This is a genomic window from Streptococcus cristatus (assembly GCF_003943505.1).
Lineage (GTDB): Bacteria > Bacillota > Bacilli > Lactobacillales > Streptococcaceae > Streptococcus > Streptococcus cristatus_E.
In genome coordinates, this window is sequence record NZ_RJPS01000009.1 from 1 (window position 1) to 57671 (window position 57671).

Below are 57671 nucleotides of genomic sequence, written 5' to 3' on the forward strand. Positions count from 1 at the left end.
TAGTTCAGTGGTAGAACACCACCTTGCCAAGGTGGGGGTCGCGGGTTCGAATCCCGTCGTTCGCTTTGAGGCCGGGGTGGCGGAACTGGCAGACGCACAGGACTTAAAATCCTGCGATTGGTAACGATCGTACCGGTTCGATTCCGGTCCTCGGCATAGCGGATATGCGACAGGGCACCCTTAGCTCAACTGGATAGAGTACCTGACTACGAATCAGGCGGTTAGAGGTTCGACTCCTCTAGGGTGCATAAGAAAGTTTTGACTTTTTTATGTGTTTTTGTTATAATTGATTATCGTGATATAGAGCACCCTTAGCTCAACTGGATAGAGTACCTGACTACGAATCAGGCGGTTAGAGGTTCGACTCCTCTAGGGTGCATGAAGGGAAACGAGGTCATATGACTCCGTTTTTACTTATGATCGGGAAGTAGCTCAGCTTGGTAGAGTACTTGGTTTGGGACCAAGGTGTCGCAGGTTCGAATCCTGTCTTCCCGATATCTGGCGGTGTAGCTCAGCTGGCTAGAGCGTCCGGTTCATACCCGGGAGGTCGGGGGTTCGATCCCCTTCGCCGCTATAACGATCTTGTTGGACCTTTAGCTCAGCTGGTTAGAGCTCTCGGCTCATAACCGAGTGGTCGTAGGTTCAAGTCCTACAAGGTCCATAATGAATATCTTGGAGGATTACCCAAGTCCGGCTGAAGGGAACGGTCTTGAAAACCGTCAGGCGTGTAAAAGCGTGCGTGGGTTCGAATCCCACATCCTCCTTAGATTAGAATATCGCGGGATGGAGCAGCTAGGTAGCTCGTCGGGCTCATAACCCGAAGGTCGTAGGTTCAAATCCTGCTCCCGCAATTTGGCTCGGTAGCTCAGTTGGTAGAGCAATGGATTGAAGCTCCATGTGTCGGCGGTTCGATTCCGTCTCTGGCGCGGGGGTTCGAATCCCCCATTCTCCGTAAATAAGGGAGTTTAGCATTTGCTATCTCCTTTTCTTGTTTTATAATGTTTTTATTTTGTAGAATTGTTTCTTATTGTTTATTTGAACTCGATTAGTTGAATTGTTATAGTCTGTTCTGGATTCATATAAGCATTTTTTAGGGATTTACTGATTTTGGAGATTGGAATGAATAAATTAAAGATGTCTAAATTTTTGATTTCTATTTTGCTATTGGGAATTGTTATGATAAGCTTGATGCTTTCCCCTCTTTCACCATGGATTGTTTCTGTGACTGGTGATTTTTTGTCCAGTGTTGATCGGGTAGTTGCTATTCCTTTTAACTATTTTGCTAAGGAAAAGAAAAAGGTTGTTCAGTTAGTAGAGACCTATCAAGAAAATGAGACTCTAAAAGGAACAATTTACAATCTTGAAGAGAAGGCAAATAATTCTGATGCCTTGAAATTAGAAAATGAGCAGCTGCGTTCTCTCTTAGGGTTACGTAATAATGATCAAAGTGCTGTCAAGATTGCTGCAGAAGTGATTTCTCGCTCTCCATCTACTTGGAAGAATGAATTAACTCTTGATAAGGGACAGTCTAGCGATGTGACAACCTCTATGCTGGCTATTTCTAATGGTGGTTTAATTGGAGCTGTTAGCAGTGTCTCTGAATCTTCAAGTATTGTTAGTCTGCTTACAAATGAAAAGAATGATAGTTCTATTGCCATTAAAATTCAGACAAAGACTGGCTTTGCCTATGGCATTATTGTTGGTTTTGACACTGAAAAGTCAGCTTTTATCGTCAGCCAGCTAAATACGGTGGATGGAATTGAAGAAGGGGCAACTGTGACGACAAGTGGTCTAGGCTCTTATAATGCTGAGAATGTCTTGGTTGGTCAAGTTTTATCAATATCAGCTGGTAAGGACCAATTAAACAAAGAAGTTTTGGTGAAGCCCGCTGCGGATTTATCTGATATTCAAGCGGTTTTGTTGGTGAGAAATTAGTATGAAAATTCTAAGAGGAACTTTTTTTACAACTTTGTTTTTATTTCTGATCTTCTTTATTGATGGTCAGTTATCAAGAGGATTTGTAGATCTATTTGCTGAGAAGTGGCATCCAGCAAGTCATATCTTATTGTTCTTTACGGTTTTCTTGTTTCTAAACTTTTCTAAGGAATATATTTTTTTCCTCTTTTTTACTTTAGGGCTTTTTTACGATGTTTATTATTTACATGTGATTGGCCTTTTTACCTTTATCTTGCCCTTACTGACAGTCGTCATCTATCATTTTCTTTCTATATTTTTGCTAAATCGTTGGACACGTGTTTTGGCCATCATTACGATTGTTTTCTTTTTTGAAATGATCATCTTTGTTTCTGCGTCGTTATTGCACTTAGCGAGCTTTACATTCCCTGATTTTATTATCTATGCTTTGGTGCCAACTTTAGTATTTAATGCCTTTCTTTTTCTATTGTTACAGCCTTTGTTTGAAAAAGTCTATTTATGATGATTTAGAAATAGAAATGTAACGAATGCGTAATATATAGCCAGAATTTTTTTGATATACTATATAATGTCTTAGTAAGAAGGAGTGTTAATATTTTTATGAAGAAAAAGCTACTTACATCAGTTTTATTGAGTGCGGTGATCCTTTCTCAAGGTGCTGCGCTAGTAAATGTGAAAGCTGATAGTACAGATGATAAAATTGCAGCTCAAAATAGTAAAATTGACAGTTTAACAAATCAACAAAAAGCGGCACAAGCACAAGTTGATGAAATTCAAAAACAAGTTTCAGCTATTCAAAATCAACAAGAAGTGCTTCAAGCAGAAAATGAAAAATTGAATGCTGAATCTGCGAAACTCACTGCTGAAATTGAAGAGTTATCAAAGAATATTGTTGCTCGTAATGAGTCTCTTGCAAATCAAGCGCGTAGTGCTCAAACAAATGGTACGGCAACAAGCTATATCAACACAATCATCAACTCTGCTTCAATCACTGAAGCTATCTCTCGTGTAGCAGCGATGAGCGAAATCGTTTCGGCTAACAACAAAATGCTGGAACAACAAAAAGAAGATAAAGAAAAGATTTCTGAAAAACAAGTTGCTAACAATGAAGCTATCAATACAGTCATTGCAAACCAACAAAAACTTGCAGACGATGCTCAAACGTTGACAACTAAGCAGGCTGAACTTAAGGTTGCTCAACTGAACCTTGCAGCTGAAAAAGCAACTGCTGAAAATGAGAAAAACAGTCTCTTAGAGCAAAAAGCGGCAGCTGAAAAAGCAGCAGCTGAGGCAGCAGCGGCAGAAGCAGCATATAAGAACCAGCAACAAGCACAACAACAAGCAATCCTTGCTTCAGGAAATACAAGCTTCGCAGCACAAGTTCAAGCTGTAAATAATACAGGTGGAACTCCTGTAGCAGAAGCAGCAGTTGCTACATCAGCAGTTGCTGCAACTCCAACATATAGCCTTTCAGCATCAACTTATCCTGTAGGTCAATGTACTTGGGGTGCTAAGACTTTGGCACCATGGGCAGGCGACTTCTGGGGTAACGGTGGCCAATGGGCAGCTAGTGCAGCAGCAGCAGGCTTCCGTACTGGTTCACAACCACAAGTTGGAGCAATCGCATGTTGGAACGACGGTGGCTACGGACACGTTGCAGTCGTAACAGCGGTTCAATCTGCTAACAACATTCAAGTATCAGAAGCAAACTATGCTGGTAACCAATCAATCGGTAATCACCGTGGATGGTTTGACCCAACAAATGCACAAGGATACGTAACATACATCTATCCAAACTAATGAAATATGAAGGAGGCTGGGACAAAAGTCCTAGCCTCTTAATTGTCTTTGGATTGTCGAGCAAGACGCAGTGGTTGAGTGGGCTCTACTAGGCTTATTTCATCAGCTTTTACAGCCCTACTCAACTGTGCGGAGGTGGGACGACGAAATCGAATTCTAACGAATTACCGATTTCTGTCCCACTCTCCCTTTTATTTTTTATTGAAAAATTGCTGGAAAAGCGTTACAATGGTAGATAGGACAAATGCAATTGGTTACAATAAAAGACGATTTAGAATCTGGAGGGAATCATGTCTTTTTCTGAATTAAAGCTCTTTGCTCTTTCTTCTAATCAAGAATTAGCGAAACGTGTTGCAAAAGAGATTGGTATACCGCTTGGTAAATCAACGGTTCGTCAATTTTCTGACGGGGAAATTCAAGTAAACATCGAAGAATCGATCCGCGGTAAGCACGTTTTTATCTTGCAGTCGACTAGCTCACCTGTCAATGACAATCTGATGGAGATTTTGATCATGGTGGATGCCTTGAAGCGGGCTAGTGCGGAGTCTATCAATGTGGTGATGCCTTATTATGGCTATGCTAGACAGGACCGAAAAGCTCGTGCTCGTGAGCCAATTACATCTAAATTAGTGGCTAATCTGATGGAGATTGCTGGGGTTGACCGCCTATTGACCATTGATTTGCATGCTGCTCAGATCCAAGGTTTCTTTGACATTCCTGTGGATCATTTGATGGGAGCGCCTTTGATTGCTGATTATTTTGAGCGTCGGGGCATGGTTGGTAGCGACTATGTGGTTGTCAGTCCAGACCATGGTGGTGTCAGCCGCGCTCGTAAGTTGGCTGAATTTCTCAAGACTTCGATTGCGATTATCGACAAACGTCGCAGCGTTGACAAGATGAATACCAGTGAAGTTATGAATATCATTGGTAAGGTAGAAGGTAAGACTTGTATTCTGATAGATGATATGATTGATACGGCGGGGACCATTTGTCATGCGGCAGATGCTTTGGCAGAGTCAGGTGCTGTGGAAGTCTATGCGAGCTGTACTCACCCAGTCTTATCAGGGCCAGCTATGGAAAATATCCAGAAATCTGCTATTAAAAAACTAGTGGTTTTAGATACTATCTACCTTTCAGAGGACAGATTAATCGATAAGATTGAGCAGATTTCTATCGCTCATCTCTTGGCAGAAGCCATTGTTCGGATCCATGAAAAACGTCCACTTTCCCCCCTTTTTGAAGTAGCAAAAAAGGCTTAAAAGTGCCTTGATCAAGATTTTTTTTAGCAAAAGACTTGACAATTTAAAGAATATTTCATATACTATACATAGTAACGATAGTTACCAAATAAAAATGTTTTTTATATAAAAAAGGAGAAAACAAATGAAAAAAGTTGTACTTTCTAGCGTAGTAGCTCTTTCATTGTTCGCAGTAGCAGCACCAGTATTTGCACAAGGTGAAAATTCTGAGTCATCAAACCAATTGATCCAAAAGAAATATAGCTCATGGCGCGATTCAGCTGATGAAGCAAACACTCAAGTAGCTGCTCACGAAGCTGAAATCAATGCTGAAGCTGAAAAAGATGCAGCAGTTGTAGCTGCTAAGGCTGCTCTTGAACAATACGGTTCAGGTCATGAGTATGGCAAATATGCAGAAAAAGTTGAAGAAGCTCGTACAGAAGCTCGTAACACTGTTCGTAACAAATATGTTGCTCAACTTCAAGATAAATACACTGCAGCAGCTAAATCTCAAGGTAACTACTACAATGAAACTGGCGTAGAAGCTAACCGTACAAATGAACAACGTATCGCTGATGATAAAGCAGCTCAAGGTCAAGCCGGTCAAGCTGGTGAAAATGGAAAAGCTGGTCAAAACGGTCAAAAACCTGCATCTGCAGCAGAAGCAGCAGCTTCAGAAGCTAAAGCTGGTAACGGTGCTAAAGCTGGTAACGGTGCTAAAGCTGGACAAAAAGCAGCTGGTAAAGCTCTTCCAAAAACATCTGCAGTTAAATAATTTGTTTTAAACAATTGTACTAACGCAATTTATATCACTGGACCTCTGGTTCAGTGATATTTTTTAGAAGGATTTTATAGGATTTTTATCTATGAGAAGAAGAAGACAAAAACGACAGCAGAAAAATTGGAAGATTTTTGGTGGTTTAGGAGCTTTATTTGTTGCTATTTTAGCAGGGATTTTTCTCCTCCAACAGGTAAACTCTTCAAATTCTGCTGCTAAATCATCCACTAGTCAGGTAGGTAAGGTAACTTATACACCAAGTAAGGAAGAAAAGGAATATCTGACTAATCGTTTTAATGGCTTAAAAGCGATCAATCCTGAGACGGTGGCCTATGTCTATGCTCCTGGTACAGAATTAGACGAGCCAGTTGTACAGACCGGTGATAACTCAACTTACTTGGATAAGACCTTTGAAGGTGGAAATGAGCCTTATCTGGGTACTGTTTTCATGGACACTGAAAACAAAAAAGACTTTAGTGACCGTTTGACTTGGCTCTTTGGGCATGCTCGTGGAAGTCAAGTTGGTGATCACCGCATGTTTAATGATGTGAACTATTATGATAAACAGGAATACTTAGATAAGCATAAGTATGTTGTCATTGAAACACCAGAGCGTAAGCTTTACTATCAGGTAATGGGCTTGGTGATCGTTCCAGAAGAGACTGCTTTTTATCGGATTAAGTTTGATGATGATAAGGATTTTGAAACTCAGCTCAAGAATATCTATGAAGCTGCTCGTACCAAAGATTCAAAAATTAAGATTAAGGCTAGTGATAAGTACGTTGTGCTGTCAACTTGTCGTGAAGAGGATGAGACGATTCGTTCTAACCTCTATCTACGTCAAATCCCAGACTCTGAACTGCAAGATTTCCTAGCCAAGCATGGAAATGAGCTTACTTATAAAGCGACTCGTGAATAAAAATCAGGATTTTTCCTGATTTTTTTGTTACCTAAGGGCTCATATGAGATTGAATTGGAGTAAATGCTTGACAAACGCTATATGTATATATATACTAGAGTAGTATGGATTTTCCATAAAATTAATTCTAAATAAAGGAGATAAAACATGAAAAAAGTTTTATTGCTTAGTGTATTAGGTCTTTCTGCAGTTGCTAGTGTAGCTTATGCAGCAACTGGTGCGCCTGCTATTCCTGGAGTTACAGCACCTGCTACATCAGCTGTGACAAAAGTGAATGAAAACGGGAACCACAATAACCGCTTTGGTTACGGAGTTTCACCAAAGAATAAGATGTATGGATATAGCTTCTCAGGTGCAGCGACTTACCCAGTAGCTCCAGCAGCAGGAACAGCAGACGGTAAGCCTTTGAATGATGGAACTCGTAAGTTTGGTCATAACAGTCGTTTTGGAGCAGCATTTGAAGCTCGTTATACTACTAGTTCAGCTACACCAGCGGCTCCATCAACACCAGCGGCTCCATCAACACCTGCTACTCCATCAACACCAGCGGCTCCATCAACACCTGCTACTCCAGCTACACCAGCGGCTCCATCAACGCCTGCTACTCCAGCTGCACCAGCAGCTTCAGCGGCTCTACCTGCTATTACAGTTAAAAAGCCAGTTGGAGCTCCAGCAGCCGCAGACCTTCCATCACAAGCGAACGTTACAGGAACTACAAATGCACGTTTTGGTGCTGCAGCCCAAGAAGATCGTGACAATAATAATGTAGCTTATGATGCAGTTTACCAAGCAGGAACATATCCAGTAGCTCCAGCAGCAGGAACAAAAGATGGTAAGCCTTTGAATGACGCAGGACGTGAGTTTGGTCATAATACTCGTTTTGGTGCTGCAGGACAAGCTACTGATATTAAAGCATCTACAACATTTGAAAACACAAACTATTCAGGTGTAGTAAACGGTAACTAATTTAGTTTTAGTAACATTTATATTAAAAAATCAGGATTTTTCCTGATTTTTTGTTTTTCTTTCTATAAATCAGATGGATTTTTGCGCAGGTGCTGCATTTATAGTATAATAGTTCTATTAGATTATCGGAGGCGGCTATGGATTTGACTAAGAAGTTTAACAAGAATTTAGATAAAATTGAAGTGTCTCTGATTCGTCAGTTTGACCAGTCTATTTCTACGATTCCAGGTGTTTTGCGGCTGACCTTGGGGGAGCCAGACTTTCTGACACCGGATCATATCAAGGAGGCGGCCAAGGTAGCCATTGATGCCAACCAGAGCCACTATACAGGAATGAGTGGGCTTTTGGAGCTGCGGCAGGCTGCGGCTGATTTTGTCAAGGAGAAGTACCATCTGAACTATCGTCCAGAAGATGAAGTCTTAGTCACTATTGGGGCAACTGAAGCCCTGTCTGCGACTCTGACGGCTATTCTGGAAGAGGGCGACAAGGTCTTGCTACCAGCGCCGGCTTATCCAGGCTATGAGCCGATTGTGAATTTGGTCGGGGCGGAGATTGTCGAGATTGATACGACAGAAAACGACTTCGTTTTGACTCCTGAAATGCTGGAGCAGGCTATCTTGGCGCAAGGTGACAAGCTCAAGGCAGTTATTCTCAACTATCCGGCCAATCCGACTGGCGTGACCTATTCGCGGGCGCAGATGGAGGCTTTGGCAGCTGTATTGAGCAAGTATGAAGTTTTTGTCGTTTGTGATGAGGTATACTCTGAGTTGACTTATACGGAGCAGGGGCACGTTTCTCTGGCAGAATATTTGCCCGAGCAGACCATCGTCATCAATGGCTTATCCAAGTCTCATGCTATGACGGGCTGGCGACTAGGTTTTATCTTTGCTCCAGCTGCTTTTACGGCTCAATTGATCAAGAGCCATCAGTATCTGGTGACGGCAGCCAATACCATGGCTCAATATGCAGCTATTGAGGCTTTGACAGCTGGTAAGGATGATGCCCAACCGATGAAGGCGGAATACGTCCAGCGGCGGGATTATATTATCGAACAGATGACGGAGCTGGGTTATCAGATTATCAAGCCAGACGGTGCTTTCTATATTTTTGCCAAGATTCCAGCAGGCTACAATCAAGATTCTTTTGCCTTTTTGCAGGATTTTGCTGAGAAGAAGGCTGTGGCCTTTATCCCAGGAGCGGCTTTCGGCCAGTATGGAGAAGGCTATATCCGTCTGTCTTATGCAGCTAGTATGGAAACAATCAAGGAAGCTCTGAAACGGCTCAAGGAGTACATGGAAGAGCATGCTTAGACCGTTAACGAGCAAGAGTTTGATTCTCTATAATCGGAATTTCCGGGAAGATGATAAGCTGGTCAAGATCTTTACGGAACAGGCTGGCAAGCGAATGTTTTTCGTGAAACATGCTGGAAAATCTAAGCTGGCACCAGTCATCCAGCCTCTGACGGCGGCAGAACTCTTGATGAAAATCAATGACGATGGACTCAGTTATATCGAAGATTACCAAGCTGTGGAAAGTTACGGGCAAATCAAGGGCGATCTCTTTGTCATGGCTTATGCCAGCTATGTGGCGGCTCTAGCAGATGCTAGTATTCAGGACAATCAGCCAGATCCGGCCCTCTTTGCTTTTTTGCAAAAGACACTGGATTTGATGAATCAAGGGTTGGATTATGAGGTTTTGACAAATATCTTTGAAATTCAGATTTTATCTCGTTTTGGGGTTTCTCTGAATTTCCATGACTGTGTTTTTTGCCATCGGACAGGTCTGCCTTTTGATTTTTCCTTTCAATATGGCGGGGTGCTCTGCCCAGAGCATTATCACAAGGATGCTCATCGCAGTCATCTTAATCCCAATATTCCTTTTTTGCTCAATCAGTTTCAGGCGGTTCAGTTTAGTGAGCTGGAGACGATTTCGCTTAAGCCAGAAATCAAGCGACAGATCAGGGATTTTGTAGATCAACTTTATGATGAATACGTGGGTATTCATCTCAAATCAAAGAAATTTATCGACTCTCTGGGCGACTGGGGCAGTATTTTACAAGACAAACATGAGGAAGAACAGCATGAAAAAAATAGCTATTGATGCCATGGGCGGAGACAATGCCCCTCAGGCTTTAGTCGAAGGTACCAATAAGGCTCTGAGAGACTTCTCGGATATTGAGATTATTCTCTATGGGGATGAAGCCAAGATTAAACCTCTGTTGACAGCGACAGAGCGCGTCAGCATCGTCCATACGGATGAAAAGATTGATTCGGGTGATGAGCCGACCAAGGCTATTCGCAAGAAGAAGCAGGCTAGCATGGTTTTGGCAGCTAAGGCAGTCAAGGATGGAGAAGCAGATGCAGTCCTGTCTGCTGGTAATACGGGAGCGCTTTTAGCGGCGGGCTTCTTTATCGTCGGACGGATCAAAAATATTGACCGACCGGGTCTTTTATCCACTTTACCGACTGTGGATGGTCGCGGTTTTGATATGCTGGATCTGGGGGCAAATGCTGAAAATACCCCTCACCATCTGCACCAATATGCTATCTTAGGTTCTTTTTATGCGGAAAATGTTCGTGGCATTAAGCAGCCACGTGTCGGTTTGCTCAATAATGGCACTGAAGCCAGCAAGGGAGACCCTCTGCGTAAGGAAACCTATGCATTGCTGGCGGCGGATGACAAGCTGAACTTTATCGGCAATGTGGAAGCGCGTGACCTTATGGATGGAGTGGCAGATGTTGTCGTAGCAGATGGCTTTACGGGCAATGCAGTGCTCAAGTCTATCGAAGGAACGGCCATTAGCATCCTAGGCCAGCTTAAAAAGGCTGTGCTAGGTGGTGGTCTTAAGGCTAAACTAGGGGCTTTGTTGCTCAAAGATAGTTTACAAGAGATGCGCAAGAGTCTGGACTACTCCAGTGCTGGCGGGGCCGTTCTCTTTGGTCTCAAGGCGCCAGTAGTCAAGACACACGGCTCTAGCGATGCCAAGGCCGTATATAGTACTATTCGTCAGATTCGGACCATGCTGGAGACAGATGTTGTCGGAAAATCTGTGGTGGAATTTTCAAAAGAGGTGGAGACAGAATGAATCAAGAACAAATTTTTCAAAAAGTAACAGAAATTATCCAAGAACGTCAAGGAAAGGACTTTGTTGTCCAGCCAACTTTGGGCTTAAAAGATGATTTAGGCGCTGATTCTGTTGACTTAATGGAATTTATCCTGACCTTGGAGGATGAGTTTGCGATTGAAATTTCAGATGATGATGTTGATCGCTTTGAAAATGTCGCAGATATTGTCGCGTATTTGGAAAAGAAACTAGCGAAGTAAGAAAGTGACTTCGATTTGAACAGAGAAAAACCTTGGTTTACAAAACCAAGGTTTTTTTAGTGGATTTATTTTGGATAGATATAGCTAACAGCTCCTTGACCAGCGGCGTAAGGATTGAACCAGCCACGGAAATTGCCAATGTACTGTTTGCCTGCATAGTTGGATTCTTTGATTTGGATGCGGGTGTTGGATTCGACATGGGTGACAACACCGACATGCCCATAACCACCATCGGTCCAGCAGATGATGGCTCCGACTTGTGGTGTGCTTCCTGTTCGGAAACCAGCTGCGCGTGCGCTAGCTGCCCATTGGCCGCCGTTGCCCCAGTAAGGACCAGCCCAAGGAGCCAGTACTTTTGCTCCCCAAGTACACTGACCATGAGGATAAGAGGAGGCTCCCGCATAATCAGGGGTATAGAGGGTTGGTTCAGGCGTGGTTGGTTTCTGAACCTGATAGCTGGTGCCTGTAAGTCCAGTCATCTGTCCATTGAGATTACGGTAAACATGGGTATGGAAGAGTCCATTTCCAGCATGCTGCTGCGTATTGATGGTAAATTTATACAAGCCATTACCCGCTTTGTTAGCAGTGTACCATTTGATGTCATCTTGGCCATTGACTTCTGACCAAGTTGGTAGAGAAATAGTTCCTGGTCCAAAAGCATCGGAAACGGTCACTTCGTAATTGTAGGTAGAGATTTTATTGACAGAAACCTTAGCTTTGATATTTTCAGCAGAGAGGGTGACGCTGTCTGTCGCATAGTTATGCTCGCTACCATCTTTGTACTTAATGTAGATATGATTGGTGTAGCTTCCAGATAAGGCTTGGTGGTTACGGATATTGAATTGTGCAGTAAAAGTCCCATCTCCGTTATTACTTGCCTCATACCACTTGATATTACTTTGATTCTGGGTACTCCAAATAGGGACGCGGACGGATTGAATTGCCTTAGATGCCGCAGTTTCGGTGACTTTTACAGTGTAGGTTCCCTCTTCCTGATTGATATTTTCAACAGAGAAAAGCGGTTTTTGGTCTTTTTGAGAAGGAATCTTGCCAGCATCTATTGTAGTAGTCGCTCCTGCCAAACATGTAAAGGCTGGATTGACATAGCTTTCGCCGTAAAGATGAATATGGTAAGTTCCCGTATCGTAATTGTGTTTCTTCAGCTCAACTCTGACGCTATAGCTACCATCAGGATTTTTCTTTGCTTGATACCATTGTAAATCATCTTGCCCCTTATTTTCAGACCAGGTTGGGACAGTGACCTTATACATGGATTCAGGAAGATTTTTGATAAGGATTTCCATAATGCCAGGTTCAGGGAAACTTGTCTGAATGGTCGGATTAGGCTTTTCTAGATGGAAAGTGGTGCCTGATTGGTAAATCATTTTGCCATTTTTATTTTCATAAGTATCTACGAAATATTTTCCATATCCCTTGTGCTTAGAAAAGTTAAATTCAGTACTCTCTTGCCCAGCTTCATACCAATTAAGATCATCGCCACCATTTTCATCAGACCAAACTGCATGGACAATTTTTGAGTTCCTTTGGTCTTTATTTCGCGTAAAATTGATGCGGCCAGTTTGTCCAGATGTTATGACGCTTGTCTTGCTAGCAGGTTTATTAACAGTGAAGGTCGTACCATTCAAGCCTATCATTTTCCCGTTAATATTAATGTAAGTATGCACATGGAAAGTGCCATAGCCAGCGTGCTGCCGGAGGTCAATGGCTGTGCTAGATGTCTGAGGTGTGGTGTACCATTTCAAATCATCCTGTCCGTTTTCGTCGGACCAGACTGCGTGGGAAATGGTATAGGGAACCTGAGCCTTGGAGCGGGCGTAATGAATCTGCGCCGTATCTCCAGTGACATTGACGGTTACATTGCTGGCACGATCAGTGGGGCCTAGGACTTTGTTTCCAGCTTCAGTCGATGCAACAGCTTGAGCTGTGGAATGACTGGCAAACAGGCCAAGGACTGCTCCGGATAATAAAAACAGCTTCTGATATTTTTTCATAAATCTCCTTTGAATAAGTAATTTGGATGATTCCATTTAGATTATTCGGGAAAAAATATAAAAAAAGAAAAATTTTAAAAGATGTTGCAACTTGAGCTTCTAATTTATTTTGGTTTCATCAAATCTTTGATATTTAAAATAAAAGTAATGAAATAGTCAAAATATCAAAAATAATATAGGTAGACTTTATTTGTCAGAGATGGATATCCCTAACAAAAATAGATTATTTCTCTTCTTTTCCTGCTTATCATGGAATAAAGCGAACGATTATGATATAATTTAGATAAATAATTCGTAAAAAATACGGTGATTTTTACGTGATGTGTTAGCTTGGTGTGCAAGCACCTGTGATGATAGATGTTGAGGTATCTTAGCTATGAAGCTTTTAGTTGTTGGTTCGGGCGGTCGTGAGCATGCGATTGCCAAGAAGTTGTTGGAGTCTCAGGGTGTGGAGCAGGTCTTTGTCGCACCTGGAAATGATGGCATGACCTTGGATGGGCTAGACTTGGTGAATATTGGAATTTCCGAACATTCTAAATTGATTGAGTTCGCAAAGGCCAACGATATTGCTTGGTCTTTTATTGGGCCAGACGACGCTCTTGCAGCTGGAATTGTAGATGATTTTAATCAAGCTGGGCTCAAGGCTTTCGGACCATCTCGTTTAGCTGCGGAGCTGGAGTGGTCCAAGGATTTTGCCAAGGAAATCATGGTCAAATACGGCGTGCCGACAGCAGCCTATGGCACATTTTCCGACTTTGAGGAGGCTAAGGCCTATATCGAGGAGAAAGGCGCTCCTATCGTCGTCAAGGCGGACGGCTTGGCGCTTGGGAAAGGCGTCGTCGTAGCGGAGACAGTCGAGCAAGCGGTCGAAGCAGCCCACGAGATGCTCTTGGATAATAAATTCGGCGACAGCGGTGCGCGCGTGGTTATCGAGGAATTCCTTGACGGCGAGGAGTTCTCTCTCTTTGCCTTTGTCAATGGAGCCAAATTCTATATCATGCCTACAGCTCAGGACCACAAGAGGGCCTATGATGGCGACAAGGGTCCTAATACTGGTGGGATGGGTGCCTATGCGCCAGTCCCTCACTTGTCACAGAGTGTGGTTGACACAGCGGTTGACACTATTGTCAAGCCAGTCCTTGAGGGCATGATCCAGGAAGGTCGCCCGTATCTTGGTGTTCTTTATGCAGGGCTTATCTTGACAGCAGACGGGCCTAAGGTCATTGAGTTCAACGCTCGCTTTGGAGATCCTGAAACTCAGGTTATCCTGTCCCGCCTGACTTCTGACTTTGCGCAGAACATCACGGACATCCTTGATGGTAAGGAGCCGAACATCACTTGGACCGACAAGGGAGTGACTCTGGGTGTGGTTGTCGCATCCAATGGCTACCCACTAGACTATGAAAAAGGTGTCAAGTTGCCAGCCAAAACCGATGGTGACATCATCACCTATTATGCAGGGGCTAAGTTTGCGGAAAATAGCAGAGCACTGCTGTCAAATGGCGGACGTGTTTATATGCTGGTCACCACAGCAGATACCGTCTCAGCTGCGCAGGAAAGAATCTACGACCAACTAGAAAAACAAGACACCACAGGCCTCTTTTACCGAACAGATATTGGAAGCAAGGCGATTAGATAAAGATGTAAGAAAAAGCGACGTAGTCGCCAAATACGATAATGGTCGTTTGATTTGCGAGCGTTAGCGAGCTAATATAGAACAATCACCGCTGTTGTGAAAGAACGATTGGATGATAAGCTAATCGTTCAGGGAAATCGGAAGACCCTGGGCTTCCGATTTAGGCATGAGACACCTTTGGTGGCTGCTGTCGTCCCTCACAACCTAAGGTGATTGTTGAAAGGAAAGAAAAGAAAAATCATGACTAAACCAATTATTTCCATCATCATGGGCTCCAAATCTGATTGGACCACCATGCAAAAAACAGCTGAAGTTTTAGACCGTTTCGGTGTTGTCTATGAAAAGAAAGTCGTCTCTGCCCACCGCACGCCGGATCTCATGTTTCAGCATGCCGAAGAAGCCCGTAGCCGTGGTATCAAAGTCATTATCGCAGGTGCTGGTGGTGCAGCCCATTTGCCAGGTATGGTAGCGGCCAAAACGACTCTGCCTGTTATCGGTGTACCGGTCAAATCACGCGCTCTCAGCGGTCTGGACTCCCTTTACTCTATCGTGCAGATGCCGGGCGGTGTGCCTGTGGCAACTATGGCTATTGGTGAAGCGGGAGCGACCAACGCTGCCCTGACTGCCCTTCGGATCTTGGCCATTGAAGACCAAGACCTAGCAGCAGCGCTAGCTGATTTTGCAGAGGAACAAGGAACAATCGCAGAGGAGTCTACGAATGAGCTCATCTAAAACAATCGGAATCATCGGTGGCGGTCAGCTGGGACAGATGATGGCCATTTCTGCTATTTACATGGGGCACAAGGTTATCGCTCTGGATCCTGCAGCAGATTGCCCTGCCTCTCGCGTGGCAGAGATTATCGTGGCTCCTTATAATGACGTGGATGCCCTTCGTCAGTTGGCGGAGCGTTGCGATGTCCTGACCTATGAGTTTGAGAATGTCGATGCAGACGGTTTGGATGCCGTTATCAAGGATGGTCAGCTCCCTCAAGGGACCGACCTGCTCCGTATTTCTCAAAATCGCATCTTTGAAAAGGACTTCCTCTCAAACAAGGCTCAAGTAACGGTGGCTCCTTACAAGGTTGTGACTTCTAGCCAAGACTTGGCAGATATCGACCTGTCGAAAAACTATGTCCTCAAGACTGCGACAGGTGGCTACGACGGGCATGGACAAAAGGTTATTTGCTCGGAAGAAGATTTGGAAGAAGCCTATGCGCTAGCCGATTCAGCAGCTTGTGTCTTGGAAGAGTTCGTCAACTTTGACCTTGAAATTTCCGTCATCGTGTCAGGAAATGGCAAGGACGTGACGGTTTTCCCAGTTCAGGAAAATATCCACCGCAACAATATCCTGTCTAAGACCATTGTGCCAGCTCGCATTTCAGAAAGTCTGGCAGACAAGGCAAAAGCCATGGCGGTGCGAATCGCAGACCAGCTTAACTTATCTGGAACCCTCTGTGTGGAAATGTTTGCGACCGCTGATGACATCATCGTCAATGAGATTGCCCCACGCCCACATAACTCTGGGCATTATTCTATCGAAGCCTGCGACTTCTCGCAGTTTGACACTCATATTCTGGGCGTTCTGGGAGCACCGTTGCCAGCTATCCACTTACATGCGCCAGCCGTCATGCTCAACGTGCTCGGCCAGCATGTCGAGGCCGCTGAAAAATATGTCACAGAAAATCCAAGCGCCCACCTCCACCTGTATGGTAAAATAGAAGCGAAGCACAACCGAAAAATGGGGCATGTGACTTTGTTTAGTGATATGCCGGATGAGGTAGAGGAGTTTGGTGAGTAAGACAGGCCCCAGTTATAAGAATCGTCGTCTTACCCCTGCAAAGTTGACTAGGCTTGTCGTAGCTGATAAAGTCGGCAAAAGAAAGTCAGTCAACCACTGCTAGAAGAGATTAATTTTTAAGAAAACTCTGTGGAGGAAATGTTATAGATGAGACCAATTATCCCGAAAAGTCCAGAAGTTCCGAAAGAGTTCTCTGATAAAGAAATTTCCTTTTTAACTAAGAGTGTTTTCGGGGAAATAATCGAACCTCAGCCGTGTGATGTTTTGTTTGTTTTCAGTGGTACTCACCCAGGCCATTGGGAAAAAGCTATTGAGGCTTACCGAAAAGGCTATGTAAGGCGAATCATTGTGACTGGTGGCCGAAGTTTGACAGGAATGTCTCATCCAGATTGGAATGGGCATACAGAGGCAGAGGTTATTATCCAGTTTCTGATGGCTGCGGGCATTCCTGAAGAAGCGATTAAATCTGAAAACTCCTCTAGCAATACTTTGGAAAACGTACTTTTTGCCAAAGAAATTTTTGATTTTAAAACTGTTGAGACCGTTATGTTCATTTGCAAAAGTCACGCGACTGGTAGGCAATGGCGGACCTTGGCTCAGCACTTACCGAAGCATCTTCGCTACATCCCATATACCTTCAATGCCTTTTACAAGGATGTTGAGATTGGTCGGGATAGCTGGATGAATACAGACATTGGCAAGTCCAGAGTTTGGGGAGAATATCTGCGGCTTCTCCATTATGGAGAAAAGGGAGATATTTTAAAGTTAGATGTTGAATTGTGATATAGGAGGTTTCTATGATTCAAATCATTGTCAATGCTTTTGTGGAAGAAGGCAAAGAAACTGCTGTTGTGGAAGTGCTCTTTGCCAGTGCCGACCATGAAAAAGTAAAAGCCAAATATCAGGAATTAAAGATTCAATATCCAGACAATTATCTGGCTATCTATGATTTGCTATTGGATACAGATCTAAGTAGCTTGCCGCACTATCCGTCGGTAGCGATAAGCAAGGAGGAGTTTGATTAGTCTATGAAAACTATCGGTCTGATTGGTGGTATGAGTTGGGAAAGCACCACATCTTACTACCAAATCATCAACGAAACCATCAAAAAAGAGCTGGGTGGCTTGCATTCAGCTAAGATTCTGCTTTACAGTGTTGATTTTGCAGAGGTTGAGCATTATCAAGCAGTCGGAGACTGGGAGAAAAGCGGTCAACTGTTGGCAGATATTGCTCATCGCTTGGAGCAAGCTGGTGCTGATTTCATCGTTATTTGTACCAACACCATGCACAAGGTTGCTCCGCAGATACAGGAGCAGATTACGATTCCGATCTTGCATATTGCGCAGGCAACTGCGCAGGCCTTGTTGGCTGATGGTATTCAAAAGGTCGGCCTCCTGGGAACAAAGTACACCATGACTCAAGATTTTTACAAGGAAAAATTAATAGAGTCTGGGTTAGAAGTGCTGATTCCAGACCAAGCTGGTATTACAGAAGTCAATCGAATTATTTATGACGAGCTCTGTCTAGGAGATATCAAAGAAAGCTCAAAGCAGACTTATCTTGCCGTTATAGATGATTTGAAAAAAGCAGGCGCTGAAGCTGTTATCTTGGGCTGTACCGAGATAGGCCTTCTCATCAAACAATTCGATACTGACCTGCCTCTCTATGACACAACAGTGATTCATGCAGAGAAAGCAGCGGAGTGGGCGGTAAATAAATGATTATAGAAGACAAGAACAACCGTAGGTAGGGCATGTAACTTTGTTTAGTGATGTGTCGGATAGTGTGGTTGAGTTTGGGGAGGAGATTGATTTTTAAAATGATAGAAGAATTTGATGATGTATTTGAAGATGATATTACTACTCTAATATTTACTTATGCGGATGATGTAGTCATTCCAGAAATTCCGGATGCAGAAGGCATTCATATTGTAGAGATAACAAACAATCGACTGGTTATAGAGCATACGCGCGATGATGACGAGGTCTATGAATATATAGAGAGCTGTGGATTAACAAGTCGCCCCATAAAACTTTCAATTGAATTTTGTGTTTACGAAGATTCTGAGGAAGAAGAAAATTTTTAGAATTTAATGGAGAAAATCTATGATTCAAATCATCGTTAATGCTTTTTTGGAAAAAGAGAAGACTGGAGCTGTCGTAGAAGTCTTGTATGCTAGTAACAATCACGAAAAAGTGAAGGCCAAGTATGAAGAGCTAGTTGCTCAATACCCCGAAAACTATTTAGCAATTTATGATTTGCCGATAGATACGGACTTGAATACACTAGATCACTATCCATCAGTGTGGATTGGGAAAGAGGAGTTTGAGTGAGGGGAAGGAAATTGATGAAAAAAGTATATCTTGATGAATCTGGTAATACAGGCGGTATTGCTGAAAAAAATGGAAAATTCAATATTGGGCAACAAGATTATTTTGTATATGGTGGTGTTATTACAGATGAATCAGAAGAACCTCTTCTATTAAGCCAATATTCCCAATTTAAGTTAGAACATGAATCTCTTCAGGATGAGAAAAATGAAATAAAAGGAAATGATCTCTTTAAAAACGAAGAGATGAATAACAGAGCATTGGAAGATTTTATTTCTAATTATTTAGATAGTAGGCATTTCTATGTAAATATATACGATAAGTATTTTTATATTGCTACAGAATTAGTTATTAGCATTTTAGGTTTTGAATTTCGTGATAAAAATCTAGCATATTTTTATGAAATGGTAAACTCTTTGTTGAAATATGATGGCTTTTTGCAGATTGAAAATCTATTTTTAAAAGCTACGAATATCAACAAATCGGATTTAAAGGAGCGTGAGAGAGCTTTACGAACAACATTGAGGCAATTTCGAAAATTGATTCGACAGGATTCCCAATTTAAATTTCTTGACTCAAGAATAAAGAAATTAATTAAAGATAATCAATCTATTTCTCAAATATCAAATTCGATTTTATATAAAGGGGCTTATACTCAAGATCGCAAAATTAGTAACTTAATAAATTTAACTGCCTTAGGAGAGCTATTAGTACAACTAATCAAACAGGGTAGAATTGATGAGAATAGTTCGATTATTTTAGATCCAATTTGTAGTATAGATAAAGTTATACTGAGTGAATTAGAAACCGCATCATTAGATGTACGTATTTCCGAGGGAAGCCATGTTGATGAATTAATTCAATATGCAGATAATGTAGTTTCAGTTATTTATAAGTCTTTTAGTAATATTATTAAAGACTTTAAAAATAAAGGTGATTCTTGGACAATTAACACGAATAATATTTGGAGTTTGCTAGTATTCTCATTTGTCTTATCAAAAATAGATTGTAATAATATAAAATTTACGTTATCAATTGATGATTGGGCATTTTGTTTAGCAATCGCTAAATTACAATTTGGAGTTTCAGCCTTAGAACAAAATTTGAATATAAATCAACTTGTATCAGTAATTACACAGTTATTAAATAGTAGTCTATCAGAAATAAATGAATCATTTTGGATAGAGTATCAAAATTCACGTAATCTGATTATTAATAATTATAATAATATGAATTACAATATTTTAGAAGATTTGAATCAATTACTTAATTAAAATAAAAAAAGAAAGAAACAAGGGCCCACGTATTTACCAAAACTAAATACCGGCTACGGACTTCCTTGAACTGAAACTTTAAACAAAAGAAAGGAATAACAAACAATGATCAACCGTTACTCTCGCCCCGAAATGGCGAACATTTGGACTGAGGAAAATAAGTACAAGGCTTGGCTGGAGGTAGAGATTCTGGCTGATGAGGCCTGGGCTGAGTTGGGTGAGATTCCCAAGGAAGATGTGGCCTTGATTCGTAAAAAGGCGGGCTTTGACATTGACCGCATCTTAGAGATTGAGCAGGAGACGCGCCACGATGTGGTGGCCTTTACGCGAGCGGTTTCTGAGACGCTGGGTGAAGAGCGCAAGTGGGTCCACTATGGCCTGACCTCGACCGACGTGGTAGATACGGCCTACGGCTACCTCTACAAGCAGGCCAATGACATCATCCGTGAGGATCTGCGTCGCTTCACTGACATCATTGCAGAGCGGGCGCGGGAGCATAAGTTCACTATCATGATGGGTCGTACCCACGGTGTGCATGCGGAGCCTACAACCTTTGGTCTTAAATTGGCGACTTGGTACAGCGAAATGAAGCGCAATATCGAGCGTTTTGAGCATGCAGCTGCTGGTGTAGAAGCTGGTAAAATCTCTGGTGCGGTTGGTAACTTTGCCAACATCCCACCATTCGTAGAGCAATACGTCTGCGACAAGCTTGGTATCCGTGCTCAAGAAATCTCGACACAGGTCCTTCCTCGTGACCTTCACGCTGAGTACTTTGCGGTTCTTGCTAGCATTGCAACTTCTATCGAGCGCATGGCGACTGAGATCCGTGGTCTGCAAAAATCTGAGCAGCGCGAGGTGGAAGAATTCTTCGCTAAGGGGCAAAAGGGTTCATCAGCAATGCCTCACAAACGCAACCCAATCGGTTCTGAAAACATGACTGGTCTAGCGCGTGTCATTCGTGGTCACATGGTGACAGCCTTTGAGAATGTCTCTCTCTGGCATGAGCGCGACATTTCCCATTCTTCTGCTGAGCGGATTATCGCTCCGGACACGACTATCCTCATCGACTATATGCTCAACCGCTTCGGTAATATCGTCAAGAACCTGACCGTCTTCCCAGAAAACATGAAGCGGAACATGAACTCAACCTTTGGTCTTATCTTCAGCCAGCGGGCTATGTTGACCTTGATTGAAAAAGGCATGACGCGGGAGCAGGCTTATGACTTGGTGCAGCCAAAGACTGCCCAGTCTTGGGACAATCAAGTGGACTTCAAGCCTTTGCTCGAAGCGGACCCAGAAGTCACTTCTCGTCTGACTCAGGAAGAGATCGATGAAATCTTCAACCCAGTTTACTATACAAAACGCGTAGATGAAATCTTCAAGCGCGTGGGCTTAGATTAAACAAAAAAAGATGAGAGTGGGACAGAAATCGCTAATTCGTTAGAATTCGATTTCGTCGTCCCACCTCCGCACAGTTGAGTAGGGCTGTAAAAGCTGATGAAATCAGCCTAGTAGAGCCCACTCAACCACTGCGTCTTGTCTTGCTCGACAATCCAAAGACAATTGAGAGGCTAGGACTTTTGTCCCAGCCTCTCTTTTTTATTATTCTCGAATGTATTATAAAAGTTCCGTTTTTGTTGGTTTTCAATCCTAGAATAGTAAAAAACTATACGAAATTAAAAAATACTGTTTATTTTCTGTCATTTTTTGATGTTTATTAAACAAAAATCGTTTAAATACCTTGCAAATTGGTATAGATAGGTTTATAATAAAGATAGGCTAGTTGGTCGGGAAATGAAAAACGACAGCTCATAAGAACCATCGTTTTTCAGATTAGTGATCGCGACTAGAAGAAATAAATTTGATTTTGAAGAAATCGCCACGCTTGTAGGTTTCGCTGTACTCTAGGATTTGTCCAGTATTTTCCAGTTTTGTGATCTTGACTTGATGCACAGTTGGAAAGTTTGGATCAATTTCCAAGGTCTTGGCAATCTCTTTTGGCGTTGGAAAGACGATTTCGTTGATTTCTTCGAAATACTCATCATTCATGTGGATGTGATAATCCGTCTTGAAGCGATTGTAGATCGAGCTGTAGTAGTCCAAATCTGGATAGTTTGGATTGATATACTGTTCAGGAATGTAGGTTTGGTGATAAATATAGACTTTATCGCCGGTCCTTCTGATACGGTCAATCTTGTAGTAGAACTGGGACGGAGTTAGTTCTAGTTTGTCCAAGATTTTCAATTCATTTCCGCGTTTGATAGACAGAACAGTCACCTTATCCTTTTGGATAGGGAAAGTTTCGATATCAGAGAATTCCACACGTTTGTGTTTTCTTGCACGTGAAACAAACGTTCCCTTTCCTTGCTGACGGATGATGTAGCCATCATTCGCAAGTTCGTTCAAAGCGCGGACAACGGTGATGGAACTGACGTTGAACATCTTGATTAACTCAGCTTCTGTGTAGAATCTATCACCGTTTTCAAAGTTACCAGAAATGATTTGTTGTTTCAAGTCATCTTTGATTTGTTGATATTTAGGAATAGCCATTGTGCTCACCTCTCTTTTTTTATCCCTCTCTATATTGATTTTAACATATTTTAAAAAAAAATGTTGACATTTATGTAAAAGTTTATTATATTAATATTAACAAAAAAATGAAAGCGTTTTAAATCTAGGAGGAATGGGGAGATGAAGAGATTTGAAATAGGCTCTTCTTTCTACTTGGATGGTCAGGAGTTTAAGATTTTATCGGGAGCGATTCACTATTTCCGGATTCAGCCGGAAGACTGGTATCACTCGCTTTACAATCTTAAAGCCCTAGGCTTCAATACAGTTGAGACCTATGTTCCTTGGAACATGCACGAGCCAAAGAAAGGCCAGTTTGACTTTCAGGGAATTTTAGATATTGAGAAGTTTCTTCAGATTGCTCAAGATTTAGGCTTGTATGCCATCGTTCGCCCTTCGCCCTTTATCTGTGCGGAGTGGGAATTTGGCGGCATGCCAGCCTGGCTCTTGACGGAGGATATGAGAATCCGTTCTTCTGACACTCCTTATCTTCAGGCTGTTGCAGACTACTATGATGAGTTGCTTCCTCGCTTGGTTCCAAGGCTCTTGGACAAGGGTGGGAATATCCTCATGATGCAAGTGGAAAATGAATATGGCTCTTACGGGGAGGATAAAGACTACCTGAGAGCGATTCGGCAGATGATGTTGGATCGAGGTGTTGATTGTCCGCTCTTTACATCGGATGGTCCTTGGCGGGCCACGCTGAGAGCCGGCACGCTGATTGAGGAAGATTTATTTGTTACAGGAAATTTTGGCTCCAAGGCAGACTATAATTTTGCCCAGATGCAGGAATTCTTTGATGAGCATGGCAAAAAATGGCCGCTCATGTGTATGGAGTTTTGGGATGGTTGGTTCAATCGTTGGAAAGAGCCAATTATCAAAAGGGATCCTGAGGAACTGGCTCAAGCTGTCCATGAGGTTCTGAAACAAGGCTCTATCAACCTCTATATGTTTCATGGCGGCACCAATTTTGGCTTCATGAATGGCTGCTCAGCCAGAGGTGTGACGGATTTACCACAGGTGACCTCGTATGATTATGATGCCCTGCTCGATGAACAGGGAAATCCAACTCCGAAATATTTTGCAGTGCAAAAAATGATGGAGACCTACTATCCTGAGTACCTACAAATGAAACCGCTCACAAAAGAATCTTTTGAATTGAGAGATATTGCTCTGAGTGAGAAAGTGGGTTTGTTTGAAACATTAGCTGATTTGGCCCAGCCAGTGGAGAGTCTCTATCCTGTAAAAATGGAGGATTTGGGACAGGGCTATGGCTATTTACTTTACCGTACCGAAGCCAGCTGGGATGCGGATGAGGAAAAAATTCGGGTGATTGACGGGCGAGACCGGATGCAGCTTTTTGTGGACGGCAAGCTTATGGAAACCCAGTATCAAGCAGAGATTGGTCAAGATATCTTTGTTGCTGGGGAAAAGAAAGCCACCCACCGTATTGACATTCTGATGGAAAACATGGGGCGGGTCAACTACGGGCATAAGTTATTGGCAGATACCCAGCGAAAAGGGATTCGGACGGGTGTTTGCAAGGATTTGCACTTCTTGCTGAATTGGCAACAGTATCCACTTTCTTTTGAAAACACAGAAAACATCGATTTTTCAAAAGGATGGCAGCCAGAGCAACCAGCTTTCTACGCTTTTGACTTCAAAATGAAAGCGCTTAAAGATGCTTATTTAGACTTGTCCGGTTTTGGAAAGGGCCTTGCCTTTGTAAATGGCGTCAACATCGGCCGTTTCTGGAATGTCGGACCAACCTTATCGCTTTATATTCCGCATAGCCTTCTGAAAGAAGGACATAACCGAATCATCATTTTTGAAACGGAAGGGGAATATGAAGAATCAATTAACTTAGTTAACCAACCTACATTTAAAACAATAAAGGGGGAAAATTTATGACAATCGTAGGTGCACGTATCGATGGACGTTTGATCCATGGACAGGTAGCCAATCTCTGGACTACCAAGCTCAACATTTCACGCATTATGGTGATTGACGATGAGGTAGCTGAAAATGCTATCGAAAAGAGCGGACTCAAGTTGGCAACGCCGCCAGGAGTGAAGCTTAGCATTTTGCCAATTGCTAAAGCAGCAGAAAACATCTTGGCTGGTAAGTATGACTCACAACGACTCTTTATCGTCGCTCGTAAACCAGACCGTTTCCTTCGTTTGGTAGAAGCTGGAGTTCCACTGGAAACACTGAATGTCGGAAATATGTCTCAGTCAGACGAAACTCGTCCCATCACTCGCTCTATCAATGTGGTTGATGCGGATGTGGAAGCTTTCCAAAAGTTGCATGAAAAAGGGGTGAAGCTGACAGCTCAGATGGTTCCAAATGATCCGGTCGCGGATTTTATGAATTTGTTAAAATAAGGAAAAATTTTTAGGAGGTCATTGTCATGATACAATGGTGGCAAATTTTACTACTCACTCTGTACTCAGCTTATCAAATCTGCGATGAGTTGACGATCGTTTCTTCAGCAGGTTCACCTGTATTTGCTGGATTTATCACAGGTCTCATCATGGGAGATTTACCTACAGGTTTATTGATTGGTGCCAACCTTCAATTGGTGGTACTCGGTGTTGGTACCTTCGGTGGTGCTTCTCGTATTGACGCTACTTCTGGTGCGGTTCTTGCGACTGCCTTCTCAGTAGCTCAAGGTCTTGATCCAGAGCTTGCTATTGCTACAATCGCTGTGCCAGTAGCAACTTTGTTGACATACTTTGATATTCTTGGTCGTATGACGACAACTTACTTCGCTCACCGTGTGGATGCTGCGATTGAACGCTTTGACTACAAAGGCATCGAACGCAACTATCTTCTTGGTGCGATTCCTTGGGCTCTTTCTCGTGCCCTCCCAGTCTTCTTTGCCCTTGCCTTTGGTGGAGCTTTTGTAGAAACTGTTGTTACAGGTCTCGGTAATGTACAATGGTTGGCAAACGGTTTGAAACTTGCAGGTCAAATGCTTCCAGGTCTTGGATTTGCAATCTTGCTTCGTTATCTTCCAGTGAAACGCAACCTTCACTATTTGGCACTTGGATTTGGCTTGACAGCTATGTTGACAGTGCTTTACAGTAATGTTCAAAGCCTTGGTGCTGCAGTGTCTAGCATTGTTGGTTCTGAAGTGTTCTCTAAACTTCCAAAAGAACAAGCTATTACTTTTGTTAACAACTTCAAGAGTGTATCTATGATTGGTATCGCCATCATTGGTGTCTTCCTTGCAGTACAACACTTCAAAAACAGCCAACGTACAGTCGTAGCTGCTCCAGTAACTGAATCAGAAAGCGGGGAAATTGAAGATGACGAATTCTAATTACAAACTAACAAAAGAAGATTTTAAACAGATTAACAAACGTAGCTTGTTTACCTTCCAATTGGGTTGGAACTATGAGCGTATGCAGGCTTCTGGTTACCTTTACATGATTTTGCCACAATTGCGCAAAATGTATGGAGACGGTACACCTGAACTGAAAGAAATGATGAAATTGCATACGCAATTCTTCAATACTTCACCATTCTTCCACACTATTATCACTGGTTTTGATCTTGCTTTGGAAGAAAAAGATGGTGTGAAATCAAAAGATGCGGTCAATGGTATCAAGACAGGTCTCATGGGGCCATTCGCTCCTCTTGGAGACTCAATCTTTGGATCATTGGTGCCAGCTATTATGGGTTCAATCGCAGCAACTTTGGCTGTTGCAGGAAACCCAGCCGGTATCTTCCTATGGATTGCTGTTGCGGTTGCTTACGATATTTTCCGTTGGAAACAATTGGAATTTGCCTATAAAGAAGGGGTTAACCTTGTCAACAATATGCAAAGTACTTTGACAGCTTTGATTGATGCTGCATCTGTACTTGGTGTCTTCATGGTTGGTGCCCTGATTGCCAGCATGATTGGTGTTGAAGTTTCTTGGGCTCCACACATCGGGAAAAAAGCTATCGATATCCAAGACATGCTTAACTTGGTCTTCCCACGCTTGGTACCAGCTATCATCACAGGTGTAATCTTCTGGTTGCTTGGACGTAAGGGTATGAACTCTACAAAAGCTATCTTGCTCATCATTCTTGCAGCGATTGCGTTCTCAGCGTTTGGTCACTTCTTCTTTGGAATGGCATAATGGTGTAAATTATGAGCAAGCAATTAATTTTGATTAGTCATGGTCGCTTTTGTGAAGAGTTGAAAACAACCACTGAGATGATTATGGGACCTCAAGCGGATATTCATGCCGTTGCCTTGTTACCAGAGGAGGGACCAGATGATTTCACAGCTAAGTTTTTAGATACGGTCAAGGATTTTGAAGACTATGTTGTCTTTGCAGATCTTTTGGGAGGCACACCATGTAATGTAGTCAGTCGCCTTATTTTAGAAGGTAAGGATATTGACTTGTACGCCGGCATGAATCTGCCGATGGTGATTGAGTTTCTCAATGCTTCTCTGACAGGAGCTGATGTTGACTATCCGAAAAATGCAGTCGAAAATATCGTTAAGGTTAATGATATCTTAGCAGGCTTATCAGATGATGAGGATGAGTAGGACTGTTTTGTAAGGAAAAAAATGAAGGGGAGTGGGGAATTTTCCCATTCCCTCTTTTAAAAGCAAATAACTAATATATCGATGTTTATTTTGAAAGGAGTACCATGCTAGATTATTCAAAAGAGAAACTGGTTGAATTAGGTGCAGAAATCACGACGCGTGAAATCTACCAACAGCCAGATGTTTGGCAGACAGCTTTTAATCATTACAAGGCTCAAGCTGACCAAGTCGTTGCTTTTCTGAAAGGTATCGAAGAAAAGCATGATTATGTAAAAGTGATCTTTACAGGTGCAGGAACTTCGGCCTATGTAGGCGATACGCTATTGCCGTATTTTAGAAAGCTTTATGATGAGCGCAAATGGAATTTTAATTCGGTTGCGACGACTGATATTGTGGCTGGTCCTGAGGTGCATCTGCACAAGGAGATTCCAACGGTTCTCGTTTCTTTTGCCCGCAGTGGCAATTCGCCAGAAAGTGTTGCGACAGTGGACTTAGCCAAGCAGTTGGTTGATGAGCTTTATCAAGTGACCATTACCTGTGCTGCAGAAGGAAGACTAGCTCAGCAGGCACATGGTGATGAGCGGAATCTCCTCTTATTGCAACCAGCTCCATCAAATGATGCTGGCTTTGCCATGACTTCTAGCTTCACCTCTATGATGTTGACAGCTCTTATGGTTTTTGATCCAGTAGATTTGGCTCAAAAAGAAGCAAGAGTAGCTGAGTTGATTGCCTTGAGCCAAAAGGTTTTGGCAGATGTAGCTGATGTTCAGGCTTTGACAGAATTAGACTTTAACCGGGTCATCTACCTTGGAGCAGGACCTTTCTTTGGTTTGGCGCACGAAGCTCAGCTGAAAATTTTGGAGTTGACCGCTGGGAGGGTTGCGACCATGTATGAAAGCCCAGTTGGCTTCCGCCATGGACCAAAATCTTTGATCAACGAAGAGACGCTTGTGCTGGTATTTGGCTCAAAAGACGAGTACACCAAACGTTACGACTTGGATTTGGTGCGTGAAGTGGCAGGAGATCAGATTGCTCGCAAGGTGGTCTTCTTTACAGAGCGCAGAGAAGACTTGGAGAATGTTGAGCAGGTGGTTCTTGAAAGTGACATCTTGGAAGATAGCTATCGAGCCTTCCCTTATATTGTGTATGCTCAGCTCTTCTCTCTCTTGACTTCTTTGAAAGTGAAAAATCGACCAGATACACCGTCTCCGACAGGAACGGTCAATCGGGTCGTTCAGGGAGTTATCATCCACCCTTTCCAGCAGTAGAAAGCTAAATATGGAAAAGTCAAACATTAGTCATGGGAAAGCTAGTTATAAAAAAGACTTTCAGGTAAATAAGATGATATTCCATCCTTGTCCCTTGACTAAGTCAAGAAAGAGAGTGGGACAGAAATCGGTAATTCGTTAGAATTCGATTTCGTCGTCCCACCTCCGCACAGTTGGGTAGGGCTGTAAAAGCTGATGAGATCAGCGTAGTAGAGCCCACTCAACCCCTGCGTCTTGCTCGACAATCCAAAGACAATTGAGAGGCTAGGACTTTTGTCCCAGACTCGAGACAGAGGGAGATTGTATGAAATCTTATCAAGAATCTATTTTTGGTACTTTTAAAGGACAGGATGTCCTAGTCTACACCTTTGAAAATAAGCTAGGCTATCGCTTCAAGGTCATGAACTATGGCGCAACGATTTTAGAATATCGGACGCCGGATAAAAATGGTGATTTTGCCAATATTATTCTAGGCTTTGATCGTTTTGAGGATTATGTTGGCAATAGTCCCAAGCATGGTGCCAGCGTGGGACCGGTTGCGGGACGGATTGCGAAGGCTAGCTTTGAGTTGAATGGGCAGTCCTACCAGCTGGAAGTCAATAATGGTCAGAATTGTAACCACAGTGGCTCTACTGGCTGGGATGGCGTGCTTTTCCAGACAGAGGAAGTCACAAACGAGGGCGTCACATTTTATACAGAGCGCCTAGATGGGACGGGCGGCTTCCCCGGAAATTTGAAAATCTGGATTTCCTATTCCTTATCGGAAAAAGGGGAGATTGAGATTTCCTATCAAGTCCAGACAGATCAGGATAGTCTGGTTAATCCGACCAACCACAGCTATTTCAATCTGTCAGGTAATTTTAGTCAGCCGATTGATCAGCATGTCCTCCAGCTGCATACCAAAGGGGTGTATCCGATTGCTCCTGACGGCGTGCCAGCAAAAGAAGTGGATGCGAATCGCGGCTTTGTCAAAGGCCTACAAAAAGGTCTGGCACTGAAAGAAATTTTTGCAGACCAAGACGAGCAAATTCAGGTCGTGTCAGGGCTGGATCATCCATTTGCTCTGGATAAAGAGCAGGAAGAGGCAGGATGTCTTTATGATGCGGCCTCAGGACGCTATCTGACTTTCCGTACGGATGCTCCTTGTGTCGTGACTTATTCGGCAAATTTTGTCGATGAGTCAGTCATCATCAATGGACAGCCAATGATTCAGCATAATGGTCTGGCATTGGAGGCACAGGCCTTGCCTGATGCGATTCATAGTGACTTGAAAGATCAGGTCATTCTCAAGGCAGGAAGCCTCTTCACCAGCACCACCGTTTATTTCGCAGGAGTGAGATAAACGGCAAACTTGCTTCATTTGAAGTGTATCTCACATGGCGATACTAGCCTCAGATACAAGAAAACGGCAGATTCCCCCTCTGCCGTTCTTACTATTTATTTTATTGGTTATCTAAGTCTTGTGGTTGGAAAAATTGATTGTAACGTTCTTCGTCTTCTTGGTTATCACGGATAACTTTTGCAAGAGTGAATGAAGAAGAAATCAGTCCGACAGAACCCATGAGATAGTATCCTTTAACCATCAAAGGTTCTTTCAAAGTATAGAGTCCGACGAGAACAAGAGTCACAAAGAAGGCGAATGAGCCCCAAGCCATAAACATAAAGGCTGGTGTATTCCGATAAGTTTTCTTTTTAAGGTTGTTCATATCTAAAATCTCCTTTTCGATTTTTTTCATTGTATCATGAGTTTTTGAGACAGTCAATGAAATAGAGGCTATTTTAATCAGACTGAACAATTCATATTAGTTTGTATCATCTTACTAAGATATCTAAAAGTATTTTATTTTTTAAAAAATATTTTTTCTTTAAGCAAATTTTAAGATAAGGACGTTATACTAATACCATCAAATGAAGACCTCCTAACTTTATTTGATAGAAATCCTAAAACTTTTTCATAATAATCTCCCATAAGAGCCACCAAATTCGGTGGCTTTTTTTGTATTCAGAAGCGGGTTGGATTGCTTCCTCTGCCCTATTTTTTGCTATAATAGTCCTATGAGTAGAATTTTAGATAATGAATTAATGGGGGATGAGGAGCTAGTAGAACGTACTCTTCGTCCACAGTATTTACGAGAATATATTGGCCAAGACAAGGTCAAGGATCAGCTGAAGATTTTTATTGAAGCGGCTAAATTGCGGGATGAGGCCTTGGATCATGCCTTGCTTTTTGGACCTCCGGGTCTAGGAAAGACGACCATGGCCCTCGTCATCGCCAATGAACTCGGTGTGAATATCAAGCAGACTTCTGGCCCAGTCATTGAAAAGCCTGGTGATTTGGTTGCGATTTTAAATGATTTGGAGCCAGGTGATGTCCTTTTTATCGATGAAATTCACCGTTTGCCCATGGCAGTAGAGGAAGTGCTCTACAGCGCCATGGAGGACTTTTACATTGACATTATGATTGGGACTGGTGAGACCAGTCGCAGCGTCCATCTGGAATTGCCGCCTTTCACGCTGATTGGAGCGACCACTCGGGCAGGCATGCTATCTAATCCTCTGCGGGCTCGTTTTGGGATTACTGGTCATATGGAGTATTATGAAGCCAGCGACCTGACGGAAATCGTCGAGCGGACGGCAGAGATTTTTGAAATGGATATTACCCACGAGGCTGCTCGAGAGTTGGCTCTTCGTAGCCGAGGCACACCGCGGATTGCCAATCGTCTGCTCAAGCGGGTGCGGGACTACGCCCAGATTATGGGGGATGGTCTGGTTGATGCTCAGATCACAGACAAGGCCTTATCTATGCTGGACGTGGATCGAGAAGGGCTGGACTATGTGGATCAGAAAATCCTACGAACCATGATTGAAGTTTATGGTGGCGGTCCAGTGGGGCTGGGGACACTTTCAGTCAATATTGCTGAGGAGCGCGAAACGGTGGAGGACATGTATGAGCCTTACCTGATTCAGAAAGGCTTTGTCATGCGGACTCGGACTGGGCGCGTGGCGACTCGTAAAGCCTATGAGCATCTAGGATATGAGTATATGAAGGAATGATGACCGATCTGGAGATTTTAGAGAGACTGGGTCAGGATCAGGATATCCGAGCGATTTTGGAGGTTATCCGCAGCCTAGAATTGAAGGATTCTTGGCTGGCTGCGGGCAGTATCAGAAATTTTATCTGGAATATCTTGTCTGGCAAGTCGGGCTTTGATGCTGAAACAGATGTGGATGTCATATTCTTTGATCCAACTGTGTCCTATGAGAAAACTTTGCAGCTGGAGATGGAGCTGAGAAAAGCTTTTCCCGCTTATTCTTGGGAGCTAAAAAATCAAGTTTATATGCATATTCATAGTCCCAACACCCGGCCCTATACTAGCTCGAAAGATGCCATGAGCAAGTATCCTGAGTGCTGCACGGCTATCGGTCTTCGATTGCTGGAAAATGACAAGCTAGAGCTTTTTGCGCCCTATGGCTTGGCAGATATTCGAGCATTTCAGGTGCGGCCGACACCACATTTTTTGGCGGATGCAGAGCGAAAGAAGCTTTATATGGAAAGACTTAGCAAGAAAAACTGGCAGGCTAAATGGCCACAATTAAGTTTTGAAACTCTTTCTGAAGAAAAGTAAAGTTGAATCTGGTGCAAGCTAGATTGAGTGGCTTACCGCCTAAATGACCTGCACTCTGAAACTCAGACACAAAAGCTAACGGCATAATTAGCGGTTTTTCAGAGCCTGCTTCCGCTGTCACAGAATAATCAAGAAAGCTCCACAGTTTTCTTTTTATTCTGGTATAATAGATCTATGAAGAAAATTGTATTTGTTTGTTTAGGAAATATCTGTCGCAGTCCGATGGCAGAGTTTGTAATGAAAAGTCTGACCGATGACCTACACATCGAGAGTCGAGCGACATCTAGTTGGGAACATGGCAACCCTATACATCAGGGGACTCAGGCTATTTTTAAGAAACATGCGATTTCTTATGACAAAGGAAAAAGTTCTCAGCAGATTTCAGCGCAAGATTTTGCAGAATTTGACTATATCATCGGCATGGATGAAGCCAATATTCGAGATTTGAAGAAAATGGCGCCAGTGGATTGTCAGGATAAAATCTACCAGTTTGCTGATCTCGGTGTGCCGGATCCTTGGTACACAGGTGATTTCGATGAGACTTATGACCTGATTTTGGCTGGTTGCCACAAGTGGCTAGAGCGCTTAAATGGATGAAAAATGGATAAAATAAAAGAATTTTACGATAAATATAAAATCTATCTGACCCGTCAGAATCTAGAAATCTTGGCTGTGACGGTAATTGCATTGTCAGCAATTTTAGTGTTTACCTCTAATATCCCTGGTAAGGGTGTGCTGACGCTGGATCAAGGTAAGATAAAATATGAGGGCAGTCTAGTTCACGGAAAGATGAACGGCGAAGGTACCCTGACTTTTAAAAATGGGGATAGCTATAAAGGGCATTTCAAAAATGGGACTTTTGATGGTAAGGGTACTTTTACATCGAAGGCTGGTTGGAAATATGAAGGTGAATTTGCCAACGGTCAGGCCAATGGTAAAGGAAAACTGAAGACAGAAAGTAATGTCGTCTATGAAGGAACGTTCAAGCAAGGAATTTATCAAAATGCGCATTAGATGGTTTTCACTGGTTCGGATTACTGGACTGGTCTTGGTGTTACTCTATCATTACTTTCAGGGAGTTTTTCCTGGAGGTTTTATTGGAGTGGACATCTTTTTCACTTTTTCAGGATTTTTGATTACTTCATTATTGATTGATGAGTTTACAAGAAGTCGGACGATTGATATTATGGGCTTTCTGAAACGGCGCTTTTATCGTATCGTTCCTCCGCTCGTTTTTATGATTTTGATCATCATGCCCTTTACTTTATTGATCCGTCGGGACTTTGTAGCAGGTATCGGGACGCAGATTGCAGCTGCTCTGGGCTTTGTGACCAATTTTTATGAAATGATGTCGGGTGGCAGTTATGAAAGCCAGTTTGTACCGCATTTGCTGGTTCACACTTGGAGCTTGGCACTGGAAGTGCATTACTATATCCTCTGGGGCTTGGCTGCTTGGGGTATTAGTAAGATCAGCAAGTCAGTTGCTCAGTATCGGGGGCTGATTTCTCTGAGTTCGGCTGCTCTATTTTTGTTCAGCTTCTTGGCTATGTTTATCGGAGCCTTTTTTAGCAAGAATTACTCCAATATTTATTTCTCAAGCCTGACCCACGTCTTTCCTTTCTTTGCGGGAACGGTGCTAGCGACTTTCTCTGGAGTCGGAAATGTGGGTGTTCAGATGAAGAAACTGGAAGAAAAGGTCGAAGTCAAGCAAGTCTTGATGGCTCTAGCTGGCAGTTTTATTCTTCTCATCTTGCTCAGCTTTATTTTGAAGTTTGACAGCTTGTGGACTTATTTATTTGGTTTCTTGATTTCAACGCTCCTGGCTTGTGTCATGATAGCAGCAACCCGTATCTTGCACGATAAATTGCCAAATATAAAGGAACCTGGCCTTCTCAATTTTGTTGCAGATACTAGCTATGGTGTCTACCTCTTCCATTGGCCTTTTTACATCATTTTTAGTCAATTGATGGGCAATGGTGGAGCCGTCCTTTTAACTACAATCTTGAGTTTTGGCTTCGCAGCTCTTTCATTCTATGTGTTAGAGCCGACTTTGGCAGGGCGGAAGCCTCAGATTTTAGGCAAGGAGATGGATTTAAGCTCCATCACCAAGCCGATTTTCTACAGTTTCATTCCGCTGACATTTATCTTGCTTATTATCACCATCACAGCTCCGTCTGTTGGTGCCTTTGAGGAAAGCCTGATTGTCAATTCTTTGAACCAATCCGATACGAAAATGCAGACAACCCGTAAGCACGCAGACCAAAAAACTGCGACAAATTATAACGTGGCAGAGGGAACGACTGTTATCGGTGATTCTGTCACTTTGCGCTCCGCTGAATGGATCCAAGAGGCTATACCTGACGCTCAAGTCGATGCAGTGGTTAGCCGTAATTTAGTGTCTGGTTTGGAATTTTTCAAGAACGATATTGCTAACCAAACACTGCTTCAAAACGTCGTTTTGGCATTGGGAACCAATCCGGTTGACAATTATGAAGAATTGCTGGATCAGTATATAGAGCTCTTGCCAAAAGGCCATCGCTTGATTTTAGTCACGCCATATGATGGCCGGACAGCCAATGATCCAAGTAGTATTCCTGTTAAGATGCGCCAATACGAACTTGAACTTGCTAAGAAATACGATTTTGTATATGTAGCAGACTGGTATCAGGTCGCGATTAATAATCCGCAGATTTGGATTGGAACAGACTATGTCCATTATGGGGCAGATTCAGAGTCAATGGCAGAGGGGGGTAAACTCTACTCTAACATGTTGAAAGAAGCCTTGGCTGCCGCTTCAAGTGGCAGTGTTAAGCCATAAAACTAGCTCGGTTATTTAGCCGAGCTCATTTTATAACAAAAAAGAAAGCGCTAACACATTTTTAGAGAAAAGTATGTGAAATTTTCGAAAATAATATGGAGACTTTTGTAAAAAAGCCTGAAATATCAGTGTTTAAAAAATAATCCATAAAAAGTTTGTGAACTTTTGTTGAAAGTGTTTACAAATTTGTGGGAATAGAGTATAATTATATTGTGAAATAATTAACAAAGGTTAAAGTCTTCATTTAACCTTTTGGCAGAAACCATTGGAGGACTATAATGGCTGATAAGAAGAAAATTGTTGAACAAGAAGATAAAGTGCTAGCGGCTGAAAAACATGTTGACGAGCTTGTGCAAAAAGGTCTCCTAGCTCTTGAAGAAATGAGAAAACTAAATCAAGAGCAAGTAGATTACATCGTAGCAAAAGCTTCAGTTGCAGCTCTTGATGCGCACGGGATCCTTGCTCAACATGCAGTTGAAGAAACTGGTCGCGGTGTATTTGAAGACAAGGCAACGAAAAACCTTTTTGCCTGTGAGCACGTTGTCAACAATATGCGCGGTGTTAAAACTGCTGGTGTTATCGAAGATGATCCTGTTACTGGTTTGACTAAGATTGCTGAGCCTGTCGGAGTTGTTTGTGGTATCACTCCAACGACTAACCCAACATCAACAGCAATTTTCAAAGCATTGATTGCCTTGAAGACACGTAACCCAATCGTTTTTGCCTTCCACCCATCTGCTCAAGAATCATCTGCTCACGCAGCGCAAATCGTTCGTGACGCAGCTATCGCAGCTGGCGCACCAGAAAACTGTGTGCAATGGATTACAGAACCATCTATGGAAGCAACAGCAGCTTTGATGAACCATGATGGTATTGCAACAATCCTTGCAACTGGTGGTAATGCCATGGTTAAGGCTGCCTACTCTTGCGGAAAACCAGCTCTTGGGGTTGGTGCCGGAAACGTACCAGCTTACATCGAAAAATCTGCTGACCTTCGCCAAGCAGCTCATGATATCGTAATGTCTAAATCATTTGACAATGGTATGGTCTGCGCATCTGAGCAAGCGGTGATTATTGACAAGGAAGTTTATGACGAATTTGTAGAGGAATTCAAGTCATACCACACTTATTTTGTAAACAAAAAAGAAAAAGCTCTTCTTGAAGAATTCTGCTTTGGCGCTAAAGCAAACAGCAAAAACTGTGCTGGTGCTAAACTAAACGCAAGCATCGTTGGTAAGCCAGCTGCATGGATTGCAGAACAAGCAGGCTTTAAAGTACCAGAAGGTACAAACATTTTGGCTGCAGAATGTGCGGAAGTAGGTCCAAATGAGCCATTGACTCGCGAAAAACTTTCACCAGTGATCGCTGTCTTGAAAGCTGAAGATAGAGAAGACGGTCTTAAAAAAGCTCGTCAAATGGTTGAATTTAACGGACTTGGTCACTCAGCAGCTATCCATACAAAAGACGACGCTCTTGCTAAACGCTTTGGTACTGAAATCAAAGCTATGCGGATCATCTGGAACTCTCCATCTACTTTCGGTGGTATCGGGGACGTATATAATGCCTTCATTCCATCCTTGACACTTGGATGTGGTTCATACGGACGCAATTCAGTTGGTGATAATGTGAGCGCTATTAACCTTCTAAACATCAAGAAAGTAGGGAAACGTAGAAATAATATGCAATGGTTTAAAGTTCCTTCAAAAATTTACTTCGAGCGCAACTCTATCCAATACCTTCAAACATGTGAAGATATTGAACGCGTTATGATCGTTACTGATAAATCTATCGAAAAGCTTGGCTTTGTTCAACGTGTGATCGATCAATTGAACGCACGTAGCAACCGTGTCACTATCCAAGTCTTCTCAGATGTTGAACCAGATCCAGACATCACAACTGTAGAACGTGGTGCTGAAGTGATGAAAGCATTTGAACCAGACACAATCATTGCTCTTGGTGGTGGTTCTCCAATGGACGCGGCTAAAGTAATGTGGCTCTTCTACGAGCAACCAGAAATCGACTTCCGTGACTTGGTTCAAAAATTCATGGATATCCGTAAACGTGCCTTCCGCTTCCCATCACTTGGTAAGAAAGCGAAGTACATCGGTATCCCAACGACTTCAGGTACAGGTTCAGAAGTAACACCGTTTGCCGTTATCTCTGACAAGAAAAACAACCGCAAATACCCATTGGCTGACTACTCATTGACACCAACTATTGCGATTGTTGACCCTGCTTTGGTTGAATCCGTTCCAGACTTTATCGCTGCTGATACTGGTATGGACGTCTTGACTCATGCGACTGAAGCCTATACTTCAAACTTCGCTAACGACTACACAGACGGTATTGCGCTTCAAACAATCAAACTTGTCTTTGAATGGTTGGAAAAATCTGTTAAGACAGCTGACCCAGAAGCACGTGAGAAAATGCATAATGCGTCTACAATGGCAGGTATGGCCTTTGCCAATGCCTTCCTTGGTATGAGCCACTCAATGGCCCACAAGATCGGTGGTGTTCACCACACTGTTCACGGACGTACAAACGCAATCTTGCTTCCATACGTCATCCGTTACAATGGTACTCGTCCATCTAAGACTACTACATGGCCTAAATACAACTACTGGAAAGCTGATGAGAAATTCCAAGACATCGCGAAAATGCTTGGTTTGCCTCACTCAACTCCAGAAGAAGCAGTTGAAGCATACGCTAAAGCTGTTTACGAACTTGGTGTTGCAGTAGGTATCAAGATGAACTTCAAAGACCAAGGAATCGATGAAAAAGCTTGGAAAGACAGCTTGCATGAAATCGCTTTACTTGCTTATGAAGATCAATGTTCACCTGCAAACCCACGCTTGCCAATGGTAGCTGACATGGAAGAAATCATGGCAGATGCCTACTATGGTTACGGAGAACGTCCAGGACGTCGTAAATAATATAGTTATCAACCACAGAGAGTGGGACAGAAATCGGTAATTCGTTAGAATTCGATTTCGTCGTCCCACCTCCGCACAGTTGAGTAGTGCTGTAAAAGCTGATGAAATCAGCGTAGTAGAGCCCATTCAACCACTGCGTCTTGCTCGACAATCCAAAGACAATTGAGAGGCTAGGACTTTTGTCCCAGACTCTTTTTTGGCGTGATTGGAGGAATTTTGATATAATAAAAACAGAAAACTTTGATAATTAAATTATTTTTTTCAAATAATAATGAGGGTTTTGGTTGATGAATGATGTTGGTAAAAGAATAGAGGAGTTACGCAAAAAGAAAGGTTTGAGCCGTCCGGCCTTTTGTGATGATGAGTCTGGTTTGTCTGTCCGCCAGCTGGCACGTATCGAAAAAGGTGAGTTTCACCCTTCTCTGAAAACTCTGGAGCATATCGCAGAAAAATTGGAGATTCCAGCCTATATCCTCATGCCTGACTATCAAGAGTTGCCAGAGCGTTATAAGGAAATCAAATACTTTCTCCTCCACCATCCCGACTATGGGGATAAGGAGCTGCAAGAACAAAAAGATGAGTATTTCGATGAAATCTTTGAGGACTTTTATGACAATCTTCCAAGAGATGAGCAGATAATGGTAGATTGCTTGCAGGCCATTGATCAGGTGCGGGCAGGTCAAAATTCATTATATGGTCAAGGTGTGTTGGAGAATAATTCTGACAATTTAGTCGATATAGAGCTGTTTCAAACTAGTACATTATTGAAATTAAGACTTTATTTTCTCTGTGCATTAATGGATGGATTGAATTCGGGTTTTATAAAAGAAACTACCCAAGAAGAAATTATTCTTCTATTTAAAAAGCTATGTCTTCAAATAGAAGAAACTGAATTAGAAGATTTATATTTATTACGGGATGCTTTATTTGCAGCGTTGTGCTGTTTGGAGATTGTTGGGGAGTTCTCCTACTTTAAGATGGCAGTAGATAAGTTAAATCATATTATGAATAGGACTCGAGATTTTCAAAAGAAACCATTGATTTTAATGGTCGAGTGGAAATATTACATTCAATGTGATTTTTATGAGGCAAATCGTAAGTATCAAGAGGCGAAAATGGTGGCTCAAATATTTGGAAACGAGGAATTGATAACAAGCCTTGATAGAGAATGGCAGAAAGATATAAAAAAATATATTCAATAATTTGTGAATAGTGGCAGAAATGTCCTGATATACTAAAGTTTTTGGCAAGATTTGATATTCTTGTCAATTTTTTTTATTTTGTTCGGATTTTACTATCTATTTATTAAAAAAATAGTGACATTTCTGTCATTGGTGATTTTTTGTTGCGCTGATATAATTATTCTTGTAAATAAGACATCAGGAAGGGAATGATAATGTGTGAAAAAGTTATTGACGTACAAAATATTAGTAAAAAATTTGGAAAATCTAGTGCTTTACAAGATGTGTCCTTTTCGATTAGTAAAGGTGAAATATTTGGATTTTTAGGTCCATCTGGTTCGGGAAAAACAACAATGATTAGTAAATAAAGGAGTGAATTAATGAGAGGTTTTAAAAATAGTATCAGTAACAAGCTACAAGGTGTTTTTCTAACTATCATTTTGTTAGGCGGTTTAGCAATTGCTTTGGTGGAAAGAAGATTATTGATTTCGTTAATTCTTATCGTGGCTATTATGATTTTATCATTTACAAATATGATATGGCTTAGACAATTAGATCAAAATGTAAATTGGGAAAATAGGTCAAAATAGAAATTTAAAGGAGTAATTTTATGGAAATGACAGACAAACATATGAATGAGCTATTTTTCGAGGAAGTACCAGTAGATGAGCTTTATGGGAATGCTCGAGATTTCATTGAAGGTTTCGGTGTTGGAATTGGTATTGTGGCTGCTGCTGCAGGAATTGTAGCTTTAACTTAAAGGAGTAATTTTATGGAAATGAAAGATAAACATATGAATGAACTATTTTTTGAAGAAGTAAAAACAGACGAACTTTATGGAGATGGGTGGTTTATTGGAGGTGTTGCAGGTGGTGTTTTAGTTGGCGGAGCTATTTGGGCAGGCATAGTTTTAACTTAAAGGAGGAAGTTTATGGGAATGACATATAAACCATTTGAATAAAAATTAAGATTAGTAGTGGGTAAATCTCCTTCGGTATATTTATCCACTACAGAAATTATAGGGTCAAAAAGTTCCAGAGCTAATCAAGACTTTAGAACTTTTTCAATATACTTGGTTATCGGATATTTACGATAAAATAAAACTTTTGGCAATTATTGTCAAAAGTTTCAGATTGTAGACAAAGTCTTGAGAAAACACATTTCTCAGGGCTTTTTGTCGTTTTTAGGAGTATAATAGAGGTAAGAGGTGCAGCTGATGTTTCATAAAAACCAAGTAGATTTAGAGCGGCAACAGCTGGAAATGTGCATGACAGCCAGCTTTTTCCGCTCCTCTTTGCCAAGCTGGAACCTTTTGAGCCCCAAACTATTGTCATGGACTCTGGTTTTAAGACGCCCAGTATTGCCAAGTTCCTGCTGGACCAGGAGCTAACGCCAGTTCTGCCTTACACCCGACCAAGGGGAGATAAGCACATGTTTCGCCCTAAAGATTTTGTTTATGATGAATACTATGACTGTTATCTCTGTCCGCAAAACCAGGTATTAAGCTACAGCACAACCAATCGTGACGGCTACCGAGAATACAAAAGCGATTCCTCTATTTGTCAAAACTGCCCTCTTTTGACTGTCTGCACCAGAGCTAAGAATCATCAGCGGGTCATCACCCGGCATGTTTGGAAGGATTATTTAGATAGATGTGAAGATATTCGTCATACCCCTGTGATGAAGGAATGGTACAAGCGGCGCAAGGAGACTATTGAGCGAGACTTTGGGACCGCCAAAGAATATCACGGTATGCGCTACACTAGACAGATTGGTAAGGCCAAAATGGAAGATCAGGTTGGTCTGACTTTTGCCTGCCTGAATCTCAAAAAACTGGTGAAAATGATTGCCTAGAGGGGCTTTTTATTTTGCCTGAATCGCAAGATCTTAGCTATATGACTAGTGTACAAGGAAAATCAGATAGAAATGATGAACAAAAAAAGACAAACCACTTCGAGAAAAGTAGTTTGTCTACGGTCTGAAGTTTTTTTATTTTGTTTGGAATTATAGCTTTGGAACGGATATAAAAGAGGACATTTCTGTCATTGGTGATTTTTTGATATGCTGATATAATTATTTTTGTAAACACCACAGCAGGAAGGAAAAAGAAATGTTTAAACTTTTTAGTTTACTAGGCTCTATCGGTGGTTGGTGGGGGTAACTGTAAAAAGTCATGGTATGTTAGAGTTCAAACGAATCAATAATGTACAGACTTATACAGGTGGCGTGCGAGATGTGCTAGTTGTGAGACAGTCCTCTAGTCCATTAATACAAGTGGAGATAAGAGTCAATGGCTATTTGTTAGACTTGATTACAGTTAAAAGAAATATTCTTAGAGTGTATACTTTGAAAAATCTCTCTCCTACTGCAAGAGTTACAGTATCAAATATCACAGGGGGACTTGATATGACCTTGAAACACAATCGTACATTTAGGGATTTTGATTTTTTTGAAAAATTAAAATAGGTTTAAGGAAGAAAAAATGAGAAACAACTATTTATACAGGTTTAACCAATAAGCGCTTTACATATTAGACATTTATATTAATGCACACAGTTTTTATAGATGAGAAAATATATGTCTGTCATTTTGAACTTTATCACATCGGTATTGCCAAATCTTATTTTAAATGGGATTGTGATTATGGGTTCTCTCTATTTTCTGGTAAATATCAGTCTGCCCTTGACATTACTATCTTTCTTACTATTTCCGTTTTTATTATTTGTCATTATTCCGATAAATCATCGGCTAGAAAGTCACTATACAAGCTATCAAGAAGGACTGGGAGACATTTCTAGTCGGATTAGTCATCGTTTCACTCATATCCGTTTGATGAAATCCTTCAATGGTGAAAAGAGTGAGGAAGAATCCATGGCTCACTCTTTTAATCAATTAAGCCACAACTTCAAAAAGATTATTGGTCTATCCTCCATTCAACAAACTTTGTCAAATGGATTGACCATGACCTTTATCATTTTACTCTTGGTGGTGGCTGGTTTGGAAGTCTCAAAAGGCAATATGACCATGAGTAGCTTGATGACTTTTGTTCTTTATCTTACACAGTTGATTGACCCTATCACAGATATTTCTGAATCTATGACGGATTGGACAGAGTTTCATAGTGTTTCAAATCGTTTAATGGAGATGGTAGAGTTAGATAAAGAAGCAGGAGGAGAGACAGGGTTAGAGCTTTCTAGATCGAGTATCATCATGAAGAATGTTAATTTTTCCTATGATCAGGAAAATGTCTTAAACGATTTATCCGTCAATATTCAAGCGGGACAGCATACGGCCATTGTTGGACCAAGCGGTGCAGGGAAATCGACTATTTTTGCTCTATTGATGAAATTCTATCAAGATTATAAGGGAGATATCTTCATTGGCAATCAGAGTTTAGCAGGCTTATCTGAGGAACAATTGAGAAAGATGATTGCTTATATTCCTCAAGATAATACCTTGTTTCATGGAACGATCAGGGAAAATCTTCTCTATGGGAAAAATAAAATCGTCTCAGAAGAACGGATGAATGAAGTCTTAGAAGAACTGGGGTTGGCGTGTTTGATAAGGGATTTAGACAAAGGTTTAGATACGGAGATTTCTGATAGTGGTACTGGGCTGTCCGAGGGACAAAAGCAACGTTTTAATATTGCGAGGGCTTTATTGCTGGAGCATCCGATTTATCTGTTAGATGAAGTGACAGCAAGTTTAGACAGTGTGACAGAACAAAGAATTAGTAAAGCAATTGATAAGCTGACAGCAGGTAAAACACGCATGACAATTGCGCATCGTTTGCATACAGTCAAGAAAGCAGATTCAATTCTTGTTTTAGATAAAACTGGACGGATAGTGGATCAAGGGACTCATCATCAGTTGCTGCTTAGAAATCATCTTTATCAAGAATTTCTATCAAATGTTCAAAAAGCAGGTTAAAAGGTGTGATTCTTTATTTACCTCGCTTGCTTTGTTTTTAGTAATGTGACATTAAAAAGAGGTCAGGGAATTTCTCCGACCCCTTTTTTTGAAACTAGTTTCAAAAAGAAAGAGAATCATAGCAAAAACGGAAACTAAATTCTTCTTTCTGTAAAGGATTGAAAAAGGTGAGGGGCTGTGCTATTGTTTTTGTAAGGGTTTACAAAAACAATAGTGTTGGAGGATGAGATGCGCAATCCAGATTTATTAGCAGAGGCAAAGGATTACAGAGGCAGGGATGAAGTTCCAGCGGATTTTGATGCTTTTTGGGATCGTCAGATTAGCAGTTTGAGTAGCTTGCCAGACTATCAGCTGATTGAGAAAGACTTTCAAATCGCTGGGGTGACCTGCTATGAGCTAGTGTTTGAGGGGACGAATCAGGGGCGAACTTATGCCCGTATGGTCCTTCCTAAATCGAGTAAAAAAGTTCCGATTATCTTTCATTTCCACGGTTATATGGGGCGTGGCTGGGATTGGGCCGATATGCTAGCTTATACGGTTGCTGGCTATGGTGTTGTATCTATGGATGTACGCGGCCAGTCAGGTTATTCCTTGGATGGTGGAGCGTCTGTAAGGGGCAATACGGTCAAGGGTCAGATTATCCGTGGGGCAGTGGATGGACGAGAGCGTCTCTTTTATAAGGATGTCTATCTGGATATCTACAGCTTGATTGAGATTGTGGCGAGTTTGGACCTTGTGGACGAGGAGCATCTATCCAGTTAAGGGGCTTCTCAGGGTGGAGCCTTAGCTTTGGTGGCAGCGGCTCTCAATCCGCGCATTAAGCAGACAGTGGCTATCTATCCTTTCTTGTCAGATTTTCGGCGGGTGCTAGAGATTGGCAATACCAGCGAGGCCTATGATGAGCTTTTTCGGTATTTTAAATTCCACGATCCTTTCCATGAAACGGAGGATGAGATTATTCAGATCTTGTCCTATATCGATGTGAAAAATATGGCTCACCGCATTCAAGGGCGGGTGAGGATGATAACGGGACTGGCTGACGATGTTTGCTATCCGATTACCCAGTTTGCGATTTACAATCGGCTGGAGTGTGCTAAGGAGCACCATCTCATGCCAGAGTACGAGCATGAAGCCATGAATGTCTATGTCAATGATAGGGTCTTCAACTGGCTTTGTGGCTCAAAGATTAACCATCCATCCTTACTGGAAGCTTTTAAAGATTGGTAAAAATAGATAGCAGCAAGAAAGAAACCAAGCCTGAGATTAGCATAATCTCAGGCTTTTTATGGAAAATTATTCAAAATATATAGTAACTTTTTTGCTCAAAAATACTTCGAATACTGAAAGTAGTTTCAAATTTTAAGAAAGGAAGTTGGTTTTTAGAAACTAAAATCTAAATCTCAAAACTTATTGAAAGCGCTTTACTTTTTGTATATAATGACATTATAAAAAGAACGGAGAAAACATAGAAAAAGGAGAGATTATTTATGTCACAGATTAGCAAAGATCAATTAATTGCAAAAATCAAAGATGGCATTATCGTTTCCTGTCAAGCTCTGCCTCATGAGCCCCTCTATACAGAGGCTGGTGGAGTCATCCCTCTCTTGGTCAAGGCGGCTGAAGAGGGCGGAGCGGTTGGTATTCGAGCCAACAGCGTGCGAGACATCAAGGAGATTAAGGAAGTAACCAAGCTCCCGATTATCGGGATTATCAAACGGGACTATCCACCACAGGAGCCTTTTATCACTGCGACTATGCGGGAAGTGGATGAGCTGGCTGCCCTTGATATCGAGGTCATCGCTCTGGACTGCACCCAGCGAGAACGCTATGATGGTTTGAAGATTGAGGACTTTATCCGCCAAGTCAAGGAGAAATATCCGCAGCAACTGCTGATGGCCGACATCAGTACCTTTGAGGAAGGCATGGCAGCTGTAGCAGCTGGTGTTGACTTTGTCGGTACAACCTTATCAGGCTACACTTCCTACAGTCCTAAGGTAGACGGACCAGACTTTGAACTGGTCAAGAAGCTTTGTGATGCGGGAGTAGATGTGATTGCTGAGGGCAAGATTCATTATCCAGATCAAGCCAAGCAAATCCATGATTTGGGTGTCCGCGGTATTGTAGTAGGTGGAGCCATTACTCGACCAAAGGAAATCACCGAGCGTTTCGTTGCAGCAGTAAAATAAAGTGAGGTAAAGCAATGACGACCTTAAAGTTAAATAAGCTCTACAAAAAATATCCTAATAGTGATTTCTACTCTGTAGAAAATTTCGACTTGCAAATCAAAGATAAAGAATTTATCGTCTTTGTTGGTCCTTCTGGATGTGGAAAATCGACGACCTTGCGCATGATTGCGGGACTGGAGGACATCACTGAGGGCGAGCTCTATATCGATGAGACACTAGTCAATGATATTGCTCCCAAGGATCGTGATATTGCCATGGTCTTCCAGAACTATGCCCTCTATCCACACATGACAGTCTATGACAATATGGCTTTCGGGCTTAAACTTCGCAAGTACAGCAAGGAAGATATTGACAAGCGGGTGCAAGAAGCAGCTGCCATCCTTGGTTTGAAAGAATTTTTAGACCGCAAACCAGCGGACTTGTCTGGTGGTCAACGTCAGCGGGTAGCCATGGGACGGGCCATCGTCCGAGATGCCAAGGTCTTCCTGATGGATGAACCTTTGTCAAACTTGGATGCGAAACTACGGGTATCCATGCGTGCTGAGATTGCCAAAATCCACCGCCGTATCGGAGCAACAACCATTTACGTTACCCACGACCAGACAGAGGCCATGACGCTTGCAGACCGGATTGTTATCATGTCAGCAACCAAGAATCCTGCTGGCACTGGAACCATTGGTCGAGTGGAACAAATCGGTAGTCCACAAGAAGTTTATAGAAATCCAGTTAACAAGTTTGTGGCAGGCTTCATCGGTAGCCCAGCCATGAATTTCTTTGAAGTGAACTTAGAGGGCGATCAGCTTACAGATGGACAAGGTTTTGCTGTTGGACTTCCAGACGGTCAACGTAAAATCCTAGAAGAAAAAGGTTATCAAGGGAAGAAAGTGATACTGGGCATTCGACCAGAGGATATCTCAGCTGAGTTGATAGCTGCTGATGCTTTCCCAGATTCTGTTGTTGAAGCAGAGATTATAGTTTCTGAACTTTTAGGAAGCGATTCTATCCTTTATTGTAAAGTAGGAGTTCAGGAATTTTCTGCACGTGTTGCTGCTCATAATTACCATGAAGCAGGTCAAAAAATAGACTTGGTATTCAATATTGCAAAAGCACACTTCTTTGAATTAGAGAACGGTTCTCGTATTAAATAAAATTTTATAAGGAAATTTTAATTATGATTGTAACGGAAATTAATAATCTATCAACTTATGTAGGAGTAAATCCATATTTTGAAAGATTAATAAATTTTTTAAAAACAGTTGATTTAGGAAGTCTTCCAGAAGGGAAGATAGATATTGAAGGTGATAAATTATTTGGCAATTGTTTTAGTTATGTAGCAGATGGTCAACCAGGAGATTTCTTTGAAACTCATAGGAAATATCTTGATATCCATCTGGTGTTAGAAAATACAGAAGATATGGCAGTTTCTTCTGTTAAAAGCACAACAGTTAGTCAACCTTATAATAAGGAAAAGGATATTGAGTTATATGAAGGAAAAGTGGAGCAGCTTATTCACTTGAAATCTGGAGAATGTTTAATAACATTCCCTGAGGACTTGCATCAGCCAAAAGTTCGTGTAAATGATCTACCCTTAAAAAAAGTAGTATTTAAAGTAGCTATTTCTTAAATAGGAAGAGGTAAACTATGAAAAATCTAAAGAAATTTTTATTCGTTCTTCTAACAGGACTTATCGCACTGATAATCAGTGGTTGTTCTCCAAGTGGGGAAAATAGTAAAGGAAACGATTCAGGTGAATTATCTGGGGAAATCGTTATGTGGCACTCATTTACACAGGGACCTCGTTTAGAAAGTATCCAGAAATCTGCAGATGAATTTATGAAGAAGCATCCAAAAGTTAAGATTAAAATTGAAACTTTTTCTTGGAATGACTTTTACACCAAATGGACAACAGGCCTTGCTAACGGAAACGTACCTGATGTCAGTACAGCTTTGCCGAACCAAGTAATGGAAATGATTAACTCAGATGCTATTGTTCCATTGAATGATACAATTGACAAAATTGGAAAAGATCGTTTCAATAAAACAGCTCTGAATGAAGCAAAAATTGGCAGTGATTACTATTCTGTTCCTCTTTATTCCCATGCACAAGTGATGTGGGTACGTACAGATTTATTAAAACAACACAATATTGAAGTGCCTAAAACCTGGGATGAACTTTATGAAGCATCCAAGAAATTGACAGCTGATGGAGTTTATGGTATGTCAGTGCCGCTTGGTACGAATGACTTTATGGCTACTCGTTTCCTGAATTTCTATGTTCGTAGTGCAGGAGGAAGCCTATTAACAAAGGATAAGAAGGTTGATTTAACTAGCGATTTGGCTCAAGAAGGAATCAAATACTGGGTGAAAATGTACAAGGAAGTTTCTCCTAAAGATTCACTCAATTATAATGTGTTACAACAAGCTACCCTATTCTACCAAGGTAAGACAGCATTTGACTTTAACTCAGGTTTCCACATTGGAGGGGTTGAAGCGAACAGTCCACAATTATTAGAATCAATTGATGCCTATCCTATTCCGAAGGTCAAAGCATCCGATAAAGATCAAGGGATTGAAACTTCAAATGTTCCAATGGTTGTATGGAAAAATTCTAAGCATCCAAAAGTTGCAAAAGCATTTTTAGAATATCTATATGAACAAGATAACTATGTTGGTTTCTTAGATTCTACACCAGTTGGCATGTTACCAACGATTAGAGGTATTTCTGATTTACCATCTTATAAGAATAATGAAAAACGCCAAAAATTCCAACATGCAGAACAAGTAATCAATGAGGCTGTTCAAAAAGGTACTGCTATTGGTTATGAAAACGGCCCAAGTGTTGAGGCTGGTATGTTGACAAACCAACACATTATTGAACAAATGTTCCAAGATATTATCACAAATGGGAAAGACCCCATGGCTGCAGCAAAAGATGCTGAAAAGCAATTAAACGATTTATTTGAAACGGTTGCAGTTGATGTGAAATAATACCTAGATTATTAGGGCTATGGTGCAGTAGCGCTATAGCCTCTTATTTTAAAGAAAGGGGTAAGAGATGGTCAGAGATCGTAATTTGACGCGTTGGATATTTGTACTACCAGCAGTGATTATCGTAGGATTACTCTTTGTTTATCCATTTTTTTCAAGCATTTTTTATAGCTTTACCAATAAGAATTTAATTATGCCCAACTATCGTTTTGTTGGTTTAGATAATTATAAAGCAGTATTGTCAGACCCTAATTTTTTTAGTGCATTTTTTAATTCAATAAAATGGACTGTCATTTCCTTAGCTGGACAAGTTACCATTGGATTTGTTCTAGCTCTTGCTTTGCATAGAGTGCGACGATTTAAAAAACTTTATCGGACGTTGTTGATCGTACCGTGGGCTTTTCCTACAATTGTTATTGCTTTTTCATGGCAATGGATTCTAAATGGTGTCTATGGGTACCTGCCAAATATTATTGTTAAGCTTGGTTTAATGGAGCATGCCCCAGCTTTTCTGACTGATAGCACGTGGGCCTTTATTTGCTTGGTGTTTATCAATATCTGGTTTGGAGCTCCAATGATTATGGTTAATGTTTTATCTGCACTTCAAACAGTTCCCCAGGAGCAGTTTGAGGCGGCTAAAATTGATGGTGCGACAAGTTGGCAAGTATTCAGACATATTACTTTTCCGCATATTAAGGTCGTTGTAGGACTGCTAGTTGTACTGAGAACGGTTTGGATCTTTAATAATTTTGATATTATCTACCTCATTACTGGTGGTGGTCCATCTAATGCGACTATGACCTTGCCGATTTTCGCTTACAACTTAGGTTGGGGAACGAAGTTATTAGGACGAGCTTCAGCAGTCACAGTATTGCTCTTTATCTTCCTATTGACAGTTTGCTTCATTTACTTCTCTGTAATTAGTAAATGGGAAAAGGAGGGTAGAAAATAATGAAGAAAAAATCAAACTTCTACTTAGATATCGGAGCTCATTTGGTTTTGATAATTGCAACAATTGTTGCAATCTTCCCGCTTGTATGGATTATTATATCTTCGATTAAAGGAAAAGGGGAGTTGACACAATTCCCAACTCGCTTCTGGCCTCAGACTTTTACGCTAGACTACTTTACACATGTTATTAATGATTTGCATTTCGTTGATAATATCCGAAATAGTTTAGTAATTTCTTTGTCTACAACAGTTATTGCAACGATTATTTCTTCCATGGCTGCTTATGGTATTGTTCGCTTCTTCCCTAAACTAGGAGCAATAATGTCACGGCTTTTGGTAACAACTTATATTTTCCCACCTATTTTGCTAGCAATACCTTATTCTATTGCAATTGCAAAAGCAGGTTTGGGAAATAGCATCATTGGCCTTATCATCATTTATTTGTCATTTAGTGTACCTTATGCGGTATGGTTGCTGGTTGGCTTCTTCCAAACGGTTCCAATTGGGATTGAAGAGGCGGCTCGTATCGATGGAGCAAATAAGTTTGTTACTTTTTATAAAGTGGTATTACCAATCGTTGCTCCGGGAATTGTTGCAACAGCGATTTATACCTTTATTAATGCGTGGAATGAATTCTTATATGCATTGATACTGATTAACGATACAAGTAAAATGACCGTTGCAGTAGCACTTCGTTCATTGAATGGATCAGAGGTGCTAGACTGGGGAGATATGATGGCGGCATCTGTGATTGTTGTATTGCCTTCTATCATCTTCTTCTCAATCATTCAAAATAAGATTGCAAGCGGTCTTTCAGAGGGGTCTGTAAAATAGACATTTCGAAACAGTGTTAGTCCATATATAAGTTAAAAATAGGATATTGTATTAAAAAATAGGAGAATAAAAATGGTTAAATATGGCGTCGTAGGAACAGGATACTTTGGAGCTGAATTGGCTCGTTATATGCAAAAAAATGATGGTGCAGAAATTACGATTGTTTATGATCCGGAAAACGCAGAAGTAGTAGCTGAAGAGTTAGGAGCGAAAGTTGCAGCTTCGATAGATGAATTAGTGGCTAGCGATGAAGTTGACTGTGTTATTGTAGCTTCTCCAAATAATCTTCATAAAGAACCTGTTATCAAAGCAGCTCAGCATGGAAAAAATGTTTTTTGTGAAAAACCAATTGCTCTTTCCTATGAGGATTGTCGCGAAATGGTAGATGCTTGTAAAGAAAACAATGTGACCTTTATGGCGGGGCATATCATGAACTTCTTTCATGGTGTTCATCATGCCAAAGAATTAATCAATCAAGGTGTGATTGGGGACGTTCTATATTGTCATACGGCTCGTAATGGATGGGAGGAGCAACAACCATCAGTATCTTGGAAGAAAATCCGCGAAAAATCTGGTGGTCACTTATATCACCATATCCATGAATTGGACTGTGTTCAATTTCTTATGGGTGGGATGCCTGAAACTGTTACAATGACTGGTGGCAATGTAGCTCATGAGGGAGAAAATTTTGGTGACGAAGATGACATGATTTTTGTCAATATGGAATTTTCAAACAAGCGTTTTGCTTTGCTAGAATGGGGCTCTGCTTATCGATGGGGTGAACACTATGTCTTGATTCAAGGGACAAAAGGAGCGATTCGTCTGGACTTGTTCAACTGTAAAGGAACTCTCAAATTAGATGGCCAAGAAAGTTACTTCCTAATCCATGAGTCACAGGAAGAAGATGATGATCGTACTCGTATTTACCATAGTACCGAAATGGATGGAGCCATTGCTTACGGAAAACCTGGTAAACGTACCCCATTGTGGTTATCATCTGTTATTGACAAGGAAATGCGTTACCTTCATGAAATCATGCAGGGAGCACCGGTAACAGAAGAATTCAAAAAATTATTAACAGGAGAAGCAGCTCTGGAGGCTATTGCAACAGCAGATGCATGTACTCAGTCTATGTTTGAAGATCGTAAAGTTAAATTATCGGAAATTGTAAAATAAAAGATGTGGGGATGAAACAATGATTTTCGTCCCTCTCATTTCTAAAACATTAGGAGAAAACTATGTCAGATTTAAAAAAATATCACGGTGTCATCCCAGCTTTTTATGCTTGTTATGACGAGGAGGGTGAAATCAGCCCGGAGCGGACTCGCGCTTTGGTGGAGTATTTCATCGACAAGGGCGTGCAAGGTCTCTATGTCAACGGCTCATCAGGCGAATGTATCTACCAGAGCGTGGCCGACAGAAAAGTAATTTTGGAAGAAGTAATGAAAGTTGCTAAGGGCAAACTGACCATCATTGCTCACGTAGCCTGCAATAATACTAAAGACAGTATCGAGTTGGCAAAACATGCGGAAGCTCTAGGAGTTGATGCCATTGCGGCTATTCCGCCGATTTATTTCCGTCTGCCAGAATATTCTGTCGCTCAGTACTGGAATGATATCAGTGCGGCTGCCCCACATACTGATTTTGTGATTTATAATATTCCGCAATTGGCTGGCGCAGCCCTGACTCCGAGTCTTTATAAGGAAATGCTGAAAAATGAGCGCGTGATTGGTGTGAAGAACTCTTCAATGCCGGTGCAGGATATCCAGACCTTCGCAGCACTTGGTGGCAGTGACCATTTGGTCTTTAACGGTCCAGATGAGCAGTTCTTGGGAGGTCGTCTCATGGGAGCAGCAGCTGGAATTGGTGGTACCTATGGAGCTATGCCAGAACTCTTCCTTAAACTGAATCAACTGATTGCAGACAAGGAATTGGAAAGAGCTAAAGAGTTGCAGTTTGCCATTAACGATATTATCGGCAAGCTAACCAGTGCTCACGGCAATATGTATGCTGTTATCAAAGAAGTTCTCAAGCTCAACGAAGGACTGGCTATCGGCTCTGTCCGTGCTCCTTTGACACCAGTCGTAGAAGCAGACCGTCCGATCGTAGAAGCAGCAGCGGCCTTGATCCAAGAAACTAAGGAGCGCTTCCTCTAAAAGAAAGAAGGATGCTTATGGGAAATTATGTTACGATTGACATTGGCGGCACCAATATCAAATACGGCCTGATCGACGACCAAGAAACGCTAGTAGAAGCCCATGAAATACCTACGGAAGCCCATAAGGGTGGTCCAGAGATTATGCGTAAGGTTCAAAAGATAGTTGCAGACTATGCGCAGGCTGGTTCAATTGAGGGGATTTGTATCTCCTCAGCTGGTATGGTCGATCCAGACAAGGGAGAGATCTTTTATGCTGGTCCTCAGATTCCTAATTATGCTGGGACGCAATTTAAGAAGGTATTGGAGGAGGAGTTTTCCATTCCTTGCGAGATTGAGAACGACGTCAACTGTGCCGGTCTGGCTGAGGTCATGTCTGGCCATGGTAAGGGAGCAAAAATTGCGGTCTGTCTAACGATTGGGACAGGGATTGGTGGCTGTCTAGTAGCAGATGGGCAAGTTTTTCACGGCTTTAGCAACTCAGCCTGCGAAGTAGGCTATCTGCACCTGCCGGACGGAGCCTTTCAGGATGTGGCTTCGACCACAGCCTTGGTCCAATATGTTGCTGATCTACATGGAGAAGACGCAGAGCATTGGAATGGCCGTCGGATTTTTAAAGAAGCAACTGAGGGCAATAAACTCTGTATTGAGGGCATCGATCGCATGGTTGGCTATCTGGGGCAGGGTATTGCCAATATCTGCTATGTGGTTAATCCAGAAATCGTCATCTTGGGCGGTGGTATCATGGGACAAGAGGCCATTCTCCGACCGCGTATCCAAGCGGCTCTCAAGGATGCTCTGGTGCCCAGCATAGCTGAGAAGACCAAACTAGCCTTTGCCTATCACCAAAATACGGCGGGCATGTTTGGGGCCTACTACCACTTTAAAAATAAACATCAGTAATCCAAGTAAACCTGAGGCCCCTCAGGTTTCTTGCTTTTAGAAAACTGCTTCTGTAGACGGCTGGACGATATTTTAGAAGAAATTGACATGACAGGAAAAATTCGGTGGATAGAACTAAATTTTCAAAAATTTAACTTTGCTCACTTGTCTTTAGAAGTAGATTTAAAAGGTTGCCCAAGACTTTTAAGAAGTATCAGCCCTTTGAGGTTAAGCAATCAGTAACCCATCAAGGAGTTAAAAATAAGGCCAGGATGTTTGTCCTAGCCTTTTATTGATGTCTACGGTAGTAACCGTTAAGTTTGTGGTTTTCCCAGTAACTATTGAAGATTCTTTCCTTTCTCTCTCGGTCAATTTCTAGGAAAAAGGCATAAAGTATATCAATCATCAGCAGCATTGGGAACTGAGCTGAGATTCGTTGGATGAACTGAGGTTTACTTTGCATTGCAACTGGGATGATTTCTGAAAAGTTTTCTTTAATCAAATCAGGCTGGCCAGTGATTAATACGGTCTTGGCTCCCATGCCCTTAGCATCAATCAGGCTGTCAATAATGGATGGGGTTTGACCTGAAAGAGAAAAGCCGATTACTAGGCAGTTTTTGTCTAAAATGCTCGTTGTCCAAGCAAAGCCATCCGCATCTGTCAGGGCTTCACAAATAACCCCTAAGCGCATGAAGCGCAGTTTCATATCGCGAGCAACGAGCCCCGAGCTTCCCGTGCCAAAAAAATATACACGATCCGCTTTTTCAATCAGTTGGGCTACGCGCTCCAACCTTTTTTCGTCAATCAAGTCCTCGGTTTGTTGCCGAATTTGAATATAGTTGCGTAGCACCTGGCGGGACGAATCATTTTTCAGATTTGTATGCTCCGTTTTGCTGATTTTCAGCTGTTGGAGATATTGGAAGTTGAACTCCCGATAGCCCTTAAAGCCACATTTTTTAGCAAAACGGGTCAAGGCCGCCTGTGAGATGTGCAAGGTTTGCGCTACTTCGAGGGAGGACAGATCCCCTTCTATATCGGTCGGATTCAAAAAATAGTCGGCAATCTGCTTTTCGACATCGGTCATAGTGTCGTAACAGCTTTCGATGATGGCCAAGATATTTTGCTGGTGTCTCATGATGGGTCACTTTCTTTGGTCAAAATAATAAAACATAATTTCATTATAACATAGTTTAGAGGGAATAAAGTGTTTTCACAGCCAAGAATTATCAGACCTCCCTTTCCATTGGAGTATGAGCGGTCAGTAGTTTCAGTATTTCCTGATAATATGACGGTCTTTCTTTCTGAGCAGCTATTTCCTAAAGATTGTGTCGGGTACAGGAAAAAGTGATATAATTTACACAAGTAATGTTCCAAGTTTGGATCTGAAGCAAGGAAGATAGGAGCTACTGTCACTTACAGCTTTCAATTCTTATTTTGGAAATCAGTAAAGCTAGATTGTGAGGTTTTTTATGCGAATCAACGAACTAGGCCAGCCTATTGGGGAGGCTCTGCCGGACTTTAAGCCGGGAGATCTGCCCAAGCTGGAGCGAATAGAAGGTCAGTATGTTGTTATTGAGCGGTTGTCCAAGGATAAGCATGGAGCAGATTTATACGAAGTATATGGTCCGAATTCTCCTGCTGACATGTGGACTTATCTCTTTCAAAATCCTGTTCAAAGTCAGGGTGAGTGGTCGGCCTTGCTAGATCAGATGTTGGCAGCTCCAGATCGTTTCCACTATGCCATTGTGGACAAGGAGAGTGGCAAGGCGCTGGGAACTTTCGCTTTAATGAGGATTGACCGAAATAACCGCGTTATTGAAATGGGAGCTGTGACCTATTCGCCCAAGCTGAAGCGCACCAGACTAGCCACAGAAGCCCAATATTTACTGGCGCGCTATGTCTTTGAAGAGCTGGAGTATCGCCGCTACGAATGGAAATGCGATGCCCTCAATCAGCCCTCAAGGCGAGCGGCAGAGCGGCTTGGCTTTACCTACGAAGGCACCTTCCGTCAGGCGGTCGTTTATAAGGGGCGCAACCGAGACACTGATTGGCTCTCCATGATTGACAGGGATTGGCCTGCCGTTAAGAGTCGTTTGGAGAAATGGCTGAGCCCAGACAATTTCGATGAAAAGGGACAGCAAATAAAAGCTTTGTCTGAGTTTTAACATTTGATTGAGTTGAAATCATAGGATTTCGACTCTTTTTGCTTTTTAATTTTGATGAAAATGGAGAATTTTCTGATAAATTTTGATATAATAAAACGAACTACAGATAAAGGATGAGAGAGAATGACCTTAGTTTATCAATCAACGCGTGACGAAAAGAATAGAGTGACAGCCAGCCAGGCGATTCTGCAAGGTTTGGCGACAGACGGCGGTCTGTTTACGCCCATTACCTATCCGCAGGTCGATTTGGACTTTGCCAAGCTCAAAGACGCTTCTTATCAGGAAGTAGCCAAGCTGGTTTTGTCTGCATTTTTGGATGATTTTTCTGAAGCGGAGCTGGACCACTGTATCACCAATGCCTACGACAGCAAGTTTGATGATGCGGCGATTGCTCCTTTGGTCAAGCTGGATGGTCAGTACAATCTAGAGCTTTTCCACGGAGCGACCATTGCCTTCAAGGACATGGCTTTGTCCATCCTGCCTCACTTGATGACAACCGCAGCCAAAAAGCATGGCTTGGAAAACAAAATTGTCATTTTGACAGCAACTTCTGGCGACACAGGCAAGGCAGCTATGGCAGGCTTTGCGGACGTTCCTGGGACTGAAATCATCGTCTTTTATCCGAAAGATGGTGTCAGCAAGGTTCAAGAGCTGCAAATGACGACGCAGACGGGTGCCAATACGCATGTCGTTTCCATTGACGGCAACTTTGACGATGCTCAGACCAATGTCAAACACATGTTCAATGACACCGACTTGCGGGCTCGTCTCTTGGAGCACAAACTGCAATTTTCATCAGCTAACTCCATGAATATCGGCCGTTTGGTGCCGCAGATTGTCTACTATGTCTATGCTTATGCTCAGTTGGTGAAGACTGGGGAAATCGTAGCAGGCGACAAGGTCAACTTTACCGTTCCGACTGGGAACTTTGGTAATATTCTGGCGGCCTACTATGCCAAGCAAATCGGTCTGCCAGTTGGCAAGCTGATCTGTGCATCAAATGAGAACAATGTCCTGACAGACTTCTTCAAGACGCAGGTCTATGACAAGAAGCGGAGCTTTAAGGTGACGACTAGTCCGTCTATGGATATTTTGGTTTCCTCTAACTTGGAGCGCTTGATTTTCCATCTGTCTGGTAACAGCGCTGAGAAAACAGCTGCTTTGATGGCGGCTCTGAATGAGCAAGGCCAGTATGAATTGACGGACTTTGACGCTGAGATTTTAGAGCTCTTTGCGGCTGACTATGCGACAGAACAAGAAACAGCTGCTGAAATCAAGCGGGCCTATCAAGTCTCTAACTACATCGAAGACCCTCATACAGCCGTTGCGTCCGCTGTCTATCAAAAATACTTGGCAGAGACAGGCGATCAGCGCAAAACTGTTATCGCGTCTACCGCTAGTCCTTATAAATTCCCAGTTGTAGCAGTTGAAGCTGTGACTGGTCAAACAGGACTCAGTGATTTCGAGGCTTTGGAGCAACTGCACGAACTTTCTGGCGTAGCCCTGCCACCAGCTGTGGATGGCTTAGAAACAGCCCCAGTACGTCACAAAACAACAGTCGCTGCAGACCAAATGCAGGCCGCAGTCGAGGACTACTTGGGCTTGTAAAAATTGCATAAAAAACTAAAATCAGCTGGATATCTGGTTGATTTTTTCTTAGGACGTCCAATGAAAGAAAGTGAAGTAGCTGATGCTTAAAAGGAAGAAATTTCTCTATGACGACTTATAAAAAAATCATGAATATCGCCTTGCCAGCTATGGCGGAGAACTTTTTGCAGATGCTCATGGGGATGGTCGACAGCTATCTGGTGGCCAGTCTTGGGCTGATTGCGATTTCCGGTGTCTCGGTGGCCGGCAACATCATTACGATTTATCAGGCAATCTTTATCGCGCTGGGAGCTGCTATTTCCAGCCTCATCTCTAAGACTCTGGCTCAAGGAGACAAGGAGCGTTTGGCCTATCATACAGCCGAGGCTATCAAGCTGACTTTACTTCTGAGTCTTCTGTTGGGGCTGATTTCCCTGATCTTTGGCAGGCAGATGTTGGATCTTCTGGGGACAGAAAAGGCAGTGACTGATGCGGGCGGTCTGTATCTGGCCCTAGTGGGCGGGACTATTGTCCTGCTGGGCTTGATGACCTCCTTTGGAGCTCTGGTGCGGGTCACGCGCAATCCTCGATTTCCCATGTATGTCAGCCTTCTGACCAATGTCCTCAACGCCCTTTTTTCAGCTCTAGGCATTTATGTCTTTCGGCTGGGTATTGTCGGTGTAGCATTGGGGACGGTGCTGGCTCGTTTGGTCGGTGTGCTCATTCTCTGGCGGGAGCTGGATTTGTCCACAATCCGCTGGCGCTGGGGCTTAGATCGAGAGCTTTTGCGCCTGTCTCTGCCGGCTGCTGGAGAGCGGCTCATGATGCGGGCGGGCGATGTGGTGATCATCGCTATTGTGGTCGTCTTTGGTACGGATGCAGTAGCGGGGAATGCCATCGGTGAAGTCCTGACTCAGTTTAACTACATGCCGGCCTTTGGGGTCGCGACAGCAACGGTCATGCTGGTAGCCCATGCGGTTGGCGAGGGAGATATGCAAGCGGTCGGTCAGATTCGTCAGTGGGCCTTCTGGCTGTCTATTGCT

At 42.2% G+C, this 57671-nt stretch carries 57 protein-coding genes, 9 tRNA genes and 4 pseudogenes (1 of these 70 running past the window's edge); 66 read left to right on the forward strand and 4 right to left on the reverse strand.

What is annotated here, in order from left to right:
• Position 1 precedes the first annotated feature (1 nt).
• The 20 genes from D8792_RS08080 to D8792_RS08185 all read left to right on the forward strand — a co-directional run bounded on the left by D8792_RS08080 (position 2) and on the right by D8792_RS08185 (position 10960).
• Positions 2–62: transfer RNA gene (locus tag D8792_RS08080), tRNA-Gly, on the forward strand.
• An 8-nt stretch (positions 63–70) separates the two neighbouring features.
• Positions 71–156, forward strand: a tRNA-Leu gene (locus D8792_RS08085).
• An 18-nt stretch (positions 157–174) separates the two neighbouring features.
• A tRNA-Arg gene (locus D8792_RS08090) sits at positions 175–248 on the forward strand.
• Between the two features lie 57 nt (positions 249–305).
• A tRNA-Arg gene (locus tag D8792_RS08095) sits at positions 306–379 on the forward strand.
• A 42-nt stretch (positions 380–421) separates the two neighbouring features.
• Positions 422–495 (forward strand) — tRNA-Pro (locus tag D8792_RS08100).
• Positions 496–500: 5 nt separating this feature from the next.
• Positions 501–574, forward strand: a tRNA-Met gene (locus D8792_RS08105).
• A gap of 13 nt (positions 575–587) precedes the next feature.
• Positions 588–661: transfer RNA gene (locus D8792_RS08110), tRNA-Ile, on the forward strand.
• A gap of 13 nt (positions 662–674) precedes the next feature.
• Positions 675–764 (forward strand) — tRNA-Ser (locus D8792_RS08115).
• Positions 765–777: 13 nt separating this feature from the next.
• Positions 778–851: transfer RNA gene (locus D8792_RS08120), tRNA-Met, on the forward strand.
• A 268-nt stretch (positions 852–1119) separates the two neighbouring features.
• Positions 1120–1935 carry a rod shape-determining protein MreC gene (mreC, locus tag D8792_RS08130; protein WP_125373629.1) on the forward strand — a complete coding sequence of 272 codons (816 nt, stop codon included), beginning with the start codon at positions 1120–1122 and terminating at the stop codon, positions 1933–1935.
• Between the two features lies 1 nt (position 1936).
• Positions 1937–2437 (forward strand): rod shape-determining protein MreD, encoded by a 501-nt coding sequence (gene mreD, locus D8792_RS08135; RefSeq protein ID WP_125373630.1) that lies wholly within the window; start codon positions 1937–1939, stop codon positions 2435–2437.
• 98 nt (positions 2438–2535) lie between these two features.
• Entirely contained in the window at positions 2536–3735 is a 1200-nt protein-coding gene (pcsB, locus tag D8792_RS08140; protein WP_125373631.1) for a peptidoglycan hydrolase PcsB, read from the forward strand.
• Positions 3736–4025: 290 nt separating this feature from the next.
• Complete coding sequence (locus D8792_RS08150) at positions 4026–4994, forward strand: ribose-phosphate diphosphokinase (protein WP_005591360.1); 969 nt, start codon at positions 4026–4028, stop codon at positions 4992–4994.
• A 124-nt stretch (positions 4995–5118) separates the two neighbouring features.
• Positions 5119–5748: an amylase-binding adhesin AbpA gene (abpA, locus tag D8792_RS08155; RefSeq protein WP_125373632.1), complete on the forward strand. Its 630-nt coding sequence runs from the start codon at positions 5119–5121 to the stop codon at positions 5746–5748.
• 91 nt (positions 5749–5839) lie between these two features.
• The gene (gene srtB, locus D8792_RS08160) at positions 5840–6670 is read left to right on the forward strand and encodes a class B sortase, LPKTxAVK-specific (protein WP_125373633.1); all 831 of its coding nucleotides are present in this window, start codon (positions 5840–5842) and stop codon (positions 6668–6670) included.
• 147 nt (positions 6671–6817) lie between these two features.
• Positions 6818–7636 carry a hypothetical protein gene (locus D8792_RS11590; RefSeq protein WP_221763072.1) on the forward strand — a complete coding sequence of 273 codons (819 nt, stop codon included), beginning with the start codon at positions 6818–6820 and terminating at the stop codon, positions 7634–7636.
• A gap of 137 nt (positions 7637–7773) precedes the next feature.
• Positions 7774–8946 (forward strand): pyridoxal phosphate-dependent aminotransferase, encoded by a 1173-nt coding sequence (locus tag D8792_RS08170; RefSeq protein ID WP_045498375.1) that lies wholly within the window; start codon positions 7774–7776, stop codon positions 8944–8946.
• Positions 8939–9736, forward strand: coding sequence for a DNA repair protein RecO (recO, locus tag D8792_RS08175; RefSeq protein WP_125373634.1), 798 nt, complete (start codon positions 8939–8941; stop codon positions 9734–9736). The genes D8792_RS08170 and recO overlap by 8 nt, the downstream gene beginning before the upstream one ends.
• Positions 9717–10721: a phosphate acyltransferase PlsX gene (plsX, locus tag D8792_RS08180; protein WP_125373635.1), complete on the forward strand. Its 1005-nt coding sequence runs from the start codon at positions 9717–9719 to the stop codon at positions 10719–10721. Before recO ends, plsX begins: the two co-directional genes overlap by 20 nt.
• Positions 10718–10960 (forward strand): acyl carrier protein, encoded by a 243-nt coding sequence (locus tag D8792_RS08185; RefSeq protein ID WP_125373636.1) that lies wholly within the window; start codon positions 10718–10720, stop codon positions 10958–10960. The genes plsX and D8792_RS08185 overlap by 4 nt, the downstream gene beginning before the upstream one ends.
• A 65-nt stretch (positions 10961–11025) precedes the next feature.
• Here D8792_RS08185 and D8792_RS08190 read toward each other — a convergent pair whose 3' ends face one another.
• Positions 11026–12972, reverse strand: coding sequence for a GBS Bsp-like repeat-containing protein (locus D8792_RS08190; protein WP_125373637.1), 1947 nt, complete (start codon positions 12970–12972; stop codon positions 11026–11028).
• 376 nt (positions 12973–13348) lie between these two features.
• Between D8792_RS08190 and purD the strand changes: the two genes are divergently transcribed.
• From purD to purB, 12 genes and pseudogenes are all read left to right on the forward strand, one after another.
• A complete protein-coding gene (purD, locus tag D8792_RS08195; protein ID WP_125373638.1) occupies positions 13349–14611 on the forward strand; it encodes a phosphoribosylamine--glycine ligase in 1263 nt (420 codons plus the stop codon).
• A gap of 93 nt (positions 14612–14704) precedes the next feature.
• Entirely contained in the window at positions 14705–14821 is a 117-nt protein-coding gene (locus D8792_RS11815) for a phosphoribosylaminoimidazole carboxylase (RefSeq protein WP_081104308.1), read from the forward strand.
• Between the two features lie 27 nt (positions 14822–14848).
• A complete protein-coding gene (purE, locus tag D8792_RS08205) occupies positions 14849–15340 on the forward strand; it encodes a 5-(carboxyamino)imidazole ribonucleotide mutase (protein ID WP_125373639.1) in 492 nt (163 codons plus the stop codon).
• Entirely contained in the window at positions 15327–16406 is a 1080-nt protein-coding gene (purK, locus tag D8792_RS08210; protein ID WP_125373640.1) for a 5-(carboxyamino)imidazole ribonucleotide synthase, read from the forward strand. Before purE ends, purK begins: the two co-directional genes overlap by 14 nt.
• A 147-nt stretch (positions 16407–16553) precedes the next feature.
• Positions 16554–17189, forward strand: coding sequence for a YdcF family protein (locus tag D8792_RS08215; RefSeq protein ID WP_125373641.1), 636 nt, complete (start codon positions 16554–16556; stop codon positions 17187–17189).
• A gap of 14 nt (positions 17190–17203) precedes the next feature.
• Entirely contained in the window at positions 17204–17431 is a 228-nt protein-coding gene (locus D8792_RS08220; RefSeq protein ID WP_125373642.1) for a phosphoribosylaminoimidazole carboxylase, read from the forward strand.
• A gap of 3 nt (positions 17432–17434) precedes the next feature.
• A complete protein-coding gene (locus tag D8792_RS08225) occupies positions 17435–18127 on the forward strand; it encodes an aspartate/glutamate racemase family protein (RefSeq protein ID WP_125373643.1) in 693 nt (230 codons plus the stop codon).
• A gap of 2 nt (positions 18128–18129) precedes the next feature.
• Positions 18130–18224 (forward strand): annotated as a pseudogene (locus D8792_RS11740) (phosphoribosylaminoimidazole carboxylase); the annotation flags it as partial.
• Between the two features lies 1 nt (position 18225).
• On the forward strand, positions 18226–18492 hold the full coding sequence (locus D8792_RS08235; protein WP_125373644.1) for a hypothetical protein: 267 nt from the start codon (positions 18226–18228) through the stop codon (positions 18490–18492).
• 19 nt (positions 18493–18511) lie between these two features.
• Complete coding sequence (locus D8792_RS08240; RefSeq protein WP_125373645.1) at positions 18512–18739, forward strand: phosphoribosylaminoimidazole carboxylase; 228 nt, start codon at positions 18512–18514, stop codon at positions 18737–18739.
• A gap of 14 nt (positions 18740–18753) precedes the next feature.
• Positions 18754–20010 (forward strand): DUF3800 domain-containing protein, encoded by a 1257-nt coding sequence (locus D8792_RS08245; RefSeq protein WP_125373646.1) that lies wholly within the window; start codon positions 18754–18756, stop codon positions 20008–20010.
• A 105-nt stretch (positions 20011–20115) separates the two neighbouring features.
• Complete coding sequence (purB, locus tag D8792_RS08250; RefSeq protein WP_125373647.1) at positions 20116–21411, forward strand: adenylosuccinate lyase; 1296 nt, start codon at positions 20116–20118, stop codon at positions 21409–21411.
• A gap of 432 nt (positions 21412–21843) precedes the next feature.
• On the opposite strand, the gene agaR is transcribed toward purB, so the two are convergent.
• On the reverse strand, positions 21844–22560 hold the full coding sequence (gene agaR, locus D8792_RS08260) for a transcriptional regulator AgaR (RefSeq protein WP_125373648.1): 717 nt from the start codon (positions 22558–22560) through the stop codon (positions 21844–21846).
• A gap of 141 nt (positions 22561–22701) precedes the next feature.
• On the opposite strand from agaR, the gene D8792_RS08265 reads away from it, so the two are divergent.
• The 7 genes from D8792_RS08265 (at position 22702) to D8792_RS08295 (ending at position 29734) form a co-directional block, all read left to right on the forward strand.
• Positions 22702–24489, forward strand: a complete 1788-nt coding sequence (locus D8792_RS08265; protein WP_125373649.1) for a glycoside hydrolase family 35 protein — start codon at positions 22702–22704, stop codon at positions 24487–24489.
• Positions 24486–24962, forward strand: coding sequence for a PTS sugar transporter subunit IIB (locus D8792_RS08270; protein WP_005591342.1), 477 nt, complete (start codon positions 24486–24488; stop codon positions 24960–24962). The genes D8792_RS08265 and D8792_RS08270 overlap by 4 nt, the downstream gene beginning before the upstream one ends.
• 26 nt (positions 24963–24988) lie before the next feature.
• Complete coding sequence (locus tag D8792_RS08275) at positions 24989–25903, forward strand: PTS mannose/fructose/sorbose/N-acetylgalactosamine transporter subunit IIC (protein WP_045498332.1); 915 nt, start codon at positions 24989–24991, stop codon at positions 25901–25903.
• Positions 25890–26708: a PTS system mannose/fructose/sorbose family transporter subunit IID gene (locus D8792_RS08280; RefSeq protein WP_125371663.1), complete on the forward strand. Its 819-nt coding sequence runs from the start codon at positions 25890–25892 to the stop codon at positions 26706–26708. The genes D8792_RS08275 and D8792_RS08280 overlap by 14 nt, the downstream gene beginning before the upstream one ends.
• An 11-nt stretch (positions 26709–26719) precedes the next feature.
• Positions 26720–27124, forward strand: coding sequence for a PTS sugar transporter subunit IIA (locus D8792_RS08285; RefSeq protein WP_045498328.1), 405 nt, complete (start codon positions 26720–26722; stop codon positions 27122–27124).
• A 104-nt stretch (positions 27125–27228) separates the two neighbouring features.
• On the forward strand, positions 27229–28392 hold the full coding sequence (locus tag D8792_RS08290; RefSeq protein WP_125371689.1) for an SIS domain-containing protein: 1164 nt from the start codon (positions 27229–27231) through the stop codon (positions 28390–28392).
• A 304-nt stretch (positions 28393–28696) separates the two neighbouring features.
• Positions 28697–29734: an aldose epimerase family protein gene (locus D8792_RS08295; RefSeq protein ID WP_125373650.1), complete on the forward strand. Its 1038-nt coding sequence runs from the start codon at positions 28697–28699 to the stop codon at positions 29732–29734.
• Positions 29735–29834: 100 nt separating this feature from the next.
• Here the strand turns inward: D8792_RS08295 and D8792_RS08300 are convergent, their stop codons facing one another.
• On the reverse strand, positions 29835–30098 hold the full coding sequence (locus D8792_RS08300) for a YiaA/YiaB family inner membrane protein (protein ID WP_179856134.1): 264 nt from the start codon (positions 30096–30098) through the stop codon (positions 29835–29837).
• 349 nt (positions 30099–30447) lie between these two features.
• Here D8792_RS08300 and ruvB point away from each other — a divergent pair, with 349 nt between their 5' ends.
• From ruvB to D8792_RS08415, 24 genes and pseudogenes are all read left to right on the forward strand, one after another.
• A complete protein-coding gene (gene ruvB, locus D8792_RS08305; protein WP_125373651.1) occupies positions 30448–31446 on the forward strand; it encodes a Holliday junction branch migration DNA helicase RuvB in 999 nt (332 codons plus the stop codon).
• Positions 31443–32018, forward strand: coding sequence for a nucleotidyltransferase family protein (locus D8792_RS08310; protein WP_125373652.1), 576 nt, complete (start codon positions 31443–31445; stop codon positions 32016–32018). Before ruvB ends, D8792_RS08310 begins: the two co-directional genes overlap by 4 nt.
• Before the next feature lie 174 nt (positions 32019–32192).
• Entirely contained in the window at positions 32193–32615 is a 423-nt protein-coding gene (locus tag D8792_RS08315; protein WP_125373653.1) for a low molecular weight protein-tyrosine-phosphatase, read from the forward strand.
• 3 nt (positions 32616–32618) lie between these two features.
• Positions 32619–33032 (forward strand): MORN repeat-containing protein, encoded by a 414-nt coding sequence (locus tag D8792_RS08320; RefSeq protein WP_125373654.1) that lies wholly within the window; start codon positions 32619–32621, stop codon positions 33030–33032.
• Positions 33022–34836: an acyltransferase family protein gene (locus D8792_RS08325; protein ID WP_125373687.1), complete on the forward strand. Its 1815-nt coding sequence runs from the start codon at positions 33022–33024 to the stop codon at positions 34834–34836. The genes D8792_RS08320 and D8792_RS08325 overlap by 11 nt, the downstream gene beginning before the upstream one ends.
• A gap of 278 nt (positions 34837–35114) precedes the next feature.
• Entirely contained in the window at positions 35115–37769 is a 2655-nt protein-coding gene (gene adhE, locus D8792_RS08330) for a bifunctional acetaldehyde-CoA/alcohol dehydrogenase (protein WP_125373655.1), read from the forward strand.
• A 287-nt stretch (positions 37770–38056) separates the two neighbouring features.
• Positions 38057–38971: a helix-turn-helix domain-containing protein gene (locus D8792_RS08340; RefSeq protein ID WP_125373656.1), complete on the forward strand. Its 915-nt coding sequence runs from the start codon at positions 38057–38059 to the stop codon at positions 38969–38971.
• Between the two features lie 194 nt (positions 38972–39165).
• A pseudogene (locus tag D8792_RS08345) lies at positions 39166–39312 on the forward strand (ATP-binding cassette domain-containing protein); the annotation flags it as partial.
• Positions 39313–39330: 18 nt separating this feature from the next.
• Positions 39331–39540: a hypothetical protein gene (locus tag D8792_RS08350; protein ID WP_125373658.1), complete on the forward strand. Its 210-nt coding sequence runs from the start codon at positions 39331–39333 to the stop codon at positions 39538–39540.
• A 20-nt stretch (positions 39541–39560) separates the two neighbouring features.
• The gene (locus tag D8792_RS11455; protein ID WP_185758433.1) at positions 39561–39710 is read left to right on the forward strand and encodes a hypothetical protein; all 150 of its coding nucleotides are present in this window, start codon (positions 39561–39563) and stop codon (positions 39708–39710) included.
• A gap of 12 nt (positions 39711–39722) precedes the next feature.
• Positions 39723–39869 carry a hypothetical protein gene (locus D8792_RS11460; RefSeq protein WP_015604207.1) on the forward strand — a complete coding sequence of 49 codons (147 nt, stop codon included), beginning with the start codon at positions 39723–39725 and terminating at the stop codon, positions 39867–39869.
• Positions 39870–40204: 335 nt separating this feature from the next.
• Positions 40205–40801, forward strand: a pseudogene (locus tag D8792_RS08355) (transposase); the annotation flags it as partial.
• A 327-nt stretch (positions 40802–41128) separates the two neighbouring features.
• Complete coding sequence (locus D8792_RS11465; RefSeq protein ID WP_061423559.1) at positions 41129–41416, forward strand: hypothetical protein; 288 nt, start codon at positions 41129–41131, stop codon at positions 41414–41416.
• 111 nt (positions 41417–41527) lie between these two features.
• Positions 41528–42880 carry an ABC transporter ATP-binding protein gene (locus D8792_RS08365; RefSeq protein ID WP_260470274.1) on the forward strand — a complete coding sequence of 451 codons (1353 nt, stop codon included), beginning with the start codon at positions 41528–41530 and terminating at the stop codon, positions 42878–42880.
• A 228-nt stretch (positions 42881–43108) separates the two neighbouring features.
• Positions 43109–44107, forward strand: a pseudogene (locus D8792_RS08370) (acetylxylan esterase).
• A gap of 260 nt (positions 44108–44367) precedes the next feature.
• Positions 44368–45066: an N-acetylmannosamine-6-phosphate 2-epimerase gene (locus D8792_RS08375; protein WP_125373660.1), complete on the forward strand. Its 699-nt coding sequence runs from the start codon at positions 44368–44370 to the stop codon at positions 45064–45066.
• A gap of 14 nt (positions 45067–45080) precedes the next feature.
• Positions 45081–46214: an ABC transporter ATP-binding protein gene (locus D8792_RS08380; RefSeq protein ID WP_125373661.1), complete on the forward strand. Its 1134-nt coding sequence runs from the start codon at positions 45081–45083 to the stop codon at positions 46212–46214.
• A 23-nt stretch (positions 46215–46237) separates the two neighbouring features.
• On the forward strand, positions 46238–46690 hold the full coding sequence (locus D8792_RS08385; protein ID WP_002894431.1) for a YhcH/YjgK/YiaL family protein: 453 nt from the start codon (positions 46238–46240) through the stop codon (positions 46688–46690).
• Positions 46691–46707: 17 nt separating this feature from the next.
• Positions 46708–48054: an ABC transporter substrate-binding protein gene (locus D8792_RS08390; RefSeq protein ID WP_125373662.1), complete on the forward strand. Its 1347-nt coding sequence runs from the start codon at positions 46708–46710 to the stop codon at positions 48052–48054.
• Between the two features lie 67 nt (positions 48055–48121).
• A complete protein-coding gene (locus tag D8792_RS08395) occupies positions 48122–49006 on the forward strand; it encodes a carbohydrate ABC transporter permease (RefSeq protein ID WP_125373663.1) in 885 nt (294 codons plus the stop codon).
• The gene (locus D8792_RS08400) at positions 49006–49839 is read left to right on the forward strand and encodes a carbohydrate ABC transporter permease (RefSeq protein WP_002898776.1); all 834 of its coding nucleotides are present in this window, start codon (positions 49006–49008) and stop codon (positions 49837–49839) included. The genes D8792_RS08395 and D8792_RS08400 overlap by 1 nt, the downstream gene beginning before the upstream one ends.
• A 72-nt stretch (positions 49840–49911) precedes the next feature.
• The gene (locus tag D8792_RS08405; protein ID WP_125373664.1) at positions 49912–51015 is read left to right on the forward strand and encodes a Gfo/Idh/MocA family protein; all 1104 of its coding nucleotides are present in this window, start codon (positions 49912–49914) and stop codon (positions 51013–51015) included.
• A gap of 62 nt (positions 51016–51077) precedes the next feature.
• Positions 51078–51995 (forward strand): dihydrodipicolinate synthase family protein, encoded by a 918-nt coding sequence (locus tag D8792_RS08410; protein ID WP_125373665.1) that lies wholly within the window; start codon positions 51078–51080, stop codon positions 51993–51995.
• A 17-nt stretch (positions 51996–52012) separates the two neighbouring features.
• Complete coding sequence (locus D8792_RS08415; protein WP_125373666.1) at positions 52013–52897, forward strand: ROK family protein; 885 nt, start codon at positions 52013–52015, stop codon at positions 52895–52897.
• 268 nt (positions 52898–53165) lie between these two features.
• Here the strand turns inward: D8792_RS08415 and D8792_RS08420 are convergent, their stop codons facing one another.
• Positions 53166–54011 carry a MurR/RpiR family transcriptional regulator gene (locus tag D8792_RS08420; protein ID WP_125373667.1) on the reverse strand — a complete coding sequence of 282 codons (846 nt, stop codon included), beginning with the start codon at positions 54009–54011 and terminating at the stop codon, positions 53166–53168.
• Between the two features lie 334 nt (positions 54012–54345).
• Here D8792_RS08420 and D8792_RS08430 point away from each other — a divergent pair, with 334 nt between their 5' ends.
• From D8792_RS08430 to D8792_RS08440, 3 genes are all read left to right on the forward strand, one after another.
• Positions 54346–55041 carry a GNAT family N-acetyltransferase gene (locus D8792_RS08430; RefSeq protein ID WP_125373669.1) on the forward strand — a complete coding sequence of 232 codons (696 nt, stop codon included), beginning with the start codon at positions 54346–54348 and terminating at the stop codon, positions 55039–55041.
• A gap of 123 nt (positions 55042–55164) precedes the next feature.
• Positions 55165–56649: a threonine synthase gene (gene thrC, locus D8792_RS08435; protein ID WP_125373670.1), complete on the forward strand. Its 1485-nt coding sequence runs from the start codon at positions 55165–55167 to the stop codon at positions 56647–56649.
• 107 nt (positions 56650–56756) lie between these two features.
• Positions 56757–57671 carry the 5' portion of an MATE family efflux transporter gene (locus D8792_RS08440; RefSeq protein WP_125373671.1) on the forward strand. The gene runs 363 nt beyond the window's last position, so only the first 915 of its 1278 coding nucleotides appear in the window; it begins with the start codon at positions 56757–56759; its stop codon lies beyond the right edge, outside the window.

Coding starts and splice junctions, on each gene's coding strand:
- mreC (WP_125373629.1), top strand. CDS start 1,120: ATGAATAAATTAAAGATGTCTAAATTTTTGATTTCTATTTTGCTATTG.
- mreD (WP_125373630.1), top strand. CDS start 1,937: ATGAAAATTCTAAGAGGAACTTTTTTTACAACTTTGTTTTTATTTCTG.
- pcsB (WP_125373631.1), top strand. CDS start 2,536: ATGAAGAAAAAGCTACTTACATCAGTTTTATTGAGTGCGGTGATCCTT.
- D8792_RS08150 (WP_005591360.1), top strand. CDS start 4,026: ATGTCTTTTTCTGAATTAAAGCTCTTTGCTCTTTCTTCTAATCAAGAA.
- abpA (WP_125373632.1), top strand. CDS start 5,119: ATGAAAAAAGTTGTACTTTCTAGCGTAGTAGCTCTTTCATTGTTCGCA.
- srtB (WP_125373633.1), top strand. CDS start 5,840: ATGAGAAGAAGAAGACAAAAACGACAGCAGAAAAATTGGAAGATTTTT.
- D8792_RS11590 (WP_221763072.1), top strand. CDS start 6,818: ATGAAAAAAGTTTTATTGCTTAGTGTATTAGGTCTTTCTGCAGTTGCT.
- D8792_RS08170 (WP_045498375.1), top strand. CDS start 7,774: ATGGATTTGACTAAGAAGTTTAACAAGAATTTAGATAAAATTGAAGTG.
- recO (WP_125373634.1), top strand. CDS start 8,939: ATGCTTAGACCGTTAACGAGCAAGAGTTTGATTCTCTATAATCGGAAT.
- plsX (WP_125373635.1), top strand. CDS start 9,717: ATGAAAAAAATAGCTATTGATGCCATGGGCGGAGACAATGCCCCTCAG.
- D8792_RS08185 (WP_125373636.1), top strand. CDS start 10,718: ATGAATCAAGAACAAATTTTTCAAAAAGTAACAGAAATTATCCAAGAA.
- D8792_RS08190 (WP_125373637.1), bottom strand. CDS start 12,972: ATGAAAAAATATCAGAAGCTGTTTTTATTATCCGGAGCAGTCCTTGGC.
- purD (WP_125373638.1), top strand. CDS start 13,349: ATGAAGCTTTTAGTTGTTGGTTCGGGCGGTCGTGAGCATGCGATTGCC.
- purE (WP_125373639.1), top strand. CDS start 14,849: ATGACTAAACCAATTATTTCCATCATCATGGGCTCCAAATCTGATTGG.
- purK (WP_125373640.1), top strand. CDS start 15,327: ATGAGCTCATCTAAAACAATCGGAATCATCGGTGGCGGTCAGCTGGGA.
- D8792_RS08215 (WP_125373641.1), top strand. CDS start 16,554: ATGAGACCAATTATCCCGAAAAGTCCAGAAGTTCCGAAAGAGTTCTCT.
- D8792_RS08220 (WP_125373642.1), top strand. CDS start 17,204: ATGATTCAAATCATTGTCAATGCTTTTGTGGAAGAAGGCAAAGAAACT.
- D8792_RS08225 (WP_125373643.1), top strand. CDS start 17,435: ATGAAAACTATCGGTCTGATTGGTGGTATGAGTTGGGAAAGCACCACA.
- D8792_RS08235 (WP_125373644.1), top strand. CDS start 18,226: ATGATAGAAGAATTTGATGATGTATTTGAAGATGATATTACTACTCTA.
- D8792_RS08240 (WP_125373645.1), top strand. CDS start 18,512: ATGATTCAAATCATCGTTAATGCTTTTTTGGAAAAAGAGAAGACTGGA.
- D8792_RS08245 (WP_125373646.1), top strand. CDS start 18,754: ATGAAAAAAGTATATCTTGATGAATCTGGTAATACAGGCGGTATTGCT.
- purB (WP_125373647.1), top strand. CDS start 20,116: ATGATCAACCGTTACTCTCGCCCCGAAATGGCGAACATTTGGACTGAG.
- agaR (WP_125373648.1), bottom strand. CDS start 22,560: ATGGCTATTCCTAAATATCAACAAATCAAAGATGACTTGAAACAACAA.
- D8792_RS08265 (WP_125373649.1), top strand. CDS start 22,702: ATGAAGAGATTTGAAATAGGCTCTTCTTTCTACTTGGATGGTCAGGAG.
- D8792_RS08270 (WP_005591342.1), top strand. CDS start 24,486: ATGACAATCGTAGGTGCACGTATCGATGGACGTTTGATCCATGGACAG.
- D8792_RS08275 (WP_045498332.1), top strand. CDS start 24,989: ATGATACAATGGTGGCAAATTTTACTACTCACTCTGTACTCAGCTTAT.
- D8792_RS08280 (WP_125371663.1), top strand. CDS start 25,890: ATGACGAATTCTAATTACAAACTAACAAAAGAAGATTTTAAACAGATT.
- D8792_RS08285 (WP_045498328.1), top strand. CDS start 26,720: ATGAGCAAGCAATTAATTTTGATTAGTCATGGTCGCTTTTGTGAAGAG.
- D8792_RS08290 (WP_125371689.1), top strand. CDS start 27,229: ATGCTAGATTATTCAAAAGAGAAACTGGTTGAATTAGGTGCAGAAATC.
- D8792_RS08295 (WP_125373650.1), top strand. CDS start 28,697: ATGAAATCTTATCAAGAATCTATTTTTGGTACTTTTAAAGGACAGGAT.
- D8792_RS08300 (WP_179856134.1), bottom strand. CDS start 30,098: ATGAACAACCTTAAAAAGAAAACTTATCGGAATACACCAGCCTTTATG.
- ruvB (WP_125373651.1), top strand. CDS start 30,448: ATGAGTAGAATTTTAGATAATGAATTAATGGGGGATGAGGAGCTAGTA.
- D8792_RS08310 (WP_125373652.1), top strand. CDS start 31,443: ATGATGACCGATCTGGAGATTTTAGAGAGACTGGGTCAGGATCAGGAT.
- D8792_RS08315 (WP_125373653.1), top strand. CDS start 32,193: ATGAAGAAAATTGTATTTGTTTGTTTAGGAAATATCTGTCGCAGTCCG.
- D8792_RS08320 (WP_125373654.1), top strand. CDS start 32,619: ATGGATAAAATAAAAGAATTTTACGATAAATATAAAATCTATCTGACC.
- D8792_RS08325 (WP_125373687.1), top strand. CDS start 33,022: ATGCGCATTAGATGGTTTTCACTGGTTCGGATTACTGGACTGGTCTTG.
- adhE (WP_125373655.1), top strand. CDS start 35,115: ATGGCTGATAAGAAGAAAATTGTTGAACAAGAAGATAAAGTGCTAGCG.
- D8792_RS08340 (WP_125373656.1), top strand. CDS start 38,057: ATGAATGATGTTGGTAAAAGAATAGAGGAGTTACGCAAAAAGAAAGGT.
- D8792_RS08350 (WP_125373658.1), top strand. CDS start 39,331: ATGAGAGGTTTTAAAAATAGTATCAGTAACAAGCTACAAGGTGTTTTT.
- D8792_RS11455 (WP_185758433.1), top strand. CDS start 39,561: ATGGAAATGACAGACAAACATATGAATGAGCTATTTTTCGAGGAAGTA.
- D8792_RS11460 (WP_015604207.1), top strand. CDS start 39,723: ATGGAAATGAAAGATAAACATATGAATGAACTATTTTTTGAAGAAGTA.
- D8792_RS11465 (WP_061423559.1), top strand. CDS start 41,129: ATGTTAGAGTTCAAACGAATCAATAATGTACAGACTTATACAGGTGGC.
- D8792_RS08365 (WP_260470274.1), top strand. CDS start 41,528: ATGTCTGTCATTTTGAACTTTATCACATCGGTATTGCCAAATCTTATT.
- D8792_RS08375 (WP_125373660.1), top strand. CDS start 44,368: ATGTCACAGATTAGCAAAGATCAATTAATTGCAAAAATCAAAGATGGC.
- D8792_RS08380 (WP_125373661.1), top strand. CDS start 45,081: ATGACGACCTTAAAGTTAAATAAGCTCTACAAAAAATATCCTAATAGT.
- D8792_RS08385 (WP_002894431.1), top strand. CDS start 46,238: ATGATTGTAACGGAAATTAATAATCTATCAACTTATGTAGGAGTAAAT.
- D8792_RS08390 (WP_125373662.1), top strand. CDS start 46,708: ATGAAAAATCTAAAGAAATTTTTATTCGTTCTTCTAACAGGACTTATC.
- D8792_RS08395 (WP_125373663.1), top strand. CDS start 48,122: ATGGTCAGAGATCGTAATTTGACGCGTTGGATATTTGTACTACCAGCA.
- D8792_RS08400 (WP_002898776.1), top strand. CDS start 49,006: ATGAAGAAAAAATCAAACTTCTACTTAGATATCGGAGCTCATTTGGTT.
- D8792_RS08405 (WP_125373664.1), top strand. CDS start 49,912: ATGGTTAAATATGGCGTCGTAGGAACAGGATACTTTGGAGCTGAATTG.
- D8792_RS08410 (WP_125373665.1), top strand. CDS start 51,078: ATGTCAGATTTAAAAAAATATCACGGTGTCATCCCAGCTTTTTATGCT.
- D8792_RS08415 (WP_125373666.1), top strand. CDS start 52,013: ATGGGAAATTATGTTACGATTGACATTGGCGGCACCAATATCAAATAC.
- D8792_RS08420 (WP_125373667.1), bottom strand. CDS start 54,011: ATGAGACACCAGCAAAATATCTTGGCCATCATCGAAAGCTGTTACGAC.
- D8792_RS08430 (WP_125373669.1), top strand. CDS start 54,346: ATGCGAATCAACGAACTAGGCCAGCCTATTGGGGAGGCTCTGCCGGAC.
- thrC (WP_125373670.1), top strand. CDS start 55,165: ATGACCTTAGTTTATCAATCAACGCGTGACGAAAAGAATAGAGTGACA.